At 71.6% G+C, this 57,671-nt stretch carries 46 protein-coding genes and 2 pseudogenes (2 of these 48 cut by a window edge); 27 read left to right on the forward strand and 21 right to left on the reverse strand.

From position 1 onward, the window contains the following. Positions 1-137, forward strand: partial view of a hypothetical protein gene (locus tag ACIRQP_RS23695; protein WP_403893120.1) — the 3' portion only. 88 nt of this gene lie to the left of the window's left edge; only the last 137 of its 225 coding nucleotides appear in the window; its start codon lies beyond the left edge, outside the window; it ends in the stop codon at positions 135-137. A gap of 8 nt (positions 138-145) precedes the next feature. Here ACIRQP_RS23695 and ACIRQP_RS23700 read toward each other — a convergent pair whose 3' ends face one another. From ACIRQP_RS23700 to ACIRQP_RS23715, 4 genes are all read right to left on the reverse strand, one after another. Beyond that, complete coding sequence (locus ACIRQP_RS23700) at positions 146-1,921, reverse strand: FtsX-like permease family protein (protein WP_403893121.1); 1,776 nt, start codon at positions 1,919-1,921, stop codon at positions 146-148. A gap of 2 nt (positions 1,922-1,923) precedes the next feature. After that, positions 1,924-2,703: an ABC transporter ATP-binding protein gene (locus ACIRQP_RS23705; protein ID WP_403893122.1), complete on the reverse strand. Its 780-nt coding sequence runs from the start codon at positions 2,701-2,703 to the stop codon at positions 1,924-1,926. Further along, positions 2,700-3,242, reverse strand: a complete 543-nt coding sequence (locus ACIRQP_RS23710; RefSeq protein ID WP_403893123.1) for a PadR family transcriptional regulator — start codon at positions 3,240-3,242, stop codon at positions 2,700-2,702. Before ACIRQP_RS23710 ends, ACIRQP_RS23705 begins: the two co-directional genes overlap by 4 nt. Positions 3,243-3,383: 141 nt before the next feature. Then, a complete protein-coding gene (locus ACIRQP_RS23715) occupies positions 3,384-4,040 on the reverse strand; it encodes a TetR/AcrR family transcriptional regulator (protein WP_403893124.1) in 657 nt (218 codons plus the stop codon). 108 nt (positions 4,041-4,148) lie between these two features. On the opposite strand from ACIRQP_RS23715, the gene ACIRQP_RS23720 reads away from it, so the two are divergent. Continuing rightward, positions 4,149-5,192: a medium chain dehydrogenase/reductase family protein gene (locus tag ACIRQP_RS23720; RefSeq protein ID WP_403893125.1), complete on the forward strand. Its 1,044-nt coding sequence runs from the start codon at positions 4,149-4,151 to the stop codon at positions 5,190-5,192. A 145-nt stretch (positions 5,193-5,337) separates the two neighbouring features. On the opposite strand, the gene ACIRQP_RS23725 is transcribed toward ACIRQP_RS23720, so the two are convergent. After that, a complete protein-coding gene (locus ACIRQP_RS23725; protein ID WP_403893126.1) occupies positions 5,338-6,288 on the reverse strand; it encodes an SMP-30/gluconolactonase/LRE family protein in 951 nt (316 codons plus the stop codon). 181 nt (positions 6,289-6,469) lie between these two features. After that, complete coding sequence (locus tag ACIRQP_RS23730) at positions 6,470-7,276, reverse strand: hypothetical protein (protein ID WP_403893127.1); 807 nt, start codon at positions 7,274-7,276, stop codon at positions 6,470-6,472. A gap of 455 nt (positions 7,277-7,731) precedes the next feature. Between ACIRQP_RS23730 and ACIRQP_RS23735 the strand changes: the two genes are divergently transcribed. Further along, on the forward strand, positions 7,732-8,430 hold the full coding sequence (locus ACIRQP_RS23735) for a DUF4232 domain-containing protein (RefSeq protein WP_403893207.1): 699 nt from the start codon (positions 7,732-7,734) through the stop codon (positions 8,428-8,430). A 15-nt stretch (positions 8,431-8,445) separates the two neighbouring features. Here ACIRQP_RS23735 and ACIRQP_RS23740 read toward each other — a convergent pair whose 3' ends face one another. Together ACIRQP_RS23740 and uppS are read right to left on the reverse strand one after the other, a co-directional pair. Further along, a complete protein-coding gene (locus tag ACIRQP_RS23740) occupies positions 8,446-9,957 on the reverse strand; it encodes an oxygenase MpaB family protein (RefSeq protein ID WP_403893128.1) in 1,512 nt (503 codons plus the stop codon). Then, positions 9,954-10,667 carry a polyprenyl diphosphate synthase gene (gene uppS / locus ACIRQP_RS23745; protein WP_403893129.1) on the reverse strand — a complete coding sequence of 238 codons (714 nt, stop codon included), beginning with the start codon at positions 10,665-10,667 and terminating at the stop codon, positions 9,954-9,956. The genes ACIRQP_RS23740 and uppS overlap by 4 nt, the downstream gene beginning before the upstream one ends. A 382-nt stretch (positions 10,668-11,049) precedes the next feature. Between uppS and ACIRQP_RS23750 the strand changes: the two genes are divergently transcribed. From ACIRQP_RS23750 to ACIRQP_RS23810, 13 genes and pseudogenes are all read left to right on the forward strand, one after another. Next, positions 11,050-11,325: a CopG family transcriptional regulator gene (locus ACIRQP_RS23750; RefSeq protein ID WP_403893130.1), complete on the forward strand. Its 276-nt coding sequence runs from the start codon at positions 11,050-11,052 to the stop codon at positions 11,323-11,325. Further along, positions 11,322-11,744: a hypothetical protein gene (locus tag ACIRQP_RS23755; RefSeq protein ID WP_403893131.1), complete on the forward strand. Its 423-nt coding sequence runs from the start codon at positions 11,322-11,324 to the stop codon at positions 11,742-11,744. Before ACIRQP_RS23750 ends, ACIRQP_RS23755 begins: the two co-directional genes overlap by 4 nt. Positions 11,745-12,007: 263 nt before the next feature. Continuing rightward, positions 12,008-12,619: pseudogene (locus tag ACIRQP_RS23760) on the forward strand (sensor histidine kinase); the annotation flags it as partial. A 538-nt stretch (positions 12,620-13,157) separates the two neighbouring features. Further along, complete coding sequence (locus tag ACIRQP_RS23765; protein WP_403893132.1) at positions 13,158-13,898, forward strand: Crp/Fnr family transcriptional regulator; 741 nt, start codon at positions 13,158-13,160, stop codon at positions 13,896-13,898. 121 nt (positions 13,899-14,019) lie between these two features. Then, positions 14,020-14,850, forward strand: a complete 831-nt coding sequence (locus ACIRQP_RS23770; protein WP_403893133.1) for a hypothetical protein — start codon at positions 14,020-14,022, stop codon at positions 14,848-14,850. A gap of 5 nt (positions 14,851-14,855) precedes the next feature. After that, a complete protein-coding gene (locus tag ACIRQP_RS23775; protein ID WP_403893134.1) occupies positions 14,856-17,375 on the forward strand; it encodes a hypothetical protein in 2,520 nt (839 codons plus the stop codon). After that, positions 17,368-18,432, forward strand: coding sequence for a hypothetical protein (locus ACIRQP_RS23780; protein ID WP_403893135.1), 1,065 nt, complete (start codon positions 17,368-17,370; stop codon positions 18,430-18,432). The genes ACIRQP_RS23775 and ACIRQP_RS23780 overlap by 8 nt, the downstream gene beginning before the upstream one ends. Next, positions 18,432-18,983: a Pycsar system effector family protein gene (locus tag ACIRQP_RS23785; protein WP_403893136.1), complete on the forward strand. Its 552-nt coding sequence runs from the start codon at positions 18,432-18,434 to the stop codon at positions 18,981-18,983. The genes ACIRQP_RS23780 and ACIRQP_RS23785 overlap by 1 nt, the downstream gene beginning before the upstream one ends. A gap of 83 nt (positions 18,984-19,066) precedes the next feature. Further along, complete coding sequence (locus ACIRQP_RS23790; protein WP_403893137.1) at positions 19,067-21,391, forward strand: VWA domain-containing protein; 2,325 nt, start codon at positions 19,067-19,069, stop codon at positions 21,389-21,391. A gap of 118 nt (positions 21,392-21,509) precedes the next feature. Next, positions 21,510-25,034 (forward strand): tubulin-like doman-containing protein, encoded by a 3,525-nt coding sequence (locus ACIRQP_RS23795; RefSeq protein ID WP_403893138.1) that lies wholly within the window; start codon positions 21,510-21,512, stop codon positions 25,032-25,034. Next, positions 25,031-27,712, forward strand: a complete 2,682-nt coding sequence (locus tag ACIRQP_RS23800; protein ID WP_403893139.1) for a hypothetical protein — start codon at positions 25,031-25,033, stop codon at positions 27,710-27,712. Before ACIRQP_RS23795 ends, ACIRQP_RS23800 begins: the two co-directional genes overlap by 4 nt. 61 nt (positions 27,713-27,773) lie before the next feature. Next, complete coding sequence (locus tag ACIRQP_RS23805) at positions 27,774-29,897, forward strand: hypothetical protein (RefSeq protein WP_403893140.1); 2,124 nt, start codon at positions 27,774-27,776, stop codon at positions 29,895-29,897. Further along, positions 29,894-31,954 carry a hypothetical protein gene (locus ACIRQP_RS23810; protein ID WP_403893141.1) on the forward strand — a complete coding sequence of 687 codons (2,061 nt, stop codon included), beginning with the start codon at positions 29,894-29,896 and terminating at the stop codon, positions 31,952-31,954. The genes ACIRQP_RS23805 and ACIRQP_RS23810 overlap by 4 nt, the downstream gene beginning before the upstream one ends. 27 nt (positions 31,955-31,981) lie before the next feature. On the opposite strand, the gene ACIRQP_RS23815 is transcribed toward ACIRQP_RS23810, so the two are convergent. Both ACIRQP_RS23815 and ACIRQP_RS23820 read right to left on the reverse strand, forming a co-directional pair. After that, positions 31,982-32,473 (reverse strand): pyridoxamine 5'-phosphate oxidase family protein, encoded by a 492-nt coding sequence (locus ACIRQP_RS23815; protein ID WP_403893142.1) that lies wholly within the window; start codon positions 32,471-32,473, stop codon positions 31,982-31,984. A 27-nt stretch (positions 32,474-32,500) separates the two neighbouring features. Continuing rightward, positions 32,501-33,919 carry an MFS transporter gene (locus ACIRQP_RS23820; protein WP_403893143.1) on the reverse strand — a complete coding sequence of 473 codons (1,419 nt, stop codon included), beginning with the start codon at positions 33,917-33,919 and terminating at the stop codon, positions 32,501-32,503. A 138-nt stretch (positions 33,920-34,057) separates the two neighbouring features. Here ACIRQP_RS23820 and ACIRQP_RS23825 point away from each other — a divergent pair, with 138 nt between their 5' ends. Continuing rightward, positions 34,058-34,960, forward strand: coding sequence for a LysR family transcriptional regulator (locus tag ACIRQP_RS23825; protein WP_403893144.1), 903 nt, complete (start codon positions 34,058-34,060; stop codon positions 34,958-34,960). 117 nt (positions 34,961-35,077) lie between these two features. Then, complete coding sequence (locus ACIRQP_RS23830) at positions 35,078-35,611, forward strand: EF-hand domain-containing protein (RefSeq protein WP_403893145.1); 534 nt, start codon at positions 35,078-35,080, stop codon at positions 35,609-35,611. A 126-nt stretch (positions 35,612-35,737) separates the two neighbouring features. Here ACIRQP_RS23830 and ACIRQP_RS23835 read toward each other — a convergent pair whose 3' ends face one another. Beyond that, positions 35,738-36,667: a LysR family transcriptional regulator gene (locus tag ACIRQP_RS23835; protein WP_403893146.1), complete on the reverse strand. Its 930-nt coding sequence runs from the start codon at positions 36,665-36,667 to the stop codon at positions 35,738-35,740. Positions 36,668-36,798: 131 nt separating this feature from the next. Between ACIRQP_RS23835 and ACIRQP_RS23840 the strand changes: the two genes are divergently transcribed. Then, the gene (locus ACIRQP_RS23840; protein ID WP_403893147.1) at positions 36,799-37,674 is read left to right on the forward strand and encodes a DMT family transporter; all 876 of its coding nucleotides are present in this window, start codon (positions 36,799-36,801) and stop codon (positions 37,672-37,674) included. 113 nt (positions 37,675-37,787) lie between these two features. Continuing rightward, complete coding sequence (locus ACIRQP_RS23845) at positions 37,788-39,056, forward strand: MFS transporter (protein WP_403893148.1); 1,269 nt, start codon at positions 37,788-37,790, stop codon at positions 39,054-39,056. Between the two features lie 6 nt (positions 39,057-39,062). On the opposite strand, the gene ACIRQP_RS23850 is transcribed toward ACIRQP_RS23845, so the two are convergent. After that, positions 39,063-41,006: an FtsX-like permease family protein gene (locus ACIRQP_RS23850; protein ID WP_403893149.1), complete on the reverse strand. Its 1,944-nt coding sequence runs from the start codon at positions 41,004-41,006 to the stop codon at positions 39,063-39,065. Between the two features lie 176 nt (positions 41,007-41,182). Continuing rightward, positions 41,183-41,413, reverse strand: a pseudogene (locus tag ACIRQP_RS23855) (response regulator transcription factor); the annotation flags it as partial. 192 nt (positions 41,414-41,605) lie between these two features. Between ACIRQP_RS23855 and ACIRQP_RS23860 the strand changes: the two are divergent. After that, positions 41,606-42,340 carry a TetR/AcrR family transcriptional regulator gene (locus ACIRQP_RS23860; protein WP_403893150.1) on the forward strand — a complete coding sequence of 245 codons (735 nt, stop codon included), beginning with the start codon at positions 41,606-41,608 and terminating at the stop codon, positions 42,338-42,340. 57 nt (positions 42,341-42,397) lie between these two features. On the opposite strand, the gene ACIRQP_RS23865 is transcribed toward ACIRQP_RS23860, so the two are convergent. Further along, complete coding sequence (locus ACIRQP_RS23865) at positions 42,398-44,320, reverse strand: P-loop ATPase, Sll1717 family (RefSeq protein WP_403893151.1); 1,923 nt, start codon at positions 44,318-44,320, stop codon at positions 42,398-42,400. 281 nt (positions 44,321-44,601) lie between these two features. Here ACIRQP_RS23865 and ACIRQP_RS23870 point away from each other — a divergent pair, with 281 nt between their 5' ends. The 6 genes from ACIRQP_RS23870 to ACIRQP_RS23895 all read left to right on the forward strand — a co-directional run bounded on the left by ACIRQP_RS23870 (position 44,602) and on the right by ACIRQP_RS23895 (position 49,822). After that, on the forward strand, positions 44,602-45,465 hold the full coding sequence (locus ACIRQP_RS23870; RefSeq protein WP_403893152.1) for an oxaloacetate decarboxylase: 864 nt from the start codon (positions 44,602-44,604) through the stop codon (positions 45,463-45,465). A gap of 16 nt (positions 45,466-45,481) precedes the next feature. Beyond that, positions 45,482-45,988: a hypothetical protein gene (locus ACIRQP_RS23875; protein ID WP_403893153.1), complete on the forward strand. Its 507-nt coding sequence runs from the start codon at positions 45,482-45,484 to the stop codon at positions 45,986-45,988. Positions 45,989-46,010: 22 nt separating this feature from the next. Then, a complete protein-coding gene (locus ACIRQP_RS23880) occupies positions 46,011-47,042 on the forward strand; it encodes a bile acid:sodium symporter family protein (protein ID WP_403893208.1) in 1,032 nt (343 codons plus the stop codon). A gap of 174 nt (positions 47,043-47,216) precedes the next feature. After that, positions 47,217-47,633 (forward strand): YciI family protein, encoded by a 417-nt coding sequence (locus ACIRQP_RS23885; RefSeq protein WP_403893154.1) that lies wholly within the window; start codon positions 47,217-47,219, stop codon positions 47,631-47,633. A 10-nt stretch (positions 47,634-47,643) separates the two neighbouring features. After that, complete coding sequence (locus tag ACIRQP_RS23890) at positions 47,644-48,876, forward strand: RNA polymerase sigma factor (RefSeq protein ID WP_403893155.1); 1,233 nt, start codon at positions 47,644-47,646, stop codon at positions 48,874-48,876. A gap of 139 nt (positions 48,877-49,015) precedes the next feature. Further along, a complete protein-coding gene (locus tag ACIRQP_RS23895; RefSeq protein ID WP_403893156.1) occupies positions 49,016-49,822 on the forward strand; it encodes a hypothetical protein in 807 nt (268 codons plus the stop codon). Between the two features lie 46 nt (positions 49,823-49,868). Here the strand turns inward: ACIRQP_RS23895 and ACIRQP_RS23900 are convergent, their stop codons facing one another. From ACIRQP_RS23900 to ACIRQP_RS23930, 7 genes are all read right to left on the reverse strand, one after another. After that, positions 49,869-51,449, reverse strand: coding sequence for an aldehyde dehydrogenase (NADP(+)) (locus tag ACIRQP_RS23900; RefSeq protein WP_403893157.1), 1,581 nt, complete (start codon positions 51,447-51,449; stop codon positions 49,869-49,871). A 77-nt stretch (positions 51,450-51,526) separates the two neighbouring features. Then, positions 51,527-52,525, reverse strand: coding sequence for an MASE1 domain-containing protein (locus ACIRQP_RS23905; protein ID WP_403893209.1), 999 nt, complete (start codon positions 52,523-52,525; stop codon positions 51,527-51,529). Positions 52,526-52,627: 102 nt separating this feature from the next. Continuing rightward, entirely contained in the window at positions 52,628-53,506 is an 879-nt protein-coding gene (locus ACIRQP_RS23910; protein ID WP_403893158.1) for a PP2C family protein-serine/threonine phosphatase, read from the reverse strand. Positions 53,507-53,697: 191 nt separating this feature from the next. Then, positions 53,698-54,618 (reverse strand): trypsin-like serine peptidase, encoded by a 921-nt coding sequence (locus ACIRQP_RS23915; protein ID WP_403893159.1) that lies wholly within the window; start codon positions 54,616-54,618, stop codon positions 53,698-53,700. A 313-nt stretch (positions 54,619-54,931) separates the two neighbouring features. Further along, a complete protein-coding gene (locus ACIRQP_RS23920) occupies positions 54,932-55,798 on the reverse strand; it encodes an LLM class flavin-dependent oxidoreductase (protein WP_403893160.1) in 867 nt (288 codons plus the stop codon). 111 nt (positions 55,799-55,909) lie between these two features. Continuing rightward, on the reverse strand, positions 55,910-56,797 hold the full coding sequence (locus ACIRQP_RS23925) for an SDR family oxidoreductase (RefSeq protein WP_403893161.1): 888 nt from the start codon (positions 56,795-56,797) through the stop codon (positions 55,910-55,912). 263 nt (positions 56,798-57,060) lie between these two features. Beyond that, on the reverse strand, positions 57,061-57,671 hold the end of the coding sequence (locus ACIRQP_RS23930) for a beta-ketoacyl-[acyl-carrier-protein] synthase family protein (RefSeq protein WP_403893162.1). It continues 619 nt past the right edge of the window; only the last 611 of its 1,230 coding nucleotides appear in the window; its start codon lies beyond the right edge, outside the window; its stop codon occupies positions 57,061-57,063.

Consider the following 57,671-nt stretch of genomic DNA (forward strand, 5'->3'; position numbering starts at 1 on the left):
CGCTGCTCGGCGCCGCGTTCGCCGAGTACGGCCGCATCGACAGGACGGAACACCCGCTACCTCGACGCGGCCGTCGCCCAACTCCGTGCCGAGGGCCACGAGATCAAGGACGAGGACTGATCGAACGGCCCTGGTGACGGGTCCGTCACGCGGTTTCAGCGTTGAGGACGTGCCCCGCGGGCTTGCGGGTGTGGGCCCACGCGGGGAGCGCGGTCAACGCCGCGATGGCCAGCAGGATGGCGAGCGCGGCGGTGAGCAGCCACGATCCCGGGGGCGTGACCTGTGTGCCGAAGAGCCAGTACAGGCCGAGCCCGGCCGGAATACCCGCCGCCACTCCGGGCACCGCGGGCAGGAGTTGCGCGACGCAGAGCGCCGCGACGACCTGGCCGGGTGTGGCGCCGAGGGTACGGGTGATGGTCAGCGCGCGCCGGGCCTGCACGGCGGTGCTCCAGCCGAGGAGCACGGTGTTGAGCGTGGACAGTGCCACCAGCGCGAGGGTGACGGCGAGCAGCACCTGGCCGGTCTGGTCGGTCCGCACTTCGATGGGGCCGAACCGCCTGTAGTCAGGGGTCACGTCGAGCTCGGTGTGCCAGGTGAGCAAGGCGGTGACCATGATGGTGGTGGCGGCCGTGCCGGCGCAGGCCAGTACGGCGCGGCCGGGTCGGCGGGCGAGCAGCCGGATGCCGAGCAGCAGCGAGGTGGGCAGATACGCCGTCACGGCGTTCAGGTACGGGTGGTGCATGAGCAGGTGCGCCGGGTCGGCCAGGGCGTGGACGGTGCTGGTGCGGGCGGTGCGCACGGCGGGGCCGAGCACACCGGTCAGGGCGACCACGACGGCGAGGAAGACCGCGGCGGAGACGGTGCCGGAGTCCGGAGGGCTGACGGTGTCGAGCAACCCGGCGCTGGGATCGACCACGTGGGGTGCGGCCAGCGTCCCGGCGGTCAGTCCCAGCGCGGTGGCCAGGACGGTCAGCAGCAGGTGCTGCGCCAGCAGTACGGCGGTGACGGAGCCGGGTCCGGCGCCGACGGCCTTGAGCAGTCCGGCACGCCGGTTGTCACGGGCGGTGCGGGCGGTGGCGAGCGCGGCGAGGGTGACCATCGCGGCGACGGCGAGCAGCCAGCCGCCGACGACCAGGGCAGGCTGGGTGTGCTCGATCATGTTCGTGTCCGTCCGGAGGACGGTCTGCCAGTTGTGGGTGTTGACCCAGGAGTCGCCCCTGCGGTCGCGGGTGAACACGGTGTCGCGCCATTGGAGGGGCGCGGTGGGGTCGCTCAGCTTCAGGTGGATCAGGTGGACGCCGGGCGTTTCACCGGCCGCCGCGCGGGTGTCGGCGGTGGTGAGCCAGATCCTGCCGCCGTAGTCGGACGGCCCGGGACCTTGGGCCCAGTTGCTCCACGGATACACCGGGGTGGCCGCGCTGATCGCGGTTCCGACGACCGGGTAGGTGCGCTCGCTGATGGTGACGCGGTCGCCGACGTGCACGCCGAGTGCCTGCGCGAAGCCGCGTTCGACCACCGCGCCGCCGGGACGCACCCAGGTGCCCGAGGTCACCAGTGGCCGGTCCACGGCGGACGGTGGGGTGTCGCGCCCCTCGACCGAGGTGCGCGCGGTTCGGCCGTGTGCCCGGATGGTGGTGTCGAACGCAAAGACCGGGTCGGCCTGCGCGGCCACGCCGGGCGTGTCCGCGAGGCGTTCAGCCAGGCCGGACGGGTCCGTGGCCGTTGTGATGGCGGTGATGTCGGGGCCGGCGGTGGCCGCGCGGGTCTTCAGGTATCCGGTGGTCACGGCGTCGTTGGTCGCCAGTCCGAGGGTCAGGCCGGCGGTGGCGATGGTGACGGCGAGCAGGAACATGAGAGCCTCGCCGGGACGGCGGCGCATGTCGTGCAGGATCAGACGCCACATCAGCAGCAGGTGTCCCATGGTCAGTTCTCCCAGCTCAGCAGCGCGCCGAGCCCTGTGCCACCGCCGTGGCCGTCCAGGCTGGTGTCGTCGGCCAACCTCCCGTCACGCAGGGAGACGACACGGTCCGCCGTGGCGGCGACCCGCTCGTCATGGGTGACCACGACCAGGGTCTGGCCGGCGGCGCGCAGCTCGTCGAAGAGCCGGAGGATGTCGAGGGTCGCGGCGCTGTCGAGGTTGCCGGTGGGCTCGTCCGCGAGGACGACCAGCGGCTTGTTGACCAGGGCGCGGGCGACGGCGACCCTCTGCCGCTGCCCGCCGGACAGCTCGGAGGGCAGATGCCGGCCCCGGTCGGCGAGCCCGACCTGGCGGAGGAGTTCGGCGGCACGGATACGAGCGGTGCGCGGTGAGGCGCCGGCGAGCAGCGCGGGCAGCTCGACGTTCTGCGCCGCGCTCAGCTCGTGCATCAGGTGGTAGGCCTGGAAGACGAATCCCACGGCGCGGCGCCGCAGCCTGGCAAGCGCCCGTTCGCCAAGGTGGTCGATGCGCTGTCCGCCGAGCCACACCTCGCCGTCGTCGGGCCGGTCGAGCCCGCCGAGGAGCTGGAGCAGCGTGGACTTTCCGCAGCCGCTGGGCCCGGTCACGGCGAGCGTCTGCCCGACGGGAACATCGAGGTCGACCTCGTCGACGGCCCACACCAGGCTCTCGGCCTCCCCGTACGTGCGCGCCAGGCCGACGGCCCGCAGCGCAGGCACAGGCACCCGCGCATCGCCGGGTTCGCGGTCCCACACGTCTCTCGTCATCCGATTCCTCCGCTTTCCCCACGCGGGGCGCGGGCGGACCAGGTCCGCCCGCACGCCTCCAACCAGCGCAGATCGGCCTGCAGTCGGAGGGCGATCCCCTCCAGGAGCAGTCCGGCCTCCGAGTTCGTGTCGTGAGCGAGGGTGGCGTGCTGGGCTTCGGCGAGGCTGCGCATCAACTCCCGCCGCCGCGCGTCCACGAGCGCGAGCGGATCGGCCAGACCCGACTCCGCGGCGGCCACCAGCTTCAGATGGAACTCCGTCACGTCCGCTCTGAGTCCGGCGCTCTCGGCCATCCATGCGGCCACCCGCTCCTGCCCGTCAGCGGTCAGCGCGTACACCTTGCGCCGTGGGCCGCGCACCGGCACGTCCACACGCTCAAGGACGACCAGCCCCGCCTTTTCGAGCCGGGTGAGCGTCACATAGATCTGCCCCGAGTTCAGCGTCTCCCCCAACGGTCCGAGCGCCGCCGCCAGTCGACTGCGCAGCTCGTACCCGTGCGACGGCTCCTTGACCAGCAGCGCCAGCACCACGTCCTGCACGGACCGCCCTCCTCTGCGACAACCAATAGATAGCGGTTATCTATTGGAGCGTCAAACCAGTCCCCGAGGCAGGACAGGCGCCGCCCGGCGTCGGTCACCTGACCCGACGGCGGTGGGCGATCGGCCCGTCCCGGCCGGGTCTCAGGCGTCCTTGAGGTGGGCGAGTGCGGTGATGACGCGGTCGGCGATGTCTTCCGGCCAAGGGAAGGCGCGGGTGACCGCACGCTGGTGAGCCAGTCCGTGCAGCCCCAGCCACAGGGCCACCGCGTCGGCGAACGGGTCGGTACTGGCGGCCTGTCCGGCAGCGACGCAGGCGCCGAGTGCGTCGACGAGGACATGCAAGGTTTCCGCGCCGAGCGCGCTCAGATCCGCCTCGGTCAGGGAGCTGTCACCCAGGGTCGGCATCCAGAGGCCACCGAACATCGCGCGGTAGCGCTCCGGATGGGTCTGGGCGAATTCGAGGTACGCCTCGCAGATCGCGAACAGCCTTCGCCGAGGGTCACCCCCGGCCCCTTCCACGGCGGAGCGCAGGCCGCGCTCCAGCTCCGCGAACTCCCGGCGCACGACGGCCAGCATGATGGCCGGCTGGTCGGGGAAGTGCGGATAGATCGAGGGGGCGGCGATCCCCACCCGGCGGGCGACCGATCGCAACGTGATGGCGCGTTCGTCGCCGGCCTCGTCGAGCAACTCCACAGCGGCCGCGATGATGTCCTCGCGCAGGCGGCCGCCCTCGCCTCGACGGTTGCGCGCGCGGGCCGGTTTCGATGCGGCCGAAGCCTCAGTTCTGTTCTCTTCCACCCTGTGACCTTACACCGCGAAGTTTATCGGCATACCTTCTTGCCGTCGTGAACTTACGCGTGTATCTTTACGATCGTTAGCAACGGTCTGATCCTCACGGAGTACCCCATGACCAGCACCGCCACCATCCGCGCCACCGAGATCGTCCTGCCCGGTACGGTCGAGCCGAGCGGTCTGGAGGTCCGGACCCGCGAACTTCCGCCTCCGGCCGCGGGCCAGGTTGTCCTGCGGATGGACGCGACCGGCGTCTCGTTCGCCGAGCAGCAGATGCGTCGCGGCAAGTACTACGACCAGCCGGCTTTCCCCTTCGTGCCCGGCTATGACGTGGTGGGGACGGTCGCCGCCACCGGGCCCGGCGTGGACGCGGGACTGACCGGACGCCGGTTCGCCGCGGTCACCAAGATCGGCAGCTGGGCCAGCCACCTGTTGATCGACGCCGAGGACCTGGTGCCCGTGCCGGACAGTGTGGACGCGATCGCCGCGGAGACCGTGGTCGTCAACGGAATCACCGCCTGGCAGATGCTGCACCGGATGGCCAAGGTCCCCTCCGGCGGGACCATCGTGGTACTGGGCGCCAACGGCGGCGTCGGCTCCACGCTCGTACAACTTGCCCGGCACGCCGGGATCACGGTGATCGGCACGGCCTCGCCGCGCCACCACACGACCGTGCGCGAGCTGGGCGCGATCCCGGTCGACTACCGCGACCCCGACCTGTACGGCCGGATCCGCGCACTCGCACCGGACGGCGTGGACGCGGTGTTCGACCACGTCGGCGGCGCCGGGCTGGAGGATTCATGGCAACTGCTGCGCCGAGGCGGGACGCTGGTCTCGTACGGCACCGCCGCGACGAAGGACGACGAAGGCAACTCACAACTGCCGGTGCTGAAGCTGTTCGGGCAGATCGCGCTGTGGAACTACCTGCCCAACGGCAAGAGCGCGCACTTCTACAACTTCTGGGCGGGCCACCGCCGCCGGGCGCACTTCCGGCACCGGCTGAGCGAGGACCTCACCCAGGTACTGAGGCTGCTGGCGGACGGTGTCCTCACCCCGCAGATCGCCGCGGAGATCCCGCTGACCGACGCCGCGTCAGCACTGGAACTCGCCGAGTCCCGCACGGTCGCCGGCAAGGTCATCCTGGTTCCCGGAGCGTGACGTCATGGCCACGGTTCGGGCTCGTGGTCGGCACCTTCCAGGACACCGTCCCCGGTCTCGGTCGAAGGCCCGCCACCGCTGACGGTGGCGGGCCTTCTCCTCGGCGGAGTCGTCGGTCCCGCGCGTTGTCCGGAGCGCCCCCGCGTCAGATGGAAACGGCGACGCCGTTGAACGTCGTCTCGGGCGTCTGGGGGCTGGTGAAGCGAGCGTTGACGAGATACAGGCGATCACCCCAGCGTGCGGCCGTGGCGGGGACGTCGAAGCGGGGGTCGGTGATCGTGCGGCGCAGGGTGGCGGAGCGGACCTTGGCGTCGAGATCGAACACGCTGATGAGGTTCAGCCGGTTCTGTACGACGTACAGCGTACGACCGATGCGGACGAGACCGTCGCCGTTGGAGACGTTGTCCGCGCCGCTCAGCGCGATCTCGGTGGCACGACCGGTCCTGAGGTCCACGTGGTAGAGCTTGCCGGACGTGCTGCTGACGACGATCAGCCCTCGGCCGTCGGGGGTGCCCACGACGCCGTTGGCGTTGTTCACGTCGGGCGTCTGCACCCAGTCGCCGCTGAGCGGCAGGCTGAGAACCTTTCCTTCGCAGCCGCGCGGTACGCCGTGGAGCATGCTGTCGCGCGAGTCGGTGAACCAGGCGCGACCGCCGAGCAGGATGACGTCGTTGACGAAGTGGCCGGTCTCGTCGGTGAGTTGGTACGTGGTCACGAGCTTGCCGGTTCTGGAGTCGATGACCCGCGCGGATCCGCCGCCGCCTCCGGCGATGTAGAGCAGGCCGTCATGGTCCAGTTTCAGTCCTATGGCCACGGTGCCGGTGGCCCCCGCGTAGATGAATCCGCCCTTGCCGGTGCGCAGATCGGTGCGGTAGATGGCACCGTTGGCGCGCGAGCCCATGTAGGCGTACGGCTTTCCGCCGATGCTGATCCCCTCGGGGAGAAAACCGTCGGGAAGCGGGAACACGGTCGGGTACGCGGGAGTCGGGGTGCCGGAAGCGGCGTTCGCCGTGCCGGCGCCGGCCGCCACCGCGAGCGCGGCGGCGGCACCGCCGAGAACCCTGCGACGGGACAGGTGGGGCTGGTTCTGGGACATGGTTCCGGGCCTCCGTGAAGTGTCGGATGGGACTCGGGTGGACTCAGTGGACTCAACGGTCCGGTAACTCGGTGAACGGCGTCAACTCCGCTGCGTGTTCCGCTCGTTCGTAAACGAGCTGTCACCTACGAGTTCCCTTCGAGTTCCCTTGTGCCCCACCCGCTGCTCCCACCCGGGCGGCTCACTCGTAGCCGAGGACCTTGAAGTCCTTGCTGACGAAGACGTGGTGCGGCCAGTTGACGGCGACGTTGTGGACCTCGTACTCGCCGTCGCTCAGCTTCACCACACGGTTGTTGACGCCTCCGGGGACGACTGCCTGCGCGGCCTTCGTCGCCTTGTACGCCGTCGTCCCGCCGACGATCGTGCCCTCGCCCTCGGTGTAGTCCGGGATCCGACCGACCGACTTCGCCGGTGACGGCGTCCCCTGCTGGAACGGGACCACCCCTGCCGCCTGGGCCGCCGCGGCTCCGCCGTCACCCCCAGGCTGCACGATGACCTGCGCGGCCGCGATGGTCGCGCTGTCGACCGTCCCCAGGACGAGGACGCTCGCGCCCTTCTTCACGGCGCTCGCCGGGGCGTGGTGGGTTCCCTTCCGGTAGGTCGTGGCGGACGTCTCGTCGACGGTCACCTTCACACCCGTTGCCGTCGAGATGGTGAAGCCCGACGTGGACGTGGTGTCGACGATGCCGGTCGCGCCCCCGGCGGACGGGTCGGCCACGGGGCCGCCACCGGCGGGCACGCTGGGCGTCGCGGTCGGTGACGACGTGGCTGTGGCCGAAAGGGGCGAGGCGGACGACGAGAAGTCCGCCGCGGCGGACGTACCGCCACCGGTGACTCCGGCCACCGCGCACGTCAGCCCGGCGGCCAGGATCCAGCCACCCTTTTTCTTCGACAGCAACCTCCGTGCGCCTGGCCGACGTGCTCGCACGGCCATGGTCGCCGGGGCCGACTCGGCCGGCGAGTGGCTTGTGGGGTCGTAGTCGTTCATGTGGCTCTCCTCGTAGCTCGGGCAACTGCGGAGAGCCTGCCGGTCGTCCTTATGAGGACGCTGTGGGTCACCTGAAGAACTGTTGTACAAGGTGCGAGGGACCCAGTGGGACCCAGTGGGACCCAGTGGGACTCAGTGAGGTGCCTCGACGTCGGTGGGGGAGAGGTTCGGGAGTCGGCCGACGGCCTGCGGACGCCGGCGGTCAGGCTACGGAAGTCCCCGGCGACCGGCCCGGCGCCGGACCCGTAGTGATGCGCGACGTGTTCCGTCAGTTCTGACGCTTGGTCCCGGACATGCCCCTTGAGCTGGGGTTGGTGCAATCCAACGCCGTCTCTTGGAACCGAAGTTGCTGAGACAGAACCCGGACATTCGCAGGATCATTTCAGGATCGACTCGGCCCTAGTGTCATCGGTGTCAGCAGGAAACACCGCAACCGACAGCCGCTGGAGATCATGATGCGTTCGCGTCTCGCCGCCCGTTCCGCCCGTCTCGTCCTGGCCGCCGCGGCCGTGACGGCTCTCGCCGCCACCGCCACCGCCTGCGGCCCCGAGGACCTCGCGGACTCCGGCAGCTCCGCGGCCCCCTCCGCCGTCGCCTCCGCCGGCAGCGGCGGGAGCGACAGCTCCTCCAGCGACAGCTCCACCGACGGCTCCTCCACCGACGGCTCCAACTCCAGCGGCTCCGACTCCAACTCCAGCGGCTCCACCGATAAGACCGACTCCAGCGACGGCGGGAAGAGCGGCTACGGGCAGTCCTGCGGCACCAACGACCTGGACTTCACGATCACCTCGGAGTCCCAGGCCGGCGGCTACTACCTCGTCACCGCCAAGGCCAAGTCCGGCATCACCTGCTACCTGGAGATCAACACCCCCAGCGTGTCCTTCGGCTCCGGCGCCGACGGCGTCGCCTCCCCCGTCGGACAGGGTGGCGAAGACCCCATCAAGCTCACCGGCTCCGCCGTCGCCTACACCGGTATCAGCCCCAAGACCACCAACAACAATGACGGCAAGGAATTCGAGAACGTCATCATCGCCACCGCCGACGACGATCCCAACCCCGCCGAACTCAAGCTCCCCGAGACCGCCAACGTCGACAAGCCCATCGTCACCAACTGGGCCACCAACCGCGCCGAGGCCATCCCCGTCATCGTCTGACGAACCGGACAGGGCCTACGCGTCGGCGAGCAGCGGGTCGAAGGCGGTCGAGCGCTCACGACCCGACATGAAGGAGAGGAAGTCCTTCACGAACGCGCTGCGGGAGTACCTCGCGTCGGCGCCGGCCAGGGTACGCCGGAACCCGGTCCGGAACAGGGCCCGGTATTCGTCCGCGTCGATGAACTGGTCGCCGTCCGCATCGGTGGCGCTGAAGAGCACCTCGGCGACCCTGATCAGCGCGGGCCCGGCGAGGGAGGGGACACCGGCGGCGTACTCCTCCTTGCTGATACGGCCGTCGCCGTCGGCGTCGAGAGCCGCCTGAAGTTCCCTCCACCACTCGGCGTACGCGTGGTAGAGCTTGGTCTCCGCCGGTTCGTCCAGATCGAGGCGGGAGGACAACTCCCGTGCCATGGCCGCGAGATCGGGCCAGTCCAGATAGCCGTCCCCGGTCTGGTCGAGTACGGCGGTGAAGAATTCTCCGGCATCCCGCTGCGGCCCGGCCCCCTCTGCCGGACCGTGCTGCTCGGAAAAGGGCGTGACCAGCCGGAACAGGGCGCCGGCCCTCGTCATCCGGCCGCGCAGTGCGGTGAGCGACGCGTAGCGGGGGTCGTCGCTGTCCGGGGACAGGTGGAGCAGGCCGGTGACGTACTCGGTCTGGAGCCAGTTGTCGGGCAGGAAGCGTGCCAGGCCGGCGGCCATGTAGACGCTGTGCATCAGCGCCTGGGCACCGGGGATCTCGGGCAGACCGGCCCGTCGGCGGAAGGGTTCGGGGAGGGACGCCACGGTGATCGTGCCGATGACCGGGCCGGCGAGCGCGCGACCCGCCGCCCACACGGTGGGCAGGCCGTCCAGCAGAGGCGGCGCCGGGAGATGGTCGAAGAGCTTGTAGAGGATGATGCGCAGGGCCTCGGTGTCCTCCAGCTCCTCCTGGACCATGTGGTCGTAGTACTGCCAGAACTCCTTCAGCGTGGGCGGCAGATGGCCGGCCTGATCCCCCAAGGCCCCGAGGAATGCCCGGAATTCGGCGTAGAGCTGTTCCATGGTGGTCCGGTCGAGCGGCTGCCCGCTCAGCCGGCACATGGTGACGGAGCTCTCGAACAGCGTCGCGACCACCCAGGCGCGGACCTGGGGGTCCATCGCGTCGTAGGGCCGGTTCTGTGCGTCCGTACCGCTCAGCCGCGCGTGCAGACGGTTGAGCCGCGCCGCCTCCCTCTGCCGGATTTCGTCATCGGCGCCGAACATGCGCTGCAGGCTCACGAGGGTGTTGCGCAGCCGCCGCCACGGGTGCGCCACGAACGTCGAGTTGTCGATCAGGGCCGCGCCGATCTGCGGGTGGGCGGCCTCCAGCACCGTGGCTCTGAGTACGGCCAGTGCCCAGCGCGGATCGTTGAAGAACCGGTGGAACTGCGAGTCGGGGCCGAACAGAGCTCCGGGCTGTGTCTCAGGCGTCGGCCGAGCGGAGTCACCGTCGTGATCGGCGGCTTCGGAACGGGTGCGCTGCGGGCGGCTGCTGCCGGTGTCCGTCACGGGTGAGGTTCTCCGTTCGCTTGCGGAGTCACGCCGCCGAAGCGACGATCGCGTTGCCGGTAGGTGTGCAGGCACTCCAGGAAGTGCGGCGCGTGGAAGTCGGGCCAGAGCACCGGCGGGAAGATCCACTCGGCATAGGCCACCTGCCAGAGCATGAAGTTGGAGATGCGCTGTTCGCCGGAGGTCCGGATGACGAGGTCCACATCAGGGGTGTCGGGGAAGGGCAGATGAGCGGCGAAGTGCCGCTCGTCGACGGCATCGGCGGACACCCCGCTGCGGATGAGGGATCGTGCCGCCTCGACGATGTCCCGGCGCCCGCCGTGGTCGAACGCCACGGTCAGCGTCATGCCGCGGTTCGCACCGGTCAGCGTCATCAGGTCGGCGAAGTCCCGGGCCAGCGGTGCGGGGATCCTCGGGTCCGCCACTCCGAGGAACCGGCAGCGGATGCCGCGCGCGTGCAGCAGCGGGGCGTGTTTGCGTACCACGCGACGCACCAGCCGCATGAGGAAGTCGATTTCGCCGTTCGGGCGTCGCCAGTTCTCGGTGGAGAACGCGTACAGGCTCAGCCACTCCACCCCCGCTGTCCGCGCCGCCTCGATGACGTCGATCACCGCTGTTTCCGCCGCGCGGTGACCCGACGTACGCGGTAACGACCGCTGTGCCGCCCACCGGCCGTTCCCGTCCATCACGCAGGCGACATGGCGCGGCACGTCCCGCGGCCGGTCCTCACCGGCCGGCCGACTCGGATGTCTGTGCGCCTGTCTGTACGCCGACGAAGGGGCAGCGGTGCCGCGATCTTCTTCAGCCGTCACATGTGCTCCCCCCGGCTGTCACCACACAGTCCCCCGTCGCGGCAGTCCCCGCCGGGGCAGTCCCCGCCGCGAGCGCCGCTGAGGTCGGCCCTCAGCAGAGTGCCGGTATCTCGGCGCAGCCGTATCGCACTCTCTGGATATTCACCCTCAGAACGTATGTACGATTCTGAAATCCTGTGGCGGAGCTTGACCTGGAATATCGAATCGGGTAGGCCCTGCGTGCGGCTCGACAGGCGACAGCGCTGGTAAGGCGACTGACACCCGAAGTATGGTGCTTTGTATGGCGTCCAAAAAAGTGACGGTGACGATCCCCGAGGATCTCCTTGACGAGATCCGTGCCGAGGCAGGCGAGCGGGGCATGTCGGCTTACGTCGCCGAAGCGCTGCGCCTCAAGCGCGACCGCGACAGGCTCAGAGAGCTCGTCGACTGGCTGGAGGAAGAACACGGGCCGGTCACGGAGAGCGAGCGGGCGGCCGTGCGCGACGAGTTGGACGATCTTGACGCCGAGCACGAGCACCGCACTGCCAGGAAGCAATCCTCCGGGGAAGCCGCGTGAAGAAGCGGAGCGGTGATCACAGCGCGCCGCCGCGCGTCTTCGTGCTCGACTGCGAGGCGCTGTCGCTGGCCGTCCGCGGGGATCGGATGATGATCGCCCGACTCGAACTCGCCGCCGGTGGTGAAGCCGAGGTGGTGACATCTCCGATGACCCTCGTCGAGGCGTACGACGGAAGAACCACCGAACAACGCTGGGACTGGGTCCTCTCCCGCATCAGTGTCGCCGACATCGGGAAGGACGAAGCCCGGCAAGCCCGTCGGCTCCTGGCCGATACGGGGTCGCACGGCCACAAATACGCGATCGACGCCGTACTCGCCGTTATCGCGCGACGGCAGACCGGACAGGTCACCGTCTTCACTTCCGACGTGGACGACCTGGAGCGGCTGGTTCCCGACAGGATCGTCGTCAAGAAGGTATGACCCGGGCCTTGTCCCGGTTCTGGTCCTTCCCGGCTCCGGTCCTTCCCGGCTCCGGTCCTCCCCGGGTCCGGCTCTCGTGTCCTCCGCCCGTGCCCGACCGGGCATGCGGGGCCGATACCTGGCTGACACACATCCGCGCGGTGCCGGACGCACGGTCCTGATCGGCTGGATGCGTTCGTCTCCCAGGCTCGGAGGCGTACGCGGTTCCCGCGTGCGCCGGGCCGGGAGAGGTGGATGTCGGTGGGGGTTCTTCGGATACGTGCCGCTCGGGCGCCGACGTCGCCCACGAACTGCGCACCCCTCTCACCGGCCTCGTCACGTCCGCCTCCCTCCTCCCGGAGAGCGAGGCCACCGGCCTCGTCCGCGACCGCGTCCAGGTGCTGCGCGCCCTCGTGGACGACCTCCTGGAGATCTCCCGGCTGGACGCGGGGGCCGAAGAAGCCGACGCCCGACCGGTGCCGCTCGCCGACCTGGTGGCGGAGTCCGTACGGCGCACGGGCCTGGAGACGGTCATCGCGGTGACCGGTCAGCCGGTCGCCGAGACCGATCCCCGCCGCCTCGACCGCATCGTCACCAACCTGGTCCTCAACGCCCACCGCCACGGTGCGGCGCCGGTCGGGGTCACGATCGACGGCACGAGCATCGTCGTACGCGACCACGGCCCCGGATTCCCCCCGGAACTCCTCGCCCACGGCCCTCAGCGCTTCCGCACCGGAGCCACCGAACGCGGCCGCGGCCACGGCCTCGGCCTCACCATCGCCCTCGGCCAGGCCCATGTCATCGGCGCCCGCCTCACCCTGGCGAACGTCGGCACCACCCCCGGCGGAGCCGTCGCCACACTGGATCTGCCCCGGGCCGGGACGCCCCGGCCGTAAGACCCGTCCGGCGCGACTCCCCTTTACCGGCCTCGAATCACCATGTAGGCGCCGGAAACCCGAGTTTCCGCCAAGTCCGCGATGCCTGTCCGAATGCCCCGTCGATGCGCCCGGTTCGCTCGTGCGGGGGACCTGACCTCCGGGTCGTCGGTGGGATCGGAGGACAGGGCGGGCGGAGTGGGCAGGGCGGTACGGAGGGTCCGGGGGTGACGGGGTGACCGGGGCGCGGCGCGCTCGGGCGGTCCAGTGCCCCTCCCGGCAACGTTTGCCCCGTCGCGGCGCCCAGCACGCGCGCTCGCGGCGTTGGCCAAAAGCCCAGGTAGCTCCGCTACCAGGACTTCCGGCCGCCTTGCGATCACACGCACCGGCCACCGCTCCTCGACGGGCAAACCTTGCCGGTCGCGGCACGCTAGCTGCCGGTTCGGTGATTACCGGCCCGTATGGGCAAGGTGGCGCGTTTCGCTCCAACCAGAACGTCACTCTGCGACCATCGACCCCTACGAAAACCAGCGTCCTGACTGCCGTGGGGGGAGTGGCCATGGGGCTGCTCGGCGACGAGTTGGCGTTCGCGCGCGCGCTGACCGACCGGGAGAACGAGAGCGTGATGGCTCTCGGGAACCGGAAGCGCTTCGCGGCCGACGCCCGTCTCCTGACGGAGGGCGACCGGTCCACTCACATCATGATCATACTTCGCGGATGGGCGACCGTTTCCGTCGCGACGGACCGGGGAGCCACCCGGCTGATCCTGGGGCTGCGGGGCCCCGGTGAGCTGCTCGGCGAGATGGCCGCGCTGGACAGCCATCCCCGCAGCGCCACCGTGCGCGCGCTGGGCCCCATCGAGGCCCAGGTCATCTCCGGGGACGCGTTCCGGCGCTTTCTCGCGCTCCACCCACGGGTCAGCGGACTGGTGATACGCCAGCTCACCTTCCGGCTCCGCAGCGCCGACCAGGAGCGGTCGGCGCTCGCGTCCCTCACGGTTCTCCAGCGTCTGGCCAGCCGGCTCACCGAGCTGTCCCGGGCCGAACCTTCCGGCCCGTACGCGCTCTCCGTGGCGACCTCCTCCATGGCGCCCCCCTCCGACACGGGAACGGTGCCCGCGGGCGCCGTCGTACATCTGGCCCAGGACGAGCTGGCCGCCACCGTCGGAGCCACCCGGGAAGCCGTCGCCAAGGCCCTGCGCCTGCTGCGCGGCCAGCAGATCGTGCGCACGGGCAACCGAAGAGTGGAGATCCTCGACCCGGCTCTGCTCGCCCTCCTCGCGGACGGTCATCAGGAGTAGAGAACCGGGCGGGGAACCGGAACGAAGGACCCGGCCGTCGTGTGTAAACGGCTACAGACGGCTTTCGTTCCGGGCGCGAGGCTGATGGGGGACGGCAAGCGATCAGAACAGGGGGCACGGGGTGGACCACGACGCGATGGATGTCGCCGAGGCGCGTTACGAGTTGGTGATCAGCGTCGACGCGCGGCGTTCCGGGGAGTACGACGATGTGGAAAAGCTGCGTATGCGCGCCCGGATCTACCGGGTCCTCGAAGCTGCCTTCACCCACGCCAAGGTGGCGCCGGACGCCGTCCACATGGAGGACCGCGGCGACGGTGTGCTGGTGGCGGTGGCCGGCCGGATCGCGGTGACCCGGCTGCTCGGGCTCTGGCTGGTCGAGGTGCACGAGAATCTGCGGGACGAGAACCGCGCCCTGCGCGTACCGCTGGGGCTGCGGGTGGGCATGCACGTCGGCCCGGTACGCCACGACGACCGGGGCATCAGCGGGCGCGCGGTCGATCTCGCGTGCCGGCTGGCCGACTCCCCCGTCGCCCGGCGGCTGCTGGACGCCGAGCGGGCCGATCTCGTGCTGGTGGTCTCGGACTCGCTGTACGAGGACGTGGTCAGCAGCGGCGGCAAGTTCATCGAGCCCGCGCACTACGCCCTGGCCCGACTGAAGATCAAGGAAGGCGATGTCAACGCCTGGTTCCACCTTCCCGGGCGGCCCGCTCCGGTGATATCGGCCGGTGACCCGGCGAAGGCCGCGGACGCACCGCCCGCCGCCGACCGGCCTCTCGCCGCTGGTCCACCGCCCGCCTCGGACAGGCGGGTTGACGACGACGCCGACGACCGGCCCCGTACCGCCCGCGCCCACTACACCGTCCACGGCGACATGTCCCAGCACTCCGACAACGTCTACGAGCAGACCGTGCACATCGGACGGATCACCGACGCTCCCCAGCAGAAGGGCTGAGCCTCATGTCCGACGAACAGCAGGCGGCCGGAGCCCCCGAACGAGCACCCCTGCCCGACGACCGGGTCAGGGACGACCGGGTCAGGGACGACCGGCCCCGCGGAGAAGAGGGCCGCACCGACCGTGACGGCGGCTCCGCCGACGGCGAGACCTCGGCGCAGGAGAAGGAAGAACGGGAGAAGGAGGAGCGGGAACGGGAACGGGAGCGCGCCACCGGCCGGTTCAAGGAGCACACCCGCGACCCGCTCGCCGAGGAGCAGGGCGACGACGGACCCACCGATCTGGCCGCCGCCTCGCGGGCCCGCCACTCCACCCGGATGCTGTTCGACACCGGCCGCGACCTGAACAGTTTCGACCGTTCCTTCATCCAGAGCGCCCATATCGGCGACATCCATCTGCGGCTGGACTCCCGCCAGTCCGGTGCGGGGATGCGCAGCGGACCCGTCCCCGAGGACGAACTGCGCGGTCTGCGCAGGATCCATGTGGAACCGCAGGGGTACGTGCGGCTGCGCAACGCGCTCGTGGCCCGCCGATTACTCGTGCTCGGCGCCGCGCCCGGCACAGGACGTACCAGCACCGCGCTCTCCCTCCTCGACGAGGTCACGGCCGGCGCGGGCACGGAGCCCGGGGCGGGCCCCCGGGTGTCGCGGGTCGATCCGGACGGTGGCGTGCGGGGGCTGGCCGGCTTACTGAGCGGCGACGGCGCGGAGGACCGTCGCGGCACCGGATATCTGCTGGAACTCGCCCTCACCAGGCCCGGTTCGCTGCCGCCGGACGCGATGGACCTGGACGGGCTGGCGGCGGCCCTGGGCGGGTGCGGGGCCTTCGCGGTGATCGTCGTGACGCTCGGATCGGCGGCGAACCCGCTGCTCACCGGGCGGTACGGGATGATCTGCCCGCCCGCGCCCACCCAGGAGCTCCTCACCACCCGGCTGCGGGAGAGGCTGGAGGACCATCGGGCGAGGACGGCGGACCACGCCGCCGGAGCCCCGGACGGCGGCCCCCGCCTGGAAGACCTGCTCACCGCCGCCGAGGAGCTGGCGGAGCGCGAGGAGGTCCGCGACGCGGTCGGGCTGGCGGATCTGCGCCCCGCCGAGGCCGAGTTGCTCGCGTCGCTGCTGGCCGGGCATCTGCTGGGGGATCTCTCCTACGAGGAGTTGCTGTCCGGCTGCCGGAGCCTCGCCGCCGGCCAGGCCCAGGAGTGGTTCGCCGGGGTGGACCGGGCGCTGGCCGCGCTCCCGGCCGCCGCCACGGACGGGGGCGTGGCACGGTCGGGTACGGCGGCGCTGTTCCATCCGGTGGCGTTCCGTATCGCGCTCGCCGTACTCGGCGGGGCCCCGCACAGCGCCGTGGCCGCCGCCGCCCATCTGCTCACCTGGGAACTGTCCGTACAGAGCGATCCGGACAACACCCCGGCCCGCCCGCTGTTCTGCGACGACCCGGAATCCGATCTGGCGCTCTCGCGCGCCGAACCGACCGACGGCCGGGTCGAGGTGGCCGGTGCCGAGGTGGACGCGCGGCTGATCTGGTACCGGGGCTCGGCCCTGCCCGCCGCGGTGCTGGCCGAGATCTGGGACCGGCACTTCCCCGTTCGGGCGCCGGTCGTGCGCTGGCTGCGGCTGCTGTCGGACGACCCGCGCCCGCATGTGTGGATGCGCGCGGCGGTGGCCGCCGGGGAGCTGTGCGTACGGGACTTCGACCACAGTTACGGGGAGCTGATCCGGCCGCTCGCCGAGGCCGCCACCCCGCGCCGGAGGATCTTCGCGGCCACCACGATGGACCAGGCGGCCGGCCATGCCTCGCACCGTAAGGCGGTGCGCAAGCTGGTCGACGACTGGAGCAGGCACGGGACGAAGTCGCTGCGCTGGACGGCGGCGATGGCACTCGGTTACGGGAACGCCGCGGCCACGACCGACGCCGCGCTGGACGCGCTGGCCCGGATCGGGATCCGTGACAACGGCGACCAGTTGGCCGCCGCCTCGTTCAATGTCGTACGGCTGCTGGCGCTCCCGGACGTCGCGAAGGTGCTGCGGCGGATGGCGGACTGGACCCACCACCAGCGCGAGGCGTACCAGGACCTCGGTCTGGTGACCACCGTCCGGCTGGCGTCGACCGGGGTGGACGAGGTACCGGCCGCCGAGCCCGGCTCCCCGCTGGGCGACCGGGGCGACTGGCCGCTCCCGCTCGCCCTCGCCGCCACCCGGCCCGAACTCGTCCGCCCGATGGCCGACTTGCTGTGGACCGCGCTGAACACCCCGCGGTCGAAGGACGTGGCCATGGACGCGCTGGAGGCGCTGCTGCGCTCGGCCGTGCGCAAGGACGGCACCGAGTGGGCCCGGCCGGGGCTGGCGGCGCTGCTGCCCGCGCTGGCGGCCGAGGAGCACGACCGGCGGCGGCTGGACTGGCTGCTGCGCCGAATGATGAACGATCCGGAGAATCCGCTCCCCGACGCGCAGGCGCGCTCCCTGTGGTGGCTCGCCGTCCCGTCGCCGGACCGGACAGGCGAGGAGGAGAGGCATGGCTGAGAACGAGGGCGTGGCGGCGGACCGGGGCGCGTCCGACAGCTCGGTACCCGCGGGACCGTTCCTGCGGGACTACGCGCCGACGGGTCCGTTCCGGCAGACGAGCGCGCGGACGGCCTCGGTGCTGTTCTACCGGAACGGCGGCTACAGCGTGGCCACCGTCTCCGGTGTCCAGCACTACGACAAGCGGGCGCTGGCCCGGCCCTACACCATCTGCGAGATCGCGCTCGGCACGTTCGTCACGACACTCCAGATGGAGCTGCCGGCCTCGGGCGGCACCACCTTCTTCAAGGCCGAGGTGGACATCCACTGGACCGTGACCGATCCCCATCTTGCCGCCACCCAGGTGGTGACCGATGTCGCGCAGCGGCTCACCGCCCCCACGCTGGAGCGGCTGCGCGAGGTCTCCTCGGAATTCCCGGTGTCCCAGGCGGAACAGGCCGACCGCGCCATCACCCGCAACTGCGCCGGCGGGCGCTGGGACGACCTGGGCGCCGAATTCGGCCTGCGGGTACGGCTGTACGTCCGGCTACGGGTGGACGACAGGACGATCCATCACATGGACGACATCCGGGACGCGCACGCCTCGGCCGAGGTGACACGGGTGCACCAGAGTAGGTTCCGGGCCATGTTGCAGGGCGGGGAGCTGGACCAGCTCAGCTACATGCTGGCGGCCGAACCCCAGGCGGCCAAGGACTTCCTGGAGAAGATCCGCCAGGAGGGCAGGCAGGACGAGAAGGAGCGCGTCGAGCGGCTCTTCGACATGGTCGCCAGCGGCCAGATCCAGTCCAACGACGTGGAGACGCAGGCGCTGGAGCTGCTCAACCGGGGCCGCCACCGCGTCCAGGGGCCGATCGGCTCGCTGCCCGCCCGCCGCGACACCCCGCAGCTCGATCCGCCCGCGGCCGAGCAGTTCACCCCGGACTGGGTGGCGGACGAACCGCCCTCCCGGGCCGGGTACAGGCCCGGCCCGCCGGAGGACGAGGACGCCGTACCGGAGCCGCCGCGCCGCCGGAACCGCGGCCGGGACGACGGATGGTCCTGGGCGGAGGAGGACTGATGACCGCCGACAGCGGCGCACGCACCTCCCCCGACCCGGTCGGGCCCGTGCCGGACGGGGGTCTGCACGGGCCGGACCGGGCGGGGGAACGTATCGCCGAGCGCTTGCTGAGCACGGTCAGGGAGGACCTCGGCCGGGCCGACTCGAAGGCCGGCGTACTGCTCTCCGGGGCGCTGGCGCTGCCCGCGTTCCTGATCAGCCGGCACGGCGCGCCCGACTGGCACGGTGCGGCCGACGCCACGCTGGTCGTCGCCGGCGTGCTCTGGGCGATCGCGGTGACCGCGCTGGTCCGGGCGCTCATGCCGCGTACGGGCACGATCCGCGGCCAGGACGGGGTGACGTACTTCGGCGATCTGCTGGCCCCGCGCGACTTCGCGCGGCTGTCCGCCGAGGTCACCGAGGCCGGGCGTGACCTGGCCGGGTGGCTCCTCATACAGGCCGTGGACGTCAGCTCGATCCTGTCCGCCAAGTACCGGGCCATCCGCTGGGGAGTGAGCACGCTGGCCCCCGCGGTGGCGCTCGCACTGATCTGGAGTCTGACCGCGCGCTGACCCGCGCCGACACGCAACTACAGGCACACCGCGCCACCACGCACACCGCGCAGACCACGCAGAGACGAAATAAGGGGACGGTCGTGGGAACACTCAGGGGAAGAGAGCGGACAAGGAAGGGCTGGGCGCGCCGCGGCGCGGTCGGCGCGCTGGGCGGCGCCGCGGTGCTCGTGTCCCTGCTGGCGCCCGCCGGTGCCGGTCCGGTCCCGGCGGCGGCGTCCGAACCGGCCTTCACATCCGTCAACTACGCGGTCGCCGTGGACGAGTCCGCCAGTCTCGCGCCCGAGGACATGAAGGCGGAGAAGGCCGCCGCCGCCCGGATCGCGCTCGGGGACGTCTCCTCGACCTCGAACGTCACGGTCTTCGGTTTCGCCGCCGCCGAGTCCGGTGGCCAGCGCGCGGTGGACCCGGTGTGCCCGCGCACCACGCTGGACGCGGCGGGGCGCGAGTCGGTCGGCACGTGCGTCGGCAAGCTGCGCAGCCGTAAGAAGAGCGAGGGCACCGGCACCGACTTCCCGAGCGCGATACGCCAGGGCGTGCACGACCTCAGCACCGGCACCGACCCGTCGGTGCCGCGCGTGCTGTTCCTGCTCACCGACGGGAAGATGGACGTCAGCGGCAGCCCCAAGTACGGCGACCCCGCGCACCGCGAGGCCGAGGGCGAACGCCAGCTGGAGCTGGAGCTGAAGAACGCGGCCGAGCAGCGCATCCAGATCTGGCCGCTCGGATTCGGTCCCGCCCCGGACAAGGAGCAGCTCGACCGGATCGCCGCGGGCGGCTACCAGAAGGGCTGCGTCGAGCTGCCCTCCGCCCGTCCGAAGGCGAGCAAGGTCTCCGGGGCGAAGGACGTCGGACCGACGCTGGAGAAGATCTTCGCCGCCGCCCACTGCCTGCGCTACCAGCCGGGCCCCAGCAACCGGCCGCCCACCACCCTGGAGATCGGTATCTCGCCGCTGGCGACCGTGGGCAGCATCGTGGTCGACAAGGGCGACCCCGAGGTGACGGTCACCTATCTCGACCCGAGCGGCCACGAGGTGCCCACCTCCGGGTCGTACCGTGATTCGCGGTTCGAACTGGCGGGCGCGGGCGGCACCGTCGAGGCGCTGAAGATCGTCGACCCCGTCCCGGGTATCTGGAAGGTGAAGGCCGAGGCGCCCGAGGGGCACCGCTCCCTGCCCGTCGGCGTCAGCGTGCTGTGGCAGGGCGAGCTGCGCGGCTCCATCACCATGGACCCGCCGTCGCCGCAGGCCGGCGAGAAGACCACGGTGACCATGCGGCTGCAGACCCGCGAGGGGTACGAGATCAAGGACCCGCGCGACTACGCGGGGCTGCGGGTCCGCGGTGAACTGACCGGCGACGGCTTCGCCCCGCTGGCGCTGAGCCTCACCGACGACGGGAAGGGGACCGACCCGAAGGGGAGCGACGGTTCCTTCACCGGTTCCATGCGGATCCCGAAGAACGCCGGCGGCGCGGTGAAGGTGTGCGGCACGCTGACCGCCTCGGGGCTGAGCGCCGACACCCGCTGCGAGGACGGCAGTATCGCGCCCGGCGTACTGCCCGTCACCACCGCGCTCACCCTGCCCGACGCGGACACCCATCCCGGCTCCTCGGTCACCGGCACCCTGGCCGTCCACAACACCAGCGACACCCCGCACACCCTGCGGCTGTCCGTCGCCGACCTCCAGGACGGGCTGCTCTCGGTCACACCGGCCGAGATCCAGGTGAAGCCGGGTGAGTCGGGGACCCGGACGGTGACGGTCGAGGTCGCCCCCGAAGACGTCTTCGGCGACCGCCTCGGCGACGACGGGCTGCGGCTCGGCGGCACCGTCACGGTCGTCGACACCACCGACGACGACCGGACGCTGGTGCGCTCCCCGCTCTCGGTACAGGTGACGCCGGAGCCCGGAATCTGGGAGAAGTACTGGTGGGCGTTCCTGTCCGCCGTCGCCGTGGTCGCGCTCGTCGTCGTGGCGGTCCTCGCCTGGCTGCGCCAGCGCCGTACCCGCAGGGACCCGTTCGGCCTCGTGCTGCGACTGGTCTCCGAGAGGGGCGACATCCTCGGCGAGCACCCGGCCGGGCACGGGCACAAGCAGTGGTACGAGTTCGCCGTCGTCGAACCCCACCGCAGCCCGCGCATCGAGCGGCGCAACCACGGCCCGTACGCCGTCCAGCGCAGTCCCGAAGGCGGCGCGGTGCTGCGCAAGCGCGGCGGCGGACGGACCCGGCTGCCCGCCAACGGCCAGGTGCCGCTGACGGACACGCTGAGCCTCTCGCTCGGCGAGGAGACCCGCACCACCAAGACCCGTCGGCCGCGGCCCTCGCGGTCACGGACCACCACGCCTACCGCGCCCACCACCCCCACCACCGGTGAGGGCGGGAGTTCGAGCACCTACGAGTCGTACCTGTGACAGGGGCGGCGCGTCGCGGCGGGTGCGCCGCGACGCGCGAGGAGTCCACAGACGTGAATCCACAGACGTATCGAGCACGAACCGGCCGCAGGTACGGCCGCGAGGGGGAGGAAACCTCATGAAAATCTTCCAGCCGATGCTCTTCGTCGGCCTGGGCGGCACCGGTGGCCTGGTCGGCGCCGAGCTGGAGCGCAAGCTGCGCGCCGACCTGTGCGGTCCTGACGGTGTGGCGCTCAGTCATCTGAGCGGCCACGCCCCCTACCAGCTGCCCGACTGCCTCCAGTTCGTGTACGCGGACTACAGCGAGTCCGACCTCCAGCGGCTGCCGCAGTTCAACGTGGACCCGTCGCTGCGGGCCGCGTACGCCCGTACCTCCCGGGCCACCCACAACCTGCTGCCGAACTTCGACAGTTCGCCGGAGGTGACCAAGATGCTGCGGGCGAGCCTGCGCGACGAGGTCGCCGACTGGCTGCCGCCGCGCATCGACGAGCCGAAGGTCACTCCGCTGCACAACGGCGCGGGCCAGCTGCCCACCGTCGGGCGCGCGGCCCTGTTCGCCACGCTCAGGCACAGCCTCACCCCGGTCCTCGAACCCCTGCTCCAGGCCATCGACGCGATCGCCAGGTCGGCCGGTGAGCTGAGCGAGCTCGGCGGCGGAAAGGTCAACGGCTGCGATGTGTTCGTCGCCTTCTCGGTGGCCGGCGGCACCGGCGCCGGGATCTTCCTGGACTATCTGCATCTGATCAACTACGCGTTCCAGCTGCGCCGCTTCGACGGGGTCAAGATCTACCCGCTGGTGGTGATGCCGTCCTCGTTCTCCTCGTCCGCGGGCGGCGGGCGGGAGGCGGAGCTCAACGCGGCCCGTGCGCTGGTCGATCTGTTCCGGCTGGTGGACGGACAGAACGCGCCGACGGAGGGGGCGGAGATCGGCGACCTGGACCATGAGTCCGGGCTCGGCATCCACTACCCGGGCATGCAGCCGATCCGGCTGCGGACCGGCATTCTGCCCACGGCGTTCCTGTTCAGCCCGACGGCGGGCATCCGCCAGGACGATCTGCGCCGCTCCATCGTCTCGCTGGTGATGTCGCTGATCGGCACCGAACTGGGCGACGCCCGCTCCCGGGGACGGTCGACGGCGGCCGACGACGACTTCCAGACGTTCGCCGCGAGCTTCATCAACCGGGGCGTGCAGCGCAGCGCCCTGTCCCCCACCGGTATCGGCAGGCAGGGCGTCTCCACCAGTCTGGTGGCCTCCATGACCGCGCCGATGGACCAGCTGGCCGATCTGGTGGCCGGCCGGCTGCTGCGGGAGGCGGTCACCGATCTCGTGGAGCGGCCACGCGCCGCGCTCCGCGAGACCGCGGTGCCGATAATCCGCCAGCTCTTCACCGACTCGTACCTCGAAGAGCTGTGGGAGCGCAAGCAGTTGACGGTGCCGGAGCCCGACCCGCTGCCGCGCGGCAGCCGGGCCATCGAGCAGGCGCTGGGCGAGCGGATCGCGGACATGCAGCGGCTGCTGTCCGATCTCCAGTCCATCGCCGACCGTCAGGCCTCGGCGATGGCCGACCGGTTCGCCCCGCGCCCCGCCATCGACAAGCTCCTCCAGACCGTGGACCCCTTCCTGGCCGAACGCGTCGTCAGGGGCGTCCCGGGCAGCGAGGAACCGATCGCCAGGCTCGGTTTCCTCGGCATGCTCAACAGCCGCGCCACCGCGCCCCAGCGCCCGCCGGGGGTGACCGAGCAGCCGCCCAAGAGCCCGCGGATCAAGGGCCGTCTCGCCGGCATGTCCCCGGCTCGCTGGGGCGACGACGACGTACAGGCGGCCCTCCGGGACCAGGACACCTGGTACCAGTGGCGCAGCCGGACCGTGTGGCACGAGGCGTGGCGGGAGCAGCAGCAGCGCTGGCAGCCGCAGGCGGACGTGGCGGGCACCGACCTCGGGCGGCTGGTGAACTCCTTCCGCAAACACTCCGACCGGGAACGCAAGGTCTCCGCGCAGAAGGGCCTCGAACTGTACGAGGACCGCACCGGCATCTCGTATCTGCTGCCGCCGCAGCGCACCCTCAACCACTTCTACGAGGACCTGGTCACCCGGATGATCCGCCGGGAGGGGCTGCGCGAGAACGACGACGAGGCCACGCTCCTGCTGAAGATGATCGACGGCGACACCTGGCGCCAGGTCCACTCCCTCAGCCGCCGCAGCCCGGACAGCGCGGTGGCGGTCGTCAAGGCACAGCTGGAGGGGCGGATCACACGGCTGTTCGCGGAGAGCGGCGAACAGTTGGAGGAGCGCCCGCTGCTGCCGCCCATGAGTACCCTGCTGGCCGCCGCCGCGGGTGACGCGGACTCCACGGACCAGGTCAGCAAGGAAGCGCTGGAACTGTTCGGGCGCAAACTGACCGGGCTGCTGCCCGTCGGCTTCACCCCGGAGGGCACCGGACCGCTGCGGGCGCTCGTCACGTACCCGCGCGTGCAGGCCGTGGAGGAGGTGCAGGAGTACCTCGGCAAGGCGCTGCGGCTGCCCACCGACGCCAAGAACTCCGTGGAGTTCCGGGGGGTGGAGAGCGACTCGATCACCGTGGTCCTCTTCCGCAGCGAGATGAGCCTCACGCAGGTGCCCGAGGCCCGCAAGGTGCTCAGGCAGTGGGCCAGGGCGAAGGATTCCGAGCAGGCCCAGGACGTGCTGCGGTGGCGGCAGCGGCTCGGCTTCCGGGACAGCTGGATGGTGAGCAGCGAGGACGACCGCCGCAACATCCTGCACCGGCTGCTCTGCTGTATGTGGAACGGCCAGGTGGACGTGGTCGACGGCGACTCCGCGTCGCCGGGCCGGGTGCGGCTGCGGCTGTTCCCCGAGAAGGGCGAGAACGTGCCCGGCGTACGGCTGCGGCTGGGGGACTTCCCCGGTGACGTGTCGAGCTGGGCGGAGCTGCTGCGCTCGTACGAACGCTGGACCGTGCTCGACGACGAGCGGACCGTCGAGGACTACTGCCGCGAACTGATGGGGGCGCATCCGCTGGGTCTCGCCAGGGACGTCGAAAAGCCCGATCCGCTCTTCGTCGAGCTGGTCGAGAAGATCGCACCGCGCCAGCTGAAGCTGCTGAGGGACCGTCGGGAGCGCGGCGGCGAGCGGGTCGAGGGGTGGGTACAGCCGCTGTGGGAGTTCTGGGCGGAGACCCTGCCGGCCGCGCTGGACACGGAGTTCGGGGACCAGCGCGCCAGCCAGCCGACCTTGCGGACGCTGCTGGACCACGTGCACGGCAGGACGCCGAAGCCGCGCGTCGGCAAGGAGTTTCCGGAACCCCGGCGTGCCGTGGCCGATGACGACGACTGGGGCACCGCGCCGCGCGCTTCCGCCGACACGTACGCGGCCGGCGGCACCCGCGCGACGCACGCCGACCGCGAGGCGTACGACAGCGGTGACCGGAATGGCGACCGCGAGGCGTACGACAGCCGCGAGGGATACGGCGACCGTCCCCGGCGCGACTCCGGGGACGGCGTCAACGGCCGTTCCGGCGACGCCGACCAGCCTTCGGCGCCCTGGGACCCCGTCGATCCCCGCCGCGCGTACGCCGACGAGGACCCCGATGCCCGTGACGGCCGCGGCGGCCCCGGCCGCAACCCCTCGGGCGGTGATGGGTGGTGATCACGTCCGAAGAAGTCACCACCGTCATCCATCTCGACCTGCGCGCCGGGGCGGCGGAGCTCGACACCGCCCAGGTCCTGCGGGCCAAGGTCGCCAGGCAACTGGGCCTGGCCGGGCTGCCGGAGCCCGACCACCCGCTGTTCCTGGTGGTCGACACCCCGGCCGGGCTGACCGACCATCAGCGACAGTACGAACTGATCACCGCCTACCGGGCCGTGGGCGAGGTCCGGGTCCTCGTGCTGCTGGTGGGCAGCGCGCCCGGTTCGTACGCCGGTGAGAACGAGGCGTTCCAGCCCGACCGGAGGCTGCTGCGCCCCGCGCTGCTGCGGGGCTCCGGTATCGCCCTGCTGTGGGCGGGCGATCTGCGCTCCGCCCGTACGGCGCTCGAACAGCCCGCGCCCGACGATCCGGACGCGCTGGCGGTCCTGGTGGATCTGCTGTCGGTGCCGGACGTCTTCCTGCGGGTGCTCGACGACCTCGGGTCGCTGCCCGACGCCGTCGCCGCACCCGGGGTGCGGCTGCTGGAGCAGGATCTGCCGCCGGAGGTGCGCGACCGGGCCTGGCGCGACGCGCTCACCCGGTTCGCGGGCGAGGACGCCTCCGTGGGCGAGGACGGCTTCGCGGGCGGCGACGGCGGACGCGTACCGGACCTTCCGGTGAGCGCCTGGTCCGCCGTCGATCTGCCGGAGCCGCTGCGAGGGCTGGTGGCGGGCCGGGGCGGCCTCGACCAGCGGCACCGGGTGGCCGGCGGGGTCGCGGACGACGCGTACCGCGCCTGCGCCGACGCCCTCGCCGACGCCGAGGACGCGCAGGCCGGGCTGCGTTCCCTCCCCGGGCTGCTGAGCGGCTCCCGCAGGGAGGCGTTCGAGGCGGACCTCGACCAGGCACGCCGGGCGCTCGACGGCTACCGTGACCTCGTCGGCACGGCCCTGCGCAGTGGCGGCTCCGGCGCGACGCCGTCCGCCGCCGAGGCGGCGGCCCGGCTCGCGACCCTCGGTCTGCGGGCGCCCTCGGCCGAGGGCGTGGGCGAGCGGATCGGCGAGGGCCTGCGGGAGTTCGCCGGGAAGCTGCTGGGGCAGGGACTGGCGCTGCGCGCGGTGGCCCAGCGCTTCACCGGGCTGGCCGGGCGGGTGGAGCCGGTGCCCGGTTCCGCGCTGCTGCCGAGGCTCGCCAACCACTCCGCGGACGCGGTGGCCCAGCACAAGCCGACGGGCGGCATTGCCGTGCCGGGCCCGGCGGTCGCTCCGGTGGCGGCCGCGGCAGGGCTGCTCGGGGCCCTGTGGCAGGGGCCGTTGGCGGCGCTCGCGGTCCTCGTACCGCTGGTGTTCATCGCCGTGGCGGTGGTCGGCGCGGCCCGGCTGCGGGGCGCGGGGCGGCCAGGACGCTGGTCCCTGGTGCCCCGGGTCGCGGCGGTCGGCGGCGCGCTGGCCGGGGTGGTGGTGGCGTACGTCGCCGAGCCCCCGCTCTGGCTGAGCGCCGCCGGACTGCTGGTGGGCCTCGGCGTCGCGGTGGAGACGACGCGCCGGCTGTGGGGCGAGTCGGCCGATTTCTGGGCCGAGGGCCACGGGACCGCCGTACTGCGGCGGGCCCTGGACGGCCTCGACGGCCTGCTGGCCGAGGCCGTCCGGGAACACTGGGCCGCCGAGGAGCGCCTGTACTGCGCCGACGCGGCCCGGTCCGTCGCCGGCATGCTGCGGGCGACGGCCGCCGCGGCGGAAGCCGAGGCGGTGCCCGAGCCGGACCGGCCCGCGGTCGCGGATACGAGCGGCGCCGGGCCGGCCGCCGAGGACGACTGGCTGACCAGCGCCTCGCCCCTGGAGACGGGCGCCTTCGGCACGGCCGACGACGAGGACACCGACTGGGCGAGCGCGTACGCCTCGGAGGACGGGCCCTCCTGGGACGAACCGGCGAAGACGGAGAGCGCCGCCGGGTCCGCCGCCCCGTGGGGGGACCGCACCGCCGGGGTTCCGCGCTGGCTCGACCGCGAGAGCGGCGAGGGCGGTCCCGAGCTGGTCGCCACCCTGGCCGGCGATCTGACGGACGCGGCGCTGGTCGCGATGGCGCCCTACTGGGGGGCCGTCGAACGCGGTCAGGCCGGCACGCTCGCCGTCGGGCGCACCGAGGCACGGGTCCGCGAGCTGCTGTCGACCGCGCGCCATCACCTGCAGCGCAACGGCGTGCTGGCCCCGCCCCCGTTCGCCGCCGGTCACCGCACCCGCACCACCTCGGCGAACCTGCTGGGCACCGACCCGCACCGGGTGGCCGAACTGGTCGGCGCGGAGGCCGACCGGCGGATCGTGGTGCAACTGTCCTCACCCGAGCAGGGAGCACTGCTCAGCCGCGACCCGGCGGCGGCGGTCTGGATCAGATTCGCCCCGGAGGCCGTGCGCGGCGAGGTCGAGAACGCCTGGCGCACGAGCGGTTCCGGCCAGCCGGAGGAGGCGCTGTGGACCTCGTCGGGGCGGTACGCCGGTCTGATCCGGCTCACGCCGCTGCGGATGGGGGTGGTGGACACGGTCCGGTCGCGCCAGAGCCCCGAGTCCGACCGGGTGGACGCGGCGGAGACGGCGGACACGTACGCACGCGATGACACGTACGCACGCGATGACGCGTACGCACGGGGAGACGCGTACGAGCGAGGAGACGCATACGAACGAGGGGACGGCGAGCACTGGTGACCAGCACCCCGCACCGAGGCCGCTCGGTGCGCACGTACCGACGAAAGGACGGCGACCGCCGGTGACCAGCACCACCCTCTCCTTCACCGTCCCCTCGGGGCGCCGCCGCACCGCCCCTGTCCGCTTCGGCCGCGAATCCCGCCGCGATCCGCTGCTGCCCCAGTGGATCCGCAAGGGCCTGCTCGACGACGAGGGGCAGCAGTTCCTCCAGGTGCGCCTGACCGCCTCCGCCGCGGCGAACCCGGCGGCGCGCGCGCTGCTGGACGCGGAGGCCGGCACCGCCCTGCATCTGCACCGGGTGCTCGACAACACCGAGTACGCCGCGCTCTTCCCGAAGGTCATCGGCTACGAGCTGGACACGGCCGAGCCGTTCCTGCTGTACGCCGCACCGCGTGGCGAGCCCGCCGTACGCACGCATGTGATGTCCGCGACCGACCAGCCGCGCTTCGCCCGTGACCTGATGCTGGCGCTGTGTCTGCTGGACGGCCAGGGCCTGGTGTTGCGCGGCATCTCGCCCGCCACCGTGCTCTGGGACGGCACGTCGGTCCAGCTCTGGGGGCTGGAGGGGGTGGCCCGCGGCGGACGGCCGAGGACCCGGTGGGGCCGGGCGCCCTACTGCTCGCCGGAACAGCGCGGGGGCGAGGGCTTCGTCGACTCCCGGGACATGGTGTGGAGCGCGGCCCAGGTGCTCTACCAGCTGGCGACCGGCCGGGCCGGGCCGGCCGACCGGGCGCCCGCCGACCTCGGCGAACACCGGGTGCTCGCCGAGACGCTGCGGGGCGCCTTCGCGCCGCTGGCGGCCGACCGGCCGGCCCCCGACCAGCTGCTCGACCTGCTGGCGCCGGGGGCGGCCCGGCGGATCGCGATCACCGTGCCTGTCGACGAGACGCGCCCGCACCGGGCGGCGTTCGAGCAGGCGCTGCACCTCAAGCGGCTGGCGCCCGCCGCCGAGCCCCACGACGGGCCCGGGGCGGCCGAGCGGACCAACGGCGAGGTGCTCTGTCCGTACTGCCTGGAGACCATCCAGCTCGACCTCACGTCGCTGTTCGTCACCGACAGCAGGATGCAGTACCAGCGGCTCGACCCCTCGGCCGTCGGCAACTCCCTGCGCGGCCAGGACGTCATGCGGTCCGCCGTCCAGAAATGCACGGCGGACCCGGACTTCCCCGAGCACTTCATCCCGGTGCCCTACCTCACCAACGGCCGGCCGCTGACGGTCGCGATGGTCGGCCAGTCCTCCACCGGCAAGAGCCATCTGCTGACCCAGATGATCGCGGAGATCACCGACGGCGGCCTGGAGCCGTTCGGCCTGAAGTGGCAGTCCGTCAACCCGGAGCAGCACGCGCGGTTCGTACGGGAACGGGTGCAGCCGCTGCGCAACGGCAAGGTCCTCGACCACACCGGCGCCCTCGGCCTGGACGGCTTCGCCCGCTTCGTGGAGTCCCTGCTGATCACCGACGTCCACGGGCAGGTGCGACCGGTCGCCTTCTTCGATCTCGGCGGCGAGGATCTCGTACGGACCGACGCGGCGCTCCGCTTTTTGCTCGGGGTCGACGCCATGATCTTCGTCGTCGACCCGGCGCTGGCACTCCCGCTGCCCCATCTGGACCACGCCAGGGAACGCTGGGGACTTGAGGTGAACCGGGACGGCGATCTGGCCTTCGGCACCGTCCTGGACCGGCTGCCGAAGAGCGGGCCGTATCTGGACGTGGCGGCGGCGATGGTGCTCGGCAAGGCCGATCTGCTGCGGTTCCAGCCGCCCGTGGACCGGTGGCTGGACCAGGCGCCGGCCACCTCGCTCGACCCCGCGCTGATGCGCGAGGAGAGCCAGGACGTCTACGGGCTGCTGCGCCGGCACGCGGGCCAGGCGTGGCTGCGGCCCTTCGACGCGATCCGCCGGTGCACCCTGCATGTCGCGTCGGCCACCGGCGGCCAGGAGGAGCACGGCCGCTATCCGGCGGGGGCCGGGCCCCGGCGGGTGCTCGAACCGCTGCTGTCGCTGCTGGCGATGCACGGTCTGGTCGAGGTGCCCGGCGGCGCGGAGGAGTTCGCGGTGGGGACGGCGCCCGCGATGGAGGCGGCGCCGACGTCGCCGCAAGCCTGGGGCCCCGGGGGATCCGACGGATCGGCGGGATCCGCGGGCTTTGTGGGCTCTGTGACCTCTGTGGGAGAGGAAGCGAAGTGAACGACTTCGAGGAACAGCGGCCGTCCCGGCGAACAGCGGGCGGCATGAGCGGGGCGGGCGGCAGCGGCGCCGCGGGCTCGGTGCATCAGGTGGTCTTCCGCTGGGACGGCAACCAAGGCCGCCAGGGCACCGGAATGACGGCCGTCGCCCACTCCTGCCCGGCCGGGCGCGCCGAGGAACTGGGCCGGGAGCTGGGCCCGTTGCTGTGGGTGTCCGGTACGGCGGCCCCGCGGCAGAGCGTCGTACGGATGCTGTCCCTCGACGGTGACGTCATGCTCGTACAGCGCTGGCCCACCACCGACCGGGGCGGCCGGCCCAGCACCGTCAGCCATGTCCTGATCGGCGACCCGCGGGCCCTGAAGACCCGTCAGTGTCTCGGGCTGGCGTACGGCGGCTGGGGCAGCCGGGAGTCCGCCGAGAAGGCCGCCGGGCGGCTGCGCGAGGTGGAGGCCGCGGAGCTCGACGCGGTGGCGCGCAAGCGGCTGCCGGGGATGCGGCAGCAGCTGCCGACGGTCCGGAACGCGCTGATCCTGATCACCGCGGAGTGGCTGCGCGATCCGGCGCAGCGGGTGTCGCTGCTCACGGACGAGGAGAGGCTGCCGGGCTGGCCGGACCAGGACGCGGCGCCGCTGGTGTATCTGGGGCTGTTCATGCTCTTCGGTTCCTGGCTGGGCCAGGAGTGGACGTTCGCCACGTACGACACGGTCGACACCCATCAGCTGCGTCTGACGTGCGTCCCGCGCTGGGAGCCGGACACGGGCGGATCGGGTCCGCTGGCCCGGGTCATGGGCCGCTCGCCCGCCAACCCTCAGTTCGAGCACATGGCGGCGGCCCGGCTGGTGGACCACCTCCTGGCGCACCCGGCGGACGGCCCGGGAGTGCCGCAGCTGGTCGACGGGCTCAGGGGCGGCGCGGGGCTGGAGTGGGCGCGGCGGCGCCTCCTGCTGAAGGAGATCCTGTACGCCGACCGCCGTGAACCGCCCCGGTCCGCGACCGCCACGCCGACGGCACCGGCACCGGCTCCGGCTCCGGCTCCGGCTCCGGCTCCGGCGCAAGAACCCTCGCCCGTACCCGTATCCGCACGGGAACAGGCACCGGCACCGGAAGCGGCACCCGAACCGCCGCCTGCACCGACGCCCACGCCCACACGAACACCACCGCCGGCACCGGCACCGGCACCGGAGCCCGCGCTCGCCTCCGGCTATCCGCTGACCGCCCACGAAGCGCGCTCGCTCCACGCGGACCTACGAGTCCACCGGCGCGGGAACATCGTGCAACGCGGCCTGCTCGCGGACCGGTTGCGCACACTGTCCGACGAACTGCTCCTGGACGAGCTGCGCTCCACCGAACTGCCGCAGGACTCCGTGGAACTGCTGCTGAACGAGCTGGGAGGCGACCACCGCGTCCGGGTCCGCCGGACGAGCGTCAAGCACGAGCTGTGCGCGGAGGTGCTCCGCAACGGCCTGTACTACACGCCGAACAGGCAGGACTCGGAGCCGCTTTCGAGGACAGCCATGGCCAGACGGGCGGCCGAACTCTTCACCTGGGCGGTCGCGCCCCTGGCCCGCGACGAACGCTATCTGCGCGATCTCCAGGAACTGCTGCACCGCATGGTCAGGGACCGCCACCCCACGGCGGGCAACTGGCTCTGGCAGAGCATCATCACGCCCGGGAACGGACTGGTCCCGGACCTGCCGCCCGTCGTGTGGCAGCAGATCCTGCGAGACGTGATCACCCAGAGCGCCGCCCCGCCCGACACGCCCCAGGCGCCGCACGTACCCCAGACGCCGCAAGCACCCCAAGTGCCCCAGACGCCCCAGACGCCCCAAGTGCGGCATGGAGCCCCGCCGCCCGTCACCCCCGAGCTGCCTCCGCTGCCCCGAATGCCCCAAGCGGTCCCCGGGACCACCACACCCCAGCCGCCCTCCCCCAGCCACCCGGCACCTCCCACCGTCGCGAACCGCCTCTCCGAACTGGCGACCAATCCGGGCTGCGTGATGGGAACCGGCATCGGCGTGATCGCCGTACTCATCGCGGTCGTACTGATCCTGGCATGACGGGCGGCCGAGTGACGGGTTGAGCGTTCACCCGGTCTCCTCGTCGCGATACCAGAGGGTGCTCCGCAGATCGGCGCCCCGTACGAGCTGGATCCGCCAGGGAGCGATACGGAGCACGTGGTACTCGGGATCCTCGGGTCCGCCGCGCCAGTACCGGACCGGGTCGTACCCCACCCCCGGCGGACCGCCCTCGACGTACAGGTCCCAGGCGTGGTGTCTGGACTCCTCGTCGTCGGCCCAGGTCGAGACGCTGTCGACGAAGGCGGCGTTCTGCCGGGGGCTCCAGTACGCGTACGTGGTGTGCGGGTTGCCCGCGAGGTGGGCCGTCTTGACCGGGGTCTTGTAGACGGCGAGCCAGCCGACCGGGTGGCCGTCGACGACTTCCCAGACGGGGAGGAGCACACGGGCCCTGGGGCGGTTCTCGCGGTCGACGGTGATCATCGTGGCGTACGTGATGCCGCGGACGTAGCTGAAGAAGGTGTCCTGGATCTCGGCGAAGGCACTGGCTCTGTCGGCCATGAAAGGCTCCTCACGCAGGTGGGGCGATCAGCGGGCAGCGGGGGTCTCGGGCCGGGCCGGCGTCTCCCCGTACGCGACCGCCGCCCCCTTCGGCGACCGCAGCCCGAAAGCGCTGACGAGCGCCGCGATCAGGGCCGCCGCGAAGGGGACGACCAGCGCGGCGCGGTACCCGTCCAGCAGGGCCGCCGACGAATCCCCGTCGGTGGCGGCGACGTTCACGGCGGTGACGGCCGAGAGGCCGAGCGCGGCACCGAACTGGAACGAGGTGTAGAGCAGGCCGCCGGCCACTCCCTGTTCGCGCTCCTCGATACCGTCCGTGGCGGCGATGGTGAGGGGGCCGTACGCCAGCGCGAAGGCCAGCCCGAGGATGATCAGGCTCGGGAACATCGCCGGATACGTCCAGTCGGCGCCGACCGGCAGGAACAGCCCGTAGGCGAGCGCGGCCAGCAGCAGCCCGCCGAAGATCACCCTGGCGTTGCCGAACCTGGCCACCAGCCTGGGCGTGAGGGTGGGCGAGAGGACGGCGTCGATGCCGATGACGATCATCGCGAAACTCGTCTGGAGCGTCGACCAGCCGCGCAGCTCCTGGAGATACAGCACCACCAGGAACTGGAATCCGAAGAAGCCGGCCGCGAACAGCAGCGCGGAGAGATTGGCGCGCACCAGTGGACCGTTGCGGAAGATCCCCAGGCGTACGAGCGGGGAGGCCGAGCGCCGCTCGACGGCGACGAAGACGGCGAGGAGCACGAGGCCCGCCCCGAGCATGCCGAGTGTCCAGCCGATCCCGGTGTGGGAGGCGCGTTCGACGCCGAGGACGAGCAGCACGATGGCCGCCGTGACGCTGACCGAACCGGCCAGGTCGACGCTCTCTCCGGTCCGCTCCGGCCGCGGCGACCTGGGCAGGAGCGCGAGCGCCGCGGTCAGGACGAGGAAGGACAGGACGACCGGGGCGAAGAACACCCACCGCCAGTCGACCGCGGTGAGCAGCCCGCCGACGACCAGACCGATCGAGAAACCGCCGGCCGCCGTGCCGGAGTAGACGAGCAGGGCCTTGTCGCGCCGCGGGCCCTCCTCGAAGCTCGTGGTGATGATGGACAGTCCGGCCGGGGTCATGAAGGCGGCGGCGACACCGGTGACGAACCGGGCGACGATCAGCGTCCAGCCGTCGGTGGCGAACCCGCCGAGGCCCGAGAAGAGCAGGAAGACGGTGAGCCAGAAGACGAACATCCTGCGCCGGCCGAAGAGGTCGGCGGCCCGTCCCCCGAGCAGCATGAAGCCGCCGTATCCGAGGACGTACGCACTCATGACCCACTGCAACTCGCCCGTCGACATGCCGAGTTCGGAGCGGATGGAGGGAAGGGCCACATTGAGCATGGCCACGTCGATGCCTTCCAGGAAGATCGCACCGCACAGGACGAACAGCACGCCCCAGTCACGCGCATTCATCTGAATTCCTCGATGGTGTAGGGAAGTTCTTGGCTCAGTCACCATCGATCAGCGGCTGTGCGGGAACAACGGCGAAGATCGCAACGTTCGGTAAGCCAGGCTTACCGGTCCGGCCGACTCACCCACCCGGAGGCATCCATGGAACGCGTTGAACTGGAGTGCTTTCTCATCCTCGCCGAGGAGCTGCATTTCGGCCGCACGGCGGACCGGCTGCGGCTGTCCAGGGCCCGGGTGAGCCAGCTCGTGCAGCGCCTGGAACGCCGTGTCGGCGCCCCGCTGTTCGTCCGTACGAGCCGCCGCGTCGCCCTCACCGCCCTCGGCCGGCAGCTCCGTGACGATCTCGAACCGCACCACCGCGCGGTCGGGGCCGCCGTCGCGCGGGCCGCCGCCACCGCGCGCGGCATCACTGGCGTACTGCATGTCGGGTTCTCCACCCCGCTGGCCGGGGAGATCGTGATGAAGGCCGCGGAGGCGCTGCACGCCGGCCATCCCGAGCTGGGCGTGGAGATCTGTGTGGTGCCGCTCTCGGACCCGTTCGGGCAGCTGCGCAGCGGCGAGTTCGATGTCCAGCTCACGGAGCTCCCCGTACGCGAGGACGATCTGGGCGGCGGCCCCACCCTGCTCACGGAGGGGCGCGTGCTGGCGGTCTCCTCCGGGCATCCGCTGTCCGCCGGCGGGAAGGTGTCGCTCGAAGACCTCGCCGAGGTGCCGTTGCTGACCATCGCCGGTGAACTCCCCGACTACCGGCTGGAGCAGCGGGTGCCGGCGCGCACGCCCACCGGCAGACCGATCCGGCGCGGCCCGGCCGTCACCCATATGCAAGAGGCGCTCATGCTCGTCGCCGGCGGCAAGGGGGCCCTGCTGTCGGCCGCCCACACCGCCACGTATTACTCGCGGCCCGGTGTCACGTACCTCCCGTTCGAGGACGCCGACCCCATCGGGTACGGGCTGGTGTGGCGGGCCGGGGACGACACCGGCGCCGTCCAGGTCTTCGCGCGAGCGGCGTTTGAGGTGGCGAGGGACGCTCAACTCGCCCTCTGATCAACCGTGTTCACCTCTTCTGATGAATACGTATATTTCTACTGACGCGCTGCCCCCCCGCCTTGCATAGTGAAAACGCATGCACACCGGTCACAGCCTGACGGAGGGCGAGACATTATGCGTACGGAAGCACTCAACCGGGTCAAGCTCGTCTTCACACTCTTCGACGTCAATGGCAACGGATATCTCGAAGCCGAGGATTTCGACCTCATGGCGACTCACGTCGTCCAGGCGGTGCCCGGCGCCGAGGACACGGCGAAGGCCGCGATGGCGGCCGCGTTCCGGACATACTGGACGACCTTGGTCGGCGAACTGGACGCCGACGGCGACGGCAAGATCAGCTTCGACGAATACACGGCCTGTGTCCTTTCTCCGGAACGCTTCCACGAGGCGATCAACGAATTCGCCGAATCACTGGCCGCCCTCGGTGATCTGGAGGGTGACGGACTGATCCGCCGGCCCACGTTCGTGGCGCTCATGACGGCCATCGGCTTCGGGCTCGCGAACATCCACTCCCTCTTCGACGCGTTCGGGCCCACGGACACGGACCGGATCGCGCGGGCGACCTGGGCCGAGGGCATCAGGGAGTACTACAGCCCCGACAAGGCGGGCATCCCGGGTGACCATCTGGTCGGAGACCTGGCGGCCTGACACGCGTACAGGGGGCTGCGAAGGCGGCCTTGACCGGTGCTCGCCCGGTGCTCGGCGCCCTGGTACTCGACGCCTCGGTACTCGGCGTCCGGCACTCGGCGTCCCGGCGCTCGGGCGTCCGGTACGTTACGGCGTCGCCGCCCTCCGCAGCGCGTCGAGCAGCCCGCGCAGCGCGATCGGGTCCGGCCCCGGCCCCCGTACCGCCGCGTAGATCGCCCTGACCGGCTCCGGGTTCCTGACCTTGCGTACGACCACGGCGGGATGGTGGCCGGCCAGCCCCGTGACCGGCACCAGGCTGACGCCCAGCCCGGCGGCGACGAAGCCCTGCGCCGTGGCGTAGTCCTCGCTCTCCACCACGAAGTCCGGGCTGAAGCCGGCCGCGCCGCACGCGGTGAGAATGGCGTCGAGGCACGGGCCCGGCCACTCGCTGCCCACCCATGGCTCCTCGGCGAGGTCGGTCAGTTCGAGCACCCGCTTCGTGACGAGCCGGTGCCCCTTGGGCAGGACAGCGCGGTACGTGTCGTCGAGAAGATGCACGAACCGTACGCCGTCGACGGACAGCCCGTCCCCAGGCTCCCTCGGCTCCTTCGGCTCTCTCGGCTCCTTCGGCCGGACCACGAGCGCCACATCGGCCCGGCCCTCCCTCACCTCCGGCAGCGGGTCGTCGGAGCCCGTGAGCCGCAAGTCGACCTGTAGGCCCGGATGTTCACGGCGGAGCTCCGCGAGCGCGGGGGCCAGGAGGGTGGCTCCCACCGTGGCGAAGTAGCGGACCACCACCCGTCCCGTCCGTCCGGCCCGCAGATCCGCCAACGCCGTCTCCGCCTCGGCGACCTGTCTGCCGATGGCAGCCGCGTACTCCGTGAGCAACCGCCCCGCCTCGGTCGGCCGCACCCCCCGCCCTGACCGCTCCAGCAGTGCCATCCCCGCCTCCTTCTCCAGCGTCGCCATCTGCTGGCTGACGGCGGAGGGTGTGTAGCCGAGATTCCGGGCCGCCGCGGTGACCGAACCGCTGGTCACCACCGCCCGCAGCACCTGCATGCGCCGCATATCAAGCATGTAGGACAGCTTAACAGTGGGTGCAGTTCTTTTCGCTTGTCTTACGACAGCCTCCTGGGACACCGTAAAACCCCCACCCGCCCCGCAGGAGGCGCACCGTGCTCAGCGGCTCACGAAGAACCCTTCTCCGTATGGCTGTCCTCGCTCTGCTGTGGGGATCGGGCTTCCTCTGGATCAAGGTGGCCCTGACCGGAGGCCTGTCGCCCCTCCACATCACCGTCATCCGCTGTGCCCTCGGGACCGCCGTCCTGCTGGCCCTGGCGTACTCCGCGCGCCAGCGCCTCCCCCGCGACCGAGGGACATGGGGCCATCTCGTCGTGGCCGCCTTCTTCTGCAACGCCCTGCCGTTCTTCCTCTTCGGCATCGGCGAGCAGACCGTGGATTCCAGCGTCGCCGGCGTACTCAACGCCACAACGCCCCTCTGGTCCCTGGTGATCGGTCTCGCGCTCGGTACGGAACGCGGGCTCCGGCCCCTCCGGCTGGCCGGCCTGCTCCTCGGTTTCGCCGGTACCCTGCTCATCTTCGCGCCCTGGCAGCGGAGCGGACTGACCAGTTGGGGCGCCCTGGTCCTGCTCGGCGCGGCGGCCAGCTACGCGGTGGCCTTCACCTATATGGCACGCCACCTCACCGGGCGCGACACCGCGCCGCTCGCCCTCTCGGCGGCCCAACTCCTCGCCGCGACGAGCCTGACGACCCTCGCGCTGCCCACGGCTCCGGCAACCGCCGGCGGCCCCACTCTCACCGCGGTGATCGCCGTCGTCATCCTGGGCACGCTGGGCACGGGCGTCACGTTCCACCTCAACTACCGCCTCCTCGCCGACGAGGGCCCCACCACCACCGCCACCGTCGGCTATCTCCTGCCGGTGGTCTCGGTGACCCTCGGCGCGATCGTCCTCGACGAACAGCTGAGCGCCCGCGTCCTCGCGGGCATGGTCGTCGTCCTGACCGGCGTCGGCATGACACGCGGCCGGGCACGCGGCCCGGCGGAGCGCGTTCAAACAGCCTGATGTTCAAACGGCCCGATGTCCCAACGGACCGATGTTCCAACAGCTCGATGTTCCAACAGCTCGATGTCCGCACAGCGTGATATCGACCGACCCACCACCGAGAAGAACGGATCATGCAGCCCAACTCCCCCTGGCAGGTGGCCGACTTCCGAACGCTGTTCACCGCGACCGCCCTCAGCCAGCTCGGCACCAACATCGGTTACGTCGCCGTCCCGCTCATCGCCGTCGCCACGCTCGACGCGACTCCCGGCCAGGTCGGAGCACTCGCCACCCTGAGCACGATCGCCTTCCTCCTCATCGGGCTGCCCGCCGGGGCATGGGTGGACCGGATGCGCCACCGGCGCGTGCTGATCACCGCGGATCTGGTGCGGGCGGCGCTGCTCGCCTCCGTTCCCGTGGTGTGGTGGCTCGACGCCCTCACACTCACGCAGCTGTACGTGGTCGTCGTACTGACCGGCTGCGCCACCGTCTTCTTCGACATCGGCTCGCAGAGCGTGCTGCCGCGGCTGGTCGACCGAGACGGTCTCGTCCGGGCGAACGCCGCCGTGATGACCCTCATCGCCGTCGGCAACGTGAGCGGACGCGGCGCGGGCGGCGGGCTCGTCCAGCTGCTCACGGCGCCCATGGCCCTCGTATGCACCGCGATGGCCCATCTGGCCTCTGCGCTCCGGCTCATCGTCCTGCGCCGCGCACCGGCCCCTCCCCCGCCCCCGGCGGGGCACCCCACCCGGCTGAGCGCCCAGATCGCGGAAGGTCTGCGCCATGTCCTCGGCAACAAGGAACTGCGCGCCCTCGCCCTCACAGCGGCCCTCTCCAACCTCGGCTCGCAGATCATCAACACCATGCTGCCGGTGCTGTTCATCCGCGAACTCGGCTTTCCGGCAAGCGCGCTGGGCCTGTTCTGGGCGGTGGGCGGCGCCGGTCTGCTCCTGGGAGCCCGCTGCGCCCGCCCCGTCGCCGAGCGGCTCGGCCACGGCCGCACGCTCGCCGTCGCGGGCCTGTGCCTGGCCCCGGCGGGACTCCTCGTACCGCTCGTCGACGACGGTGCCGGGCTCTGGCTGGCAGGCACCGGCTATCTGCTGGCCATGTTCAAGACGGGCATGGACAACGTCCTCGGCGTGAGCCTGCGCCAGCGGATGACCTCGGACTCCCTCCTCGGCCGCATGAACGCCACCTTCCGCTTCCTCCTCACCGGCGCGCTCGCTGTCGGCTCCGCCCTGGCGGGCCTGTTGGGCGAGCTGGTCTCCGTACAGAGCACGCTCTGGGTGGGCGGCGCCGTCCTCGCGGGGGCGTTTCTGCCCACCTTCCTCTCACCGGTCCGTACACGACGCGAACTGCCGTGCCCGCCCGCCGAAAGCCGACACCCCGTTTCGGGCCGATGACCGGCCTCACTCGTTGTGCAGGACCTGCGCGATCGTCAGCCGGGCCGCCGCGCGGGCCGGGACCAGGGCGCCCAGTGCCGCGATCACGATGCCCGTCAGAGCGAGCAGGGCCAGTACGGGGGCGTGCCAGACGTCCGTCATGGAGGCGGGGAGCGACACGCCCGCCGCGTCGGTCATGGCCGGCATGATCAGGCCGTACGCGCCGATGCCGGCCGGGATGCCGAGCAGGCCGCCGACCGCGCCGAGCGCCGCCATCGAGGTCACCACCATCACGGTCACCTGACGCGGTGTCATCCCGAGGGATTTGAGCGTGCCCAGATCCCTGCGCCGTTCCCGGGTGTTGAGGAGGACGGTGTGGAAGACGCCCAGCGCCGCGACCGTCGCGAGGAGCACGGTCAGCGCCGAGGAGGAGCTGATGATGATGACGGCGTCGCGGTTCGTCTCCGAGAGGGCCGTGGGCTTGAGCCCGGGGTCCGCCGCCCTGACCGCCGCGTTGTAGGCGCCGACGTCGGTGCCCGGGGCGAGCTGGACCTCGTACTGATTGGCCTTGCGGTCCGGGGCGAACGCGGTCAGCGTCTCCCAGTTGGACTGGAGCCGGTCGGGCATGCCCTCCATGGACTCGCCGACGATGGTCGCGGACGCCTTCTCGCCGTCCATGGTGAAGGTGACCCGGTCACCGACCTCCAGGCCGCGCTTCTTCAGGAACGCCGGCGGCGCCACCACCTCCCCCGGGCCTTCCAGCCAGCGGCCCTTGGCGATCGTCTCGCCCAGGGTGTCGGCATCGCCGCGGAAGAACTGGCAGCCGACGGTCTCGGTGTACCCGGCGAGGTTGACCTCGATCCAGGCGTCGGCGGTCACATGGACCGCACCGGGCAGCGAGCGCAGCAGGGCCTCCGTCTCCGCGTCGCCCTGTTTCGGCGCGGGCTCGCCGAACCGGGGCTTGCCCACGTGGACCACGGCGTGTACGTGTCCGACCCGCTGCACGGCCTCGCCGTACGCGGACATCGTGCTGGACAGTCCGGTCGCCAGCGTCACCGTGGTCACGCCGAGGACGACGGCCGTGAGGGTCAGGGCGGTACGGCCCGGCCGCGCGAACGGCAGTCCCAGCCCCAGGCTGACCGGGCGCGGCAGCCGGGTGCCCGCGAGCCCGCGCTGTACGCGCTGCCCGCGTCCGGCGCGTGGCGCGCTGCCCGCGCTGATCGCCCTGGCCGCGGGGAGCCGGTGCGCGCGCACCGCGGGGACGAGCGCGGCGAGGACAACCAGCGCGGGCATCCCGAGCAGCGTCACGCCGTACACCCAGGGGCTGATCCCCACCGCGAGGTCCTGGGTCCCGATCCCCATGAAGACGCTCTTCAGCAGGGGTTGTGCGGCGACGCCGCCGAGGACCGTGCCGGTGACACAGCCGCCGACCCCCGGGACGAGCACCATCACCAGATAGACGGAGACGACCTGGTTCGGTGTGAAGCCCAGAGCCTTGAGGACCCCGATGTGCCGGAGCCCCGCGACGACCGCCCCGCTCACCACATTGGCGACGATCAGGACCGCCACCACCAGGCCGAGAATCCCGAAGGCCAGCAGGAAGGGCACATAGGCCGAGGCCGCCCGGCCGACGTCCCGCTTGATACTGAGGTACGACTGCGAGGCGAGCAGCGACGACGACGGCAGGTCCGCCGTGGCCGAGGCCATCGCCTGCTCGATCCGGCCGTCCGTGGCGGAGGCCGAGCCCTCGAACCGGTAGAGCATCTGTGCCGCGGTCGGGTGCAGGGCCCCGATCTGGTCGGGGGAGACCCAGCCCTGGGCGGACCGGCTCAGACTGCTTGCCCAGCCCACGACGGTGAGTTCCGGGCCTCCGTTGGCGCGGATCACCGTACCCAGCTCCCGTTCGGCGCCCTGTGCGGACAGGACGATCTCCCCGGGGCCGGTGACCCAGCGTCCGGCCAGCAGACGCACCCGGTCCACCGGACCGGCCGGATCGGCGCGTCCGACGACCGTGAGGGGGCCGGTGACCGTGCGCGGACCGGCCGGGGGCTCGGATCCCTTGCCGGCACCGGCACCGGCACCGGCACCGGCATCAGCACTGGCACTGGCACCGCCACCGGCATCGGCATCGGCATCGGCATCGGCATTTAGGCGCCGGGCCCTCCGGGCGAGACCAGCCCCGTCTCGTAGGCCAGGACGACGGCCTGGGCGCGGTCGCGCAGGGCGAGCTTGGCGAAGATACGGGCGACATGGGTCTTCACGGTGGCTTCGCTGAGGGTCAGTTCCTGGGCGAGTTCGGCGTTCGACAGGCCGCCGCCCATGAGGGTCAGGACCTCCAGCTCGCGAGGTGTCAGGGCCGTGAGATCGCGGTGGACGGCGGGGAGTTCGGGCGCGTGGGCGGGCCGGTGGCCGGGCGGATGGCCGGGCGGATGGCCGGGCCGGTGGCCGCTGGAGGCGAAACGGCACCCCACCGGGTTCGCACACTGTACGCAGGACCGTACGCCGTGCGCGCACTGAGCTATCCTGGGCCGCCGGGGATACAGCGGAGTGCAGGACACAGAGGAGTGCGTATGCCGGCCGACGAGCAGCCGTTCCCGTCCGTGTGGACCCGTCCGCGCCGGCAGCGGCGGGAACAGCCGGTGCTGAGCCGGGAGCAGATCGTCTCCACCGCCCTCCAGTTGCTGGACGCCGAGGGCATCGACGCCCTGAGCATGCGGAAGCTCGGTACCCGGCTGAACGCGGGTGCCACCTCCATGTACTCGCATGTGGCCAACAAGGACGAGCTGATCGAGCTGGTCGTGGACGAGGTCTACGGTGAGATCGAGCTGCCGGACGCCGGGGACCCGGCGCGGTGGCGCGAGGCCACCACCCACTGCGCCCACAGCCTGCGCTCGGCGTTCCTGCGGCACCCGTGGATCGTCTCCGTGCTCGGTGAGGTGGGGGTGGCCTACCTGGGTCCGAACATGATGCGGCTGTTCGAAAGCCTGCTCACCGTCTTCGAGGAGGCGGGCTTCTCGCTGGCGGAGGCCGACCGGGCCGTGAACACCGTCGTCTCGTTCGTCATCGGGGTGTCCACGAGCGAGGCCGCGTGGCTGACGATGCTCGCCCGCAGCGGTCAGAGCGAGCAGGAGTGGACGGCGCGGCTGTGGCCGGCCGCCGAACAGGCCGCGGCACCGTACCCGCGCCTGCGCAGGCTGTACGCCGCACAGCGCGGACAGGACATGGGCGACGCCCGCGAGGACGACTTCGACGGCGGTTTGGCCTGCGTACTCGACGGCCTGGAGACCCGGCTCGCCCGCGCCTGAACCGCCACCGAGCGCCCCGTCCCAGAGTCCCGTCGGCCGAGCCTCGCGCGATGTCTCTCAGCGGCCCCCCGAGTCGCCCGAACTCCCGAAGTAGCCGCCCGCGAGCCGTCGCAGCCGCCGTGCCTCGTCCTCGATCCGCTGCGCGACGCTTCCCGCCCCCGTGGTGTCGTCCAGACCGCTCGCCCGCAGCTGGGCGGCGAGGGCGGTGAAGTAGTGCGCGGCGGTGAGGAGATGGCCCTCCGTGTCGCCGTCCCCGCCGGCGCGGGGCCGGGCGGCGTTGACGTCGTCCAGTACGCGGCCGATCCGCTGGGTGATCTCGTCCCGCGCGTCCTGGGCCAGCCCCACCGCCCGGCCCACCTGGGAGAGGATCAAGTGGCAGGAGCGCCTCAGCTCCGCCAGCAGCCGGTACTCACGGCCCACGCCCGTATTGCCCGCTCCGCCGGAGCCGATGTTGCCCGACGCGATACGGGCGCCCGCCACCACCGGCTCGAAGCGGCGGAGGTCGATCGCGCTGGTGGCGCCCAGCGCCTCGCGGAAGCACGGATGGACATGGAACTCCCCTTCGTGCGGCTGGGCGGGCAGCTCACCGCCGCCCGCGAACACCACGTCATTGCCGCGGCGCACCCCGAGGAAGCCCACGCTGTACAGGATGTCGATCGCGCCGGACGGTGTCAGCGCCTCGGTGTACGCGGGGAACAGCCGGTGCAGCGTCTCCGCGGCCTCCTCGAAGCGGGTGCCGAGCGCGGCGCGCGACACCACGTATCCCGTGTTCTGGAAGAGCGGGAAGAGGCGTTCGAGGAACGGATGGGCGATCAAGTACTCCTGCGCCAGGTCCTTCAGCTTCCACGCGGAGAACTGCCGGCTCGCCTGGAGGACATCGGCCTCCGTGATCCGGTCGCGGCCATGGGTCAGCCAGGCCGTCTCCTGGCAGAGGTTGAGAAACTGGATGGCGTCACGCGGCCGGGGCAGACAGCGGCTGAAGATGAACGCCGCGGTGTCCTCTCCCCGCACGCTCTCCGGGAAGATCTCCCGCCACAGCCGCTCCGCCGACAGACCCGCGACCCCGGTCGAGGCCCGCGCGCGGGCCATGGCGAGCTCCCGCAGGGCGTGGTCCGTCCATACGATCCGCAGCTCGTCCCCGTGGAACTTGTCCCCCTCGCCGAACGACAGCGAGTCGTAGATGTCCGAGCGCAGGAACAGCAGACATCGCACCGCCCGTCCGTACAGCCCCGCCGCGTGCTTCGCCGCCAGCAGCAGCCCGATCACCATCGAGTTGCTCTCCGGCTCGACCGACCAGACCTGCTCCAGCTGGTCGACCAGGAGCAGTAACGGCTCGTGCGCGGCGGCGCAGCCCAGCTCGGCGAAGGCGTCCGCCACCCCCTTTTCCACCACGTCCAGCTGCCGGGCGGCCCGCGCCCCCTCCGAGGGTGAGTGCGCCAGCTCCACTCCGGCCTTGAACCCGAACGCCTCCAGCGACAGCGCCGTCTGCAACCCGCGCGCGCCTTGGGCCAGTCGGTCGCCGAGACGGTCACCCGGACGGTCGGACGGCAGCTCGTCGTTCTGCTTGAGGAAGCGCCGCAGCGCCTTCACCGAATCGGCCTTCCGGCCGTGCGCGTCCGCCGCGTGCGTCACCAGATGGCGCGCGGCGTTGACGGCGAACACATACCGCCAGATCAGTGACTTGGCCGAGTCCCCCGGCAGCCCCTGCAACTCGAAGCGGCGGATCTCGTCCCCCGCGGCGTCGTCGGGCGTGATCAGCGCCTTCCCGCCGCCGTGCACCCCGTCCGCCATCAAACGCATACAGATCGCGCTCTTGCCCGATCCCTTGCGCCCGATGATCAGCATCTTCCGGCCGGACACCGCCGCGCGCGTCGCGTTCGTCGACAGGAACCCGCCGCGCAGCAGCAGCCCGTCGGTGACGTCCCGCTCGGCGTCCTCCCGTCCGAAGTGGAGGTTCGCGAGTACGGACTGCCCGGTCATCCCCTCATCCCCCTGTCCCGGTCCCCTGCGTCCCCGCGCCCGCCGTTCGGCACAAGTCGGCTTTCCCGTATGGCAGTTGTACCTCACCGGGCGCCGGCCCGCAGCGGCGAGGAATCGTCACTTCGTTGAAATGTCACACATATCGATCACTCTGTATTTTTTGCCAGATCGGGCGACGACACGGTGTGTCGTTTTACGAAGTCTTGGTCTTCTGTAAATGTGTGCCCGTCAGCACGTTGCCTGAACTCGTGATCGGGCGGGTTCTGGAATGAGGGAGAACCATGCGCTACGGCAACGCCTTGCGAGAAGCGGTCGAATCGCCTCGTACGACACCTCTCATCGGCATCTACGACATGTACTCGGCCTCGATCGCGGCCCAGCACTACAACGGATTCTTTGTCTCCGGCTTCGGATTCGCCGCTTCCCATTACGGGCTGCCGGACATCGGTTTCATCGCCTGGCCCGACATGGTGGCCTTCGCGGAACGGCTCCGTCTGGCGTTTCCACGCCATCACATGCTCGTCGACATCGACGACGGGTATGTGGACCCCGAGGTCGCGTGCCATGTCGTCCAGCGACTGGAGCGCGCCGGGGCCTCGGGAGTGATTCTGGAGGACCAGAAGCGGCCACGGAGGTGCGGGCACGCGGACGGAAAGCTGATCCTGCCGCTGGAGGAGTACCTGGCCAAGCTCGATCTGGTCCTGCGCAGCAGGGAGGAGATGCTCGTGGTGGCGCGTACGGACGCCACCGAGGAGTCGGAGATCGTACGGCGCGCCGCCGCGCTGGCGGAGACGGACGCGGATGTCGTCCTCGTCGACGGTGTGCGGAGCGTGGAGTGGATTCGTAAGATCCGCTCGGTCGTCGGCGACAAGCCGCTGCTGTTCAACCAGATCGCGGGCGGAAAGTCACCGAGGCTCTCCCTCTCCGAACTCTCCGACCTGGGCGTCAATCTCGCCATCTACAGCACGCCATGCCTTTTCGCCGCGCACGGCGCGATCGACGGCGCGCTGGTCGATCTGAAAATGGCCGACGGACGGCTGCCGGACACCAGAGAGACGGGGGCTATCGGAGTCAAGGGATCGACGGAATTGCTGGAAAAGAACATCAGCAGACACCACGACCATCGAGTATCGGTCACGGTGTGACCACGGGAATTCACTCTTGTCATCTCATTTCCTTCGGTCCGGCAACGGCCGGCACCGTCTTCCGAAGAAAACGCCTCTCCTGAGGGGAGTCTCCACGACGAGTGTCTTCGTCGCGGCGACGACGAGCGTCCTGTGCGGTGCCGGCATCGCACAGGCCGACGACGACGAGCCGGAGCGGTCGGGGCCGGTCGCCGGACGCAATGTCGGTCTCCTGGTGATCGACAACTCCCATGCCGACTCCTGGCTGGAGGTCGACCGGACGCTCAACATGCTGTTCAAGAGCAAGGGCACGGCGGGCAGCGACCACGACGGGGGTGGTGGCGCCATCGATGTCCGGACCGGGGATGTCTCCGAGCCGGGGCAAGGTCCGGGACCCGGCACCGGCACCGGCACCGGCCCCGGCTCGGGCTCGGGTTCCGGCTCCGGCTCCGGCTCCGGCTCCGGCTCCGGCGGCGCCATCGGGCAGATCGGGCAGATCGGGCAGATCGGGCATCCGCCGTACCAAGGCGAGAACGGTGAATGACGTGACCCCTAAGTCCTGGCTGATGTCCTGGCCGGGCCGGCTGGGAAGGGCGGTCGACCTCTATGTCGTCGCCCTTCTCGGCACGGTCGTGTTCGCGGCGCTGCTGCCCGCGAGCGGCCGGGCGGCCGTGGCCGTCGGCGGCGCCGCCGACCTCGCCATCGCGCTGCTCTTCTTCCTCTACGGCGCGCGGCTCTCCACCCGCGAGGCGGTCGACGGACTGCGGCAGTGGAAACTCCACCTCGTGGTGGGGGCCAGTACGTTCGCCCTCTTCCCGCTGCTCGGGCTGGTCGCGGGCGGACTCGTACCGTTCCTCCTCACCGACCAGCTCTACACCGGCCTCCTCTTCCTCTGCGTCGTCCCCTCGACCGTCCAGTCGTCTATCGCGCTGACCTCCACCGCCCGGGGCAATGTCCCGGCCGCCATCTGCGCCGGTACGTACTCCAGCCTGTTCGGCATGGTCGCCACCCCGCTGCTGGCGGCCTGGCTGATCGGCTCCACCGTCAGCTTCTCGGCCCATGGGGCCGTGGCCATCACCACCCAGCTCCTGCTTCCCTTCGTCGCCGGGCAGTTGGCGCGCCGCTGGATCGGCGGGTTCATCGGCCGCCACAAGAAGCGGATCGGCCTGCTGGACCGGTTCTCCATCCTTCTCGTCGTCTATACGGCCTTCAGCCAGGGCATGGCGGAAGGCATCTGGCAGCGGATCACCCCGGCGCGGCTGGCCGGTCTGCTCGCGCTGGCCGTGCTTCTGCTGGCGGTGGCCCTCGCGACGACCTCGTTCACCGCCCGGCGCCTGGGGTTCAGCCAGGAGGACCGGATCACCATCGTCTTCTGCGGCTCCAACAAGAGCCTGGCGACGGGGCTGCCCATGGCGGCGGTGCTGTTCGGGGCCTCGGCGGGCCCGGTGATCCTGCCCCTCATGCTCTTCCACCAGGTGCAGCTGATGGTGTGCGCGGTCATCGCGGGCCGCTGGGCCCGCCGCCCGCTGGAAACCGCGTCCGACCGGACCCCCGCGCAGGCGTGGCGCGCCGTTCCCGAGCGGGAGACGGCCCGCTGATCGGCCGGGCGCCGGGCTCCCCTCCGGGGGCGTTCCGGTCCGGGAGCGGTTCCGAAAAAAATCTTCGCGAATTCGTCGGGCCGGTTGTCGAGAACGCCTGGCCCGCTCCGACGTCCCCTGTGAGAGTTGCCCACGAGGGGTGACGGTGTACCGCGGAACCGAGGAGACGACATCATGAAGTACCTGGTGATGGTGCAGAGCGCACAGGCCGACTACGACGCGATGGCCGGCAAGGCGTCCGACCACAGTCCGGCGTGGAGCGAGAAGGATCTGCGCGCGATGTTCTCCTATATGCAAGAGCTCAACAACGATCTCGCCGAGAGCGGCGAGATCGTGGACGGGAACGGTCTGGCCGAGCCCGCCGCCACGCGCCTCGTCGGGTTGGGCGAAGACGGCCGGCCCGTGATCACGGACGGCCCGTACGGCGAGACCAAGGAACTGCTCGCCGGCTACTGGGTACTGGACTGCGAGAGCCTGGAGCGGGTGACGGAGATCGCCGAACGCGTCCTGCGGTCCCCGGCGCCCGAGGGCTCCCCGATCTACCCCGTGGTCATCCGGCCCATCCCGGACATGGGCGGCGGCGACGTCTGAGACGTACGGCATGAGGCCCGGAAGGGAGATCGAGGACCTGCTGCGGATGCATACGCCGCAGGTCCTCGGCGCGCTGGTACGCCGGTACGGACACTTCGGCACGGCTGAGGACTCCGTACAGGAGGCGCTGCTCGCCGCGGCCCGGCAGTGGCCGGAGACAGGGGTGCCCGACAACCCGCGCGGCTGGCTGATCAGGGTCGCCTCCCGGCGGCTCATGGACCAGCTGCGCGCCGACGAGGCGCGGCGCGTGCGCGAGGAGACGGCCGCGGCGCTCGCACCGCGCGACGCGTTCACGGCGCCGCCGCCCGGGGAGAGCCGCGCGCCGTCCCAGGACGACACCCTCACCCTGCTCTTCCTCTGCTGCCACCCCGAACTGGCCCCCGCCGCGCAGATCGCGCTCACGCTGCGTGCCGTCGGCGGTCTGACCACGGCCGAGATCGCCCGCGCCCATCTGGTCCCTGAGGCGACGATGGCGCAGCGGATCAGCAGGGCCAAGCGGCGGATCAAGGGGGTGCCCTTCCGGCAGCCGGGCCCGGAGGACCGGGACCAACGGCTCGCGCCCGTGCTCCAGGTGCTCTATCTGATCTTCAACGAGGGCTATACGGCGACCTCCGGCAGCGATCTGCACCGCGCCGATCTCGCCCGGGAGGCGATCCGGCTGACCCGGGCCCTACGCCAACTGCTGCCCCGGGAGGGCGCTGTGACCGGGCTGCTGGCGCTGATGCTGCTCACCGACGCCCGGAGCGCCGCGCGCACGGGTCCCGAGGGCGAACTGATCCCGCTGGACGAGCAGGACCGTTCCCTCTGGGACCGGAAGGCGATCGACGAAGGCACCGCGCTGGTGGCGGAGGCGCTGTCCCAGGGACCGGCCGGTGCCTACCAGTTGCAGTCGGCCATCGCCGCGCTCCATGACGAGGCGGCCCGCGCCGAGGACACCGACTGGCCGCAGATCCTGGCCCTGTACGACATCCTGGTGCGTCGCGTGCCCGAGCCCATGGCCGAACTCGGCAGGGCCGTGGCCGTCGCGATGGTGCGCGGCCCCCGGGCCGGACTGGCCGAGATCGCCGTACTGGAGGACCGGTTGGCGGGCAATCACCGGCTCGATGCCGTACGCGCGCATCTGCTGGAGAAAGCGGGGGACATAGAAGGCGCGCGAGCCGCCTATCGGTTGGCCGCCGGGCGTACGCTCAGCGTGCCCGAAGCGCGGTATCTGCGGACGCGCGCGGCCGGGCTGTCGGCCTGAGTTGCCGACCGGAGATTGTCATCCCAGCAGATCTCCATGAGAGATCTGATCCAACTGGCCCTTATTATATCTTTAGGCCCTTTGGGTGCAATTGAACACATAGTCCATTCCTGTTCGCGCCACGGACGTTGTTACGCACGTGGATCCACGTGAACTCTGGGAGCGGAACACTGTCCTGGCCGAAGCCTTCTGCGCCAGCGATGAGCGTGTGCGCCAGGCGCAGTCGGTGCTGGACGCGGCGCAGGCCGAGCGGAGCAGGACGCTCGCGGCCTTCTCCGTGACGGTCGGCAACGACGGCGCGGTGGCCGATCTGATGGGCCTGAACGAACGCGAAGTGCGGGTCGCGCGGCGCACGGTGGGCAGGGAGGACGCCCGGTCCGTCGCCGAGGAACTCCTGATCCGCGGAACGCAGCCACCGCCGCCACCACTCGCATCGCTGACACCACAGGTCCCTCAGGTCCCGCAGGAGCCACCGCAGATGCCGCCGCCCCCGCCACAGACACAGGGGCAGGGACAGGGACAGGGACACCCGCCGATGCACGATCCCGCCGCCGACACCTTCTCGGTGTCGGAGGTCCAACTGCCGCAGCCCCGGGGCGAGATGCCCCAGCAGCCGGACTCGATGCCCCAGGAGGCACAGACGGCCGCCGCGCCCACGGTCTTCCACACCCCCGCGGTGGAGGAGACCGTGGTCTGGTCGGCCAGCATGGACTCCGTCCTGCTGTGGAGCTGGAAGTCCGGCCTCGACCTCCAGACGGTCGCCGCGGAGCTGGGCCTGGACCTGCGGGCGCTGCTGCTCCGCGTACAGACCCTGGCCAACGACGGGCTGCTCACCCCCCGCACCCACCCCTCCGACGGCAGCCAGTCCGGCCGTCACCGCCGGCACGAGGACCCGTACGCGGCCCTCATCAGCCCCGCGACCACACCGTTCCCCGTCTACCACTGAGGGCTGGGGTCCGCCCGGCGACGGGCGCGGGCGCGGGGCGAAGCGCTCAGCGGTGTTCCCGGGCGCCGTTCAGCCTGCGGGGCAGGTCGCGGGGGTTGCCGTCGGAGACATCGGCGGGCAGGAAGGCGGCCGGGACGTCCTGGTAGCAGACCGGACGCAGGAAGCGGCGGATGGACAGGGTGCCGACCGAGGTCGTGCGTACGTCCGAAGTGGCGGGGTACGGACCGCCGTGCACCATCGCGTGGCTGACCTCGACCGCCGTGGGCCAGCCGTCGTAGAGGACGCGGCCCGCCCTGGTCTCCAGCAGCGGCAGCAGGGCGGCGGCGGTGTCCTGGTCCCCCGTGCCGTGGTGGACCGTGGCGGTCAGCTGGCCCCGCAAGGCGCGGGCCACCTCGGTGAGTTGGACCGTGTCACGGCAGGTCACCACCGTCGCGAGGGCGCCGAACGTCTGATCCTGGAGTTCCGGCCGGCCGAGGAACGTCTCGGCGGGGACCGTGAACAGCCGGGGCGCACAGGTGTTGGCGCCCTCGCCCGGCTGTCCTGCGGCGACCTCCCGTACGTCCTCGACCGCCGCCAGCGCCGCCGCGGCGCGCTCGTAGGCGTCGTGGAGGGCGCGGGTCTGCACCGTCCGCGCGATCCGCGCCGACACCGCCCGGCCCGCCGCCGCCAGGAACTCCGCCAGCTCCGGTCCGTTGACGCCGGCCAGCAGCCCCGGCCGGGTACGGAACTGCCCGGCGCCCGCCGTCAGCGCGCCGATGAACCCCTCGACCAGCGCGGCGGACCGCTCGCGCAGGGCACCGGGCAGCAGGAAGACCGGATTGACGCTGCTCATCTCGGCGTACACCGGGACCGGTTCGGGGCGGGCGGCGGCCGTACGCATCAGCGCCTCGCCGCCCGCCCGCGATCCGGTGAAGCCGACGGCCCGGATCCGGGGGTCGGCGACCAGGGCCCGGCCGAGTTCCGCGCCGGAGCCGAAGAGCAGCGAGAACACGCCTTCCGGCAGCTCGCTCTCGCGTACGGCGGCGGCCACGGCCGAGCCGACCAGTTCCGAGGTGCCCAGATGGGCGCTGTGCGCCTTGAGTACGACGGGGCAGCCGGCGGCGAGCGCGGCGGTGCTGTCGCCGCCCGCCACCGAGAAACCGAGCGGGAAGTCGCTCGCGCCGAACACCGCCACCGGCCCGATGCCGATATGACGCTCCCGCAGATCGGGCCGCGGCTCGGGGACACGGTCCGGCAGCGCCCGGTCGATCCGTACCTCCGCCCAGGCGCCGTACCGCACCTCGGCCGCGAGGAGCCGCAACTGCCCGGTCGTACGGTCCCGTTCGCCGGTGACCCGGCCCGCGGGGAGGCCGCTCTCGGTGACGGCCCGGACGGTCAGCTCCTCGCCGAGCGCCTCGATACGGTCCGCGATCCGCTCCAGGAAGGTCGCCCGCCGCTCGGGGGAGGTGGCGCGATAGCCGGGTTCCGCCCGCTCGGCCAGTTCGCAGGCGCGGGCGACGTCCTCGGGGGTGCCGGAGCCGTAGCCGGGCTCCAGCGGGATGTCCGTACGGGGATCGACCGAGGCGACCACCGGGCCACGGCCGGTCCGCCGCTCGGCGCCGAGGAACATCGCTCCTGTCAGGGGCATGGTGCGCTACCTCACCTCTCTGGGCTTCGTCGGTCTCGTCGGCCTTCGTCGGGCTCGCCTGTCTGCGTCGGGCTTCGTCACGGGCCGGCGTTCTTCCCGCGGTCCGACCGCCACCCCTTCGGCGGCTCCGTCGGGCTGAGGTGCGCCACCAGATCGGCGAGCTCCACGCACGCCTGCTCGATCTTCAGCCGGACGTTCCGCTGTTCGGTGACGATCGCCGCCAGCAGCAGCGAGGTCAGCGCGACGGCTCCGTTGAGGGCCTGGAGGCTGACCATCCGCTCGACGAGGGTGTGATGGGCGAAGGCCCCGACGAGGTCGGTCGCCCCCGAGATCGCCAGCACGGAGACGAACAGCGCGTACGGCGCGCTCCCGGGAAGCCGGAAGCGCAGCGCGGCCCAGATCAGCACCGGGAAGACGAGGAAGAGCAGGGAGAGGCTGCTCCTGGTGGCCAGCGGCGTCACGGCGGCGGCGGTGATCAGCAGGGCCACCGCCTCGGCCCAGCGGCGGAAGTCCCTGGCCCGGGGCAGCCGGGCCCTGCGGAGCATGAGCAGCACCGGCGTGACCACGAGCACGCCCATGGCGTCGCCCACCCACCACGCCAACCAGGCCGGCCAGAACCCCTCCAGCGCCAGCCTGCCGCCGATGACCAGCATCACCACGCACAGCGTCGCGCTGATCAGCATCCCGGCCAGCGCCCCGAGGAACACCAGGGCGACCCCGTCCCGCAGCCGGTCCAGCTCTGTACGGAATCCCACGTGCCGGAGCATCAGAAAGGCACAGACCGGGGCGAGTGTGCTTGCCGCGACGATCCCGATGTCGAAGAGGTGGAGAGGACCGAGCGCCACGATCGCGGTGAAGAGGGCGCCGAGCGCGATCCCCGGCCAGATCCCGAGACCCAGAAAGAACAGGCAGGCCAGCGAGATGCCCGAGGGCGGCCAGAGTGGCGTCGCGACCACACCCTCGATCACCAGCCGCTTCAGCAGACCGAGCTGTCCGGCCCCGTAGTAGGCGGCGGCGACGCCGAGAGTCCGGAGAACGGCCAGGGACAGACGTCGGACTTCCTCGGTACGCACCACATCAGTCATCAGACAACGCCCGCCGCCCGGGTACGCCGTGACACGCACTGCCGGTGGGCTGGCGTCACCCCGGGCCGCACGCGTGGACGCCCGGCCTCCGGGTCAGCGGCACGGGCCGCACGCGCCGACGGGACCGTTCGGTACGGAGTCGTGGCAGAGGACGAGCACGGCGGCGTCGTCCAGGTGCCCGGTCAGATCGGCCACCTTCAGCACTCGGGTGGCCAGCTCGCCGGGGTCCGCACCGATGTGGGCGTCCTGAGCGGCCCGGACCGCCGCGGCGGTCAGCCGGGCCACCCGCTCCAGACCGGCCTCGACCGGAAACGAAGGCCCCTCGACCACACCGTCCGTGACGACGACGAACGCCCCGGTGTCCGTCAGGCGACGGCGGATCACCGGGTACCTCTCCCCCGGCAGGATGCCGAGCGGCAGACCGCCCGGGTCCTCGTCGACACCCCAGCTGCCGTCCGCCAAGGCCCAGACCGAGGCCACATGGCCGGCGCGGGCGCTCTCCAGCACCCGGGTGGCCGGGTCGAAGCGGAGGAACGTGCACGTCGCGAAGAGCGTGGAGTCCACCGACAGCATCAGATCGTTGGCCCGGCTCAGCACCTGCCCGGGGTCACCGGCCGCCGCCGCGACCGCCCGCAGACCGATCCGTACCTGCCCCATGATCACGGCCGCCTCGACATCGTGCCCCTGGACATCACCGACGCAGAACGCGAGCGTGCCGTCCGGCAGGAGAAAACCGTCGTACCAGTCGCCGCCGATATCCAGCCCGTCCCGCGCGGGCGCGTACCTCGCGGCGGTCCGCAGCCCCGGTACGGCGGGCAGGAACGGCGGGACCATCGCACGCTGCAGGGCCTCCGCCAGCTCCACCCGGGCATGCTGCAACTCCACCCGCCGCCGTGCCTGGGCGGTGAGCCGACCGAGGGTTCTCAGCAAATCGTCGGCGCTCGCCGACTGGCTGGGACGACGCCGGGTCATGCACCGCTCCGAGGTACGTCCGTAGGCGGACCGCTGTGAGTTGTTCCTCGCAACGGAGGACAGAGGGCTCTCGCTCAAGCCTCACGGTCATCATATTTCCGCTACGCGGCTTCCGCCGGACAAGACCGGGAATATCCTGAAATGTGCATGACGCACGAGACGTGCGTCATGCACATCTGCCGCGCCCCGCGTCAGCCCTTCTGGGCCCGGTCGTACACCTTCTTGGCCGTGGCCCCCAGCACCTCCCCCCACATCTCGGTCGGCGTCAGGGAGTCCAGCGAACTGTTGACCGAGACCAGGACGCCCTTGCCGGTGGCGGCGTCGAAGTCGGCCAGCCACGGGCCACCGCTGGAGCCGCCGGTCATGTCACAGGGGATGGCCTGCATACCGTGCTTCTTCTTCGCCGTACCGACACAGCGGAGGAGTTCCCCGCCGAGCTGCGGGCGGGTGGCGGAGTAGCCGAAGGAGGAGATGGTGCCGCCGACGGCGCGATGGAAGGCGATGGCCTGGCCGCCCACGACGTCGGTGAGCTTGCGGTCGCTCTTGTCGGTGTCGACGACCAGCGCGGACAGGTCGTCGGTGGAGTCGTTCTCCCAGGTGCGCGGGGTCGCGGCGGTGCGGACCGCGAACACGCCGTACGGCTTCTTCCCCTTGCTGTAGCCGGGGACGAACACCATCGTGCTGTTGGTGTTGCCGGGAGAGGAGCCCCGGCGCACGCAGTGCGCGGCGGTCATCACGGCGGAACGGTTGGCGCTCTTCACGGCGGTGGCCGTGCACCAGGTGTCGGCGCCCGCCGCGTTGACGAAGAAGAGCCGCCCCACGGTCTTCAGAGCGGTGCCCCGCCACGGCTTCGCCTTCGGCCCGGTCGGACCGAGATCCACGGACTTCCCGACGGCCTTCATACGGGAGGTCGTCCAGTAGGCGAGGGCCTCCCGGCGCTCCTTGGCGGTGTACGTCATGACGGAGACCGGATCGGCCGAGGCGGCACGGGCCTGGCCGGCCACAGCCGTCGCCGGGATCGGGGCGGCGAGGACAAGGGCCGTACCGGCCACGACGAGCCCCATGGCCCGGCCGCGAAGACGCCGGATCGCGGAAGGGGATGTCTCGGGCATGGCGGAAGTCTCCTCGGCTGGTGCGGGCGGGCGGACAGTGACTGTCGATCCGCCTGGCAAGAGAGGGGAACCCGCCTGTTCGGTTCGCGCTGTCGACGATCTGTGACACACGTGTGCCGCCCGGGACGGAGGGCACACGTGTGCCACCCGGCACGGGGTCCCGCAGGATCGCGGAGGTCGCCGGGGTTCGGTGCCGGTCACAGACCGTGTCCGGGGACGGCGCCGAAGCAGCCTTCCGTCTCTGCCCGGAGCGCTGCGGCGAGGCTGCCGCGGGCCGCGCCATCGGGGTACGGGACAGCGGCCCTCGAACGGCTCATTCGACCACCGGCGGCCCCGCCTCGATGCGGCGTAGCACCGGGGGCAGACGGTCCAGGTCGGGGCCGGTCTGGACCTGCCGCTCGTCCCACCAGGTGGCGCCGGCCTCGTGCAGCGGACCGATCACGTCCCTGGCTTTGGCCGCGTCCGGGGGCGTGGCACCGCCGAGCACGAACTCGAAGGGGCGCCCGTCCCCGGCCGTACGCTGCTCGCGCACGTAGCCGACCAGCTCCCGTACCTCCGCCGCATCGGGCACATGACCATGCCGGGCCGTTTCGAACAGCGGCACCGCGCCGTCCCACCGCGCCGCCCGCCGCATGGGCGCACGACGCGGCCAGAACCCGCCGATCCATACCGGCGGGCCGGGCCGCTGCACGGTGGCGGGCAACAGCGTCACGTCCCGGACCTCGTAGTGCCGGCCACGGTGGTCCACCGGCCCGCCCGACCAGAAGCGCCCCAACAGCTCCAGTCCCTCGTCCAGCCGCTCGGCGAGAACGCGCGGCTCGGCCGTGTCGCCGAAGCTGTGGTACTCGTCCTCGACCGGACCGCCCAGGCCCGCCGCGAAGATCGCCCTGCCGCGGCTGAGATGGTCCAAGGTGGCCACCTGACGGGCGAGTTGCTGCGGACGGTAACGAGGGACGGGCGTCAGCAGGGTGCCCAATCGGATCCGTGAGGTCGCCAGCGCGGCGGCGGTCAGCAGCATCCAGGGGTCCCCGAAGGGACGCCCCTGGTGCCGTCGGTGCAGTACGTGGTCCCAGACGAAGAGCCCGTCCCAGCCGGCCTGTTCGGCGGCAGTCGCTACGGTCGCGACGTTACGGGGGTCCGCGAAGTCACCGAAGTTGGGGATGTTGATGGAGAAGCGCATCCCAGCAGGATGCGCGGCGGGCCATGAAGGTGCAATGAGATGCGGATCTCGGCGGCTTCCCGGCAGGCCGCCGACAGGCGCGGAAACCGCAGAGCGGTCGGCGCGGTCGTCCTAAGGGCTGTCCCGCTCCGAACTCGGGTCGTTGGCGGCTCCGCCCGCGCCCAGAAGGGTGGTGGGGGTCGCGGCCGAGGTGGGTTCCAGGGCGGGCAGGGCGCGGCGGGCCCGGCGGGCCGCGGCGGGTGGGAGGGCCGCGCGTACGAGCTGGGCCGCGCGGAGCCAGGGCTGGGCGTAGACATGGCGGGCGCGGCGTTCGATGCCGGTGGCGAGGCGGTCCACGGCCGGGGCCAGCGGGTAGGTGCGGTTGGCGGGCCAGCGCATACAGGAGCGCAGCTCGCGGAGCGTGGAGTCCTGCTCGGCGCTGCGGACCATGTCGGTGTCGGTCCAGGTGAGATAGCCGACGCCGACCTCCACTCCGTGGTGCGCCACCTCGGTGCGCAGGGTGTGCGCGAAGGACTCCACCCCGGCCTTCGAGGCGCAGTAGGCCGACATCATCGGCGCGGGGGCGAGGGCCGCGAGTGAGGCGATCTGGAGGTAGTAGCCGCGGGAGGCCAGCAGGGCGGGGAGAAAGGCGCGGGCGGTGTTGGCGCTGCCGATCAGGTTCACCTCGATGACACGGCGCCACGCGTCGGGCTCGGAGTGGCGGAAGAGGCCGCCCGCCGCGACCCCGGCGTTGGCGACGACGACATCGACCGTACCGAAGCGCTCCTCGACGAGCCGTGCCGTACGCAGCATGGCCGCCGCGTCGGTGACATCCGCGTGCCAGTGGTCCGCCTCGCCCGTCAACGACTCGGTGACGCGGGCCAGTTCGGACTTCTCCAGACCGACGAGCGCCAGCCGGGCGCCCCGTTCGGAGAGGGACCGGGCGAGCTGCTCACCGACGCCGCGCGCGGCGCCGGTGATGACGGCGGTACGTCCTCGGAGCGGCGGATGCCTGCTCATGGTGGGGCCTCCGGAGTGAGAGTGAGGGGAGGCCGCCCCCCGGCGCGTGGCTGGAGGACGGCATTCCGTACGTCGGCGCATTGTGTGCGCCGGCGTGGTCCGTACAGCCGGCACGGTCCGTGCGACCGGGGCGGCGAACGTACGGCGGTGCGTACGGCGGTGCGGCGGTACCGCGGTGCGTACGGCGGTATTGCGGTATTGCGGTGCGAACGGCGGTACGTACGACGTGGTGCGTACGACAGCGGTGCGTACGGCGGCGTGGGTCAGGCGCGTCGCAGCGCCAGTACCGCGTTGTGCCCGCCGAAGCCGAACGAGTGGCTGACCGCCCGGTCGATCCGCCGACGCAGCGGCTGCTTGGTCACGCAGTCGATGTCGAACTCGACGGCCGACGCGTCCAGGTTGGCGATCGGCGGTACGACGCCGTGCTGGAGCGTCAGCACCGTCAGGCCCGCCTCGATCGCGCCCGCCGCCCCCATACAGTGCCCCAGCACACCCTTGGGCGCCGTGACCGGCGGCCGGTGCGGATAGACCCTGCTGATCAGCGCCGCCTCGGTCGCGTCGTTGAGCGGCGTCGAGGTACCGTGCGCGTTGACGTGCTCGACCTCACCGGGCTGCCAGCCCGCGTCGCGCAGCGCCACCTCCACCGCGCGCTGGGCGACGGCGCCCGAGGGGTGCGGGCTCGTCGGGTGGTGCGCGTCGGTCGTGGCACCGGCGCCCGCCAACAGCGCGCGTGGCTCCGCGCCGCGCGCCCGCGCGTCCTGCTCGCGCTCCAGCACCATGATCGCCGCGCCCTCCCCCAGGACCAGCCCCGCGCGGTCCGAGGCGAAGGGCCGGCACAGCAGCGCCGGATCGTCGCCGGGACCCGCCGTGGCGG

It is taken from the genome of Streptomyces sp. NPDC102274 (assembly GCF_044766385.1).
GTDB lineage: Bacteria > Actinomycetota > Actinomycetes > Streptomycetales > Streptomycetaceae > Streptomyces.

Excerpts from the sequence above, each read along its gene's own strand:
- ACIRQP_RS23700 (WP_403893121.1), bottom strand. The coding sequence starts at position 1,921 with ATGGGACACCTGCTGCTGATGTGGCGTCTGATCCTGCACGACATGCGC.
- ACIRQP_RS23705 (WP_403893122.1), bottom strand. The coding sequence starts at position 2,703 with ATGACGAGAGACGTGTGGGACCGCGAACCCGGCGATGCGCGGGTGCCT.
- ACIRQP_RS23720 (WP_403893125.1), top strand. The coding sequence starts at position 4,149 with ATGACCAGCACCGCCACCATCCGCGCCACCGAGATCGTCCTGCCCGGT.
- ACIRQP_RS23725 (WP_403893126.1), bottom strand. The coding sequence starts at position 6,288 with ATGTCCCAGAACCAGCCCCACCTGTCCCGTCGCAGGGTTCTCGGCGGT.
- ACIRQP_RS23730 (WP_403893127.1), bottom strand. The coding sequence starts at position 7,276 with ATGAACGACTACGACCCCACAAGCCACTCGCCGGCCGAGTCGGCCCCG.
- ACIRQP_RS23735 (WP_403893207.1), top strand. The coding sequence starts at position 7,732 with ATGCGTTCGCGTCTCGCCGCCCGTTCCGCCCGTCTCGTCCTGGCCGCC.
- ACIRQP_RS23750 (WP_403893130.1), top strand. The coding sequence starts at position 11,050 with ATGGCGTCCAAAAAAGTGACGGTGACGATCCCCGAGGATCTCCTTGAC.
- ACIRQP_RS23765 (WP_403893132.1), top strand. The coding sequence starts at position 13,158 with ATGGGGCTGCTCGGCGACGAGTTGGCGTTCGCGCGCGCGCTGACCGAC.
- ACIRQP_RS23775 (WP_403893134.1), top strand. The coding sequence starts at position 14,856 with ATGTCCGACGAACAGCAGGCGGCCGGAGCCCCCGAACGAGCACCCCTG.
- ACIRQP_RS23780 (WP_403893135.1), top strand. The coding sequence starts at position 17,368 with ATGGCTGAGAACGAGGGCGTGGCGGCGGACCGGGGCGCGTCCGACAGC.
- ACIRQP_RS23785 (WP_403893136.1), top strand. The coding sequence starts at position 18,432 with ATGACCGCCGACAGCGGCGCACGCACCTCCCCCGACCCGGTCGGGCCC.
- ACIRQP_RS23795 (WP_403893138.1), top strand. The coding sequence starts at position 21,510 with ATGAAAATCTTCCAGCCGATGCTCTTCGTCGGCCTGGGCGGCACCGGT.
- ACIRQP_RS23815 (WP_403893142.1), bottom strand. The coding sequence starts at position 32,473 with ATGGCCGACAGAGCCAGTGCCTTCGCCGAGATCCAGGACACCTTCTTC.
- ACIRQP_RS23820 (WP_403893143.1), bottom strand. The coding sequence starts at position 33,919 with ATGAATGCGCGTGACTGGGGCGTGCTGTTCGTCCTGTGCGGTGCGATC.
- ACIRQP_RS23825 (WP_403893144.1), top strand. The coding sequence starts at position 34,058 with ATGGAACGCGTTGAACTGGAGTGCTTTCTCATCCTCGCCGAGGAGCTG.
- ACIRQP_RS23830 (WP_403893145.1), top strand. The coding sequence starts at position 35,078 with ATGCGTACGGAAGCACTCAACCGGGTCAAGCTCGTCTTCACACTCTTC.
- ACIRQP_RS23835 (WP_403893146.1), bottom strand. The coding sequence starts at position 36,667 with ATGCTTGATATGCGGCGCATGCAGGTGCTGCGGGCGGTGGTGACCAGC.
- ACIRQP_RS23840 (WP_403893147.1), top strand. The coding sequence starts at position 36,799 with ATGGCTGTCCTCGCTCTGCTGTGGGGATCGGGCTTCCTCTGGATCAAG.
- ACIRQP_RS23845 (WP_403893148.1), top strand. The coding sequence starts at position 37,788 with ATGCAGCCCAACTCCCCCTGGCAGGTGGCCGACTTCCGAACGCTGTTC.
- ACIRQP_RS23860 (WP_403893150.1), top strand. The coding sequence starts at position 41,606 with ATGCCGGCCGACGAGCAGCCGTTCCCGTCCGTGTGGACCCGTCCGCGC.
- ACIRQP_RS23865 (WP_403893151.1), bottom strand. The coding sequence starts at position 44,320 with ATGACCGGGCAGTCCGTACTCGCGAACCTCCACTTCGGACGGGAGGAC.
- ACIRQP_RS23870 (WP_403893152.1), top strand. The coding sequence starts at position 44,602 with ATGCGCTACGGCAACGCCTTGCGAGAAGCGGTCGAATCGCCTCGTACG.
- ACIRQP_RS23880 (WP_403893208.1), top strand. The coding sequence starts at position 46,011 with ATGTCCTGGCCGGGCCGGCTGGGAAGGGCGGTCGACCTCTATGTCGTC.
- ACIRQP_RS23885 (WP_403893154.1), top strand. The coding sequence starts at position 47,217 with ATGAAGTACCTGGTGATGGTGCAGAGCGCACAGGCCGACTACGACGCG.
- ACIRQP_RS23890 (WP_403893155.1), top strand. The coding sequence starts at position 47,644 with ATGAGGCCCGGAAGGGAGATCGAGGACCTGCTGCGGATGCATACGCCG.
- ACIRQP_RS23900 (WP_403893157.1), bottom strand. The coding sequence starts at position 51,449 with ATGCCCCTGACAGGAGCGATGTTCCTCGGCGCCGAGCGGCGGACCGGC.
- ACIRQP_RS23910 (WP_403893158.1), bottom strand. The coding sequence starts at position 53,506 with ATGACCCGGCGTCGTCCCAGCCAGTCGGCGAGCGCCGACGATTTGCTG.
- ACIRQP_RS23915 (WP_403893159.1), bottom strand. The coding sequence starts at position 54,618 with ATGCCCGAGACATCCCCTTCCGCGATCCGGCGTCTTCGCGGCCGGGCC.
- ACIRQP_RS23920 (WP_403893160.1), bottom strand. The coding sequence starts at position 55,798 with ATGCGCTTCTCCATCAACATCCCCAACTTCGGTGACTTCGCGGACCCC.
- ACIRQP_RS23925 (WP_403893161.1), bottom strand. The coding sequence starts at position 56,797 with ATGAGCAGGCATCCGCCGCTCCGAGGACGTACCGCCGTCATCACCGGC.